Origin of the sequence: Chroococcidiopsis sp. CCALA 051 (assembly GCF_003015105.1) — a bacterium.
Lineage (GTDB): Bacteria > Cyanobacteriota > Cyanobacteriia > Cyanobacteriales > Chroococcidiopsidaceae > Chroococcidiopsis > Chroococcidiopsis thermalis.
On the sequence record NZ_PYCI01000031.1, the window covers coordinates 1 to 54,848 of the forward strand.

The window sequence follows — 54,848 nt, forward strand, 5'->3', positions numbered from 1 at the left end:
TTGTTCTAAAAGGCACTCTATCGGTTCGATGGCTTTTCTGTCTACTGCCAAGCGCCAAAAACTGTCCGAAGTATTGAATTTAGAGTTAACTGCAAGTACCAGAGAACAAATCGTCAAACAAGCAACTAAGCAACTACTTGAATATAAGATAGATTTACTGAACAAACTTTATAATATAGAGTTCGTTCCACCTCCAAAAGTAAAGCTTGGAGGGTTGGAACTGATGCAAGAAGCATTCCAAAAATTCAAGGTTTTGCTATCGCCAGTAGCTAAACAGTATAACTTGAGAGTGCCGAAAGGTGTGATGTTTGTCGGACCGCCAGGGACTGGTAAATCTCACGCCGCAAAAGTCTGCGCTCAAATTATGGGAGTACCGCTAGTCCTGGTTGATTGGGGAAATTTCAGAAGTGAGGGCGATCGCGCCGAAGTTAAGTTGCAAAAGTTGCTCAAGCTTGCCGATCGCCTCAACCAAATCGTCCTCTATTTTGACGATCTAGATAAGGGATTTGCTGGAGACGACGACCTATCGAGACGGCTGGCAGGTCAACTATTGACTTGGATGCAAGAGCGTACAAGTGATGTGGTCGTCATTGCCAGCGTTAATCGCATGGAATGGTTGCCCCCAGAACTGACTCGCGCTGGCAGATTCGACTATATCTACAAAGTAGACTTGCCCAACAACGGCGAACGCCATGCTATTTTCAAGCTGCACGCTGCCCGATTCGATTGCCGTTTCCGCAGTGGTGGCGATCCCTTTACTGAAGCCGAGTGGCGGCGACTGCTCAAAGCCACAAATAGATGCGTGGGTGCAGAGATCCAGACGATTGTAGAAAGAGCAGCAGCCACTACTTTCTACGAAATGCTAGCCACTGGCGAAATCGATGAGAATTGTCAACCTCAACTGGAGCTTACAGTTGAAGCACTGTTGAACGAGCGCAAGCAGATGAATCCTTTGGCTATTAGGGAAGCAGACAGAGTGGAGTCCATGCGTCACAAAGCAGATATCCAAGGACTTCCTTCTTCTCCCATTGATGACAGTATTTATGCCAACGGTAATGTTGAGATCTTCAGGTAGAACCAATTCCTCAGCACTCACTCCCCATGCATTGCTAGTACCCACAGCAATGCTACAGAGCGCGATCCTTATTTGCTTTCTAATATTTAAATCCTATGAAAGAAAACTCTGCTGCTAGCCAAAGTTCCAGTCAAGCAGGCAAATGCAGCACCGATGAAATTTACCTGAAAATTCTCAACTGTATAGGACCCATCGCAGGTATTCTCGTCGCTGTCGTTCCTGTTACCTTTGCCTTGATTCCTACGCCAGCACAACAATTACCCATCGAAGCTTACCTAGTGATGCAAGCGCGAAAGATTGAACTCGAAGTGGCACGAACGCCAGAACAAGTGGCTGCTGGTCTGAGGTTTCGCTCCTCCTTACCCCTAAATCGCGGTATGCTTTTTGTGGTGAGCCAACCCAAACCAGTCAAGCTGTGGATGAAAGATGTATTAGTACCACTGGATATCATCTTCATTCGCAATGGTACGATCGCATCCTTTGTAAAAAATGCTCCTCCCTGTCCGCGATGGAAAAGTTGCCCGATTTACGATTCAGTTAAACCAGTTAATTACGTCCTAGAGCTACCAGCAGGCAGTGCTAATAGACTTGGAATACAACCAGGTAGAAAACTGGATGTTAAGTTTACCAAAGCGATCGAGCGATCTTGTTATGAAGCTAGTAAGTGCGCGATCGCAGCATCATACACCCCACTGGGGTAAATACCAAATGTTTTCGCCAAGGTACGAGCTATGTCAGCTCCAACAATATAAGTGCTATTGTCTAGCAGTATAGCGTTTGGATCGCGCTCATCTGGCGGTATTAGCGAGTGCCAACGGATCGATCGTACTCTGGGTCGTAGGCTGCACGTTGCTCAAACGGAATCGCTTGGGCAACTTCCTGTGGCATCGTCCAAATCTGCACCTGGATGCCAATCGCCTTCAGGGTACTCATCGCCACTCGATCGAGATTGGCATCAGTAACGGCGCGAGAAGCAAGTACAATGCTTTTGGTGGTACCGTCGCTAGTCTCGGTTCGAGATTGGCTTTCTGCTATTGTTTGCGCCAATAGATTGCGGTCATGAAGTGATGCCATTGCCCGTCATCACCCAACACATGCGAGGTCATGACTCGGCGATCGTCGCTCTCGAACTCGATCGCGTCTTTGTACTTTGCCATCTTCCCCTCGCCAGTCATAGCAGGTCCCTCAGAATTGAGCGTTAACACCTTTTCAGCCGCGTCCAGTTCGCCACCGTCGTACACCCAGAGGTATGTCATCATCGACCCGATCCACGTCCCCACGTACCGCTGCTGCTGCGGGTCGTAGCCGAGCGTCATCAGAGTGGTAGCGCGACCGCATCCAGGCATCTCGCCCTGTCCTTCAGCCAAAATCCATAGTCCACCAAGCGATCGCACGCTCTCAGTTCCCGTCGATTTTTCGGCAGGTCGATCCGCTCCCATCTTGACTTCAATCTCATACGTCCACTCACCAATGAGTTTTTGCAGCCACTGATGTTCCTGTTGTGGTGCGGTATTCATGGTTGAGTTCTGTTGTGTTTTGGTTGTCTCCATTGTTTTAGCTCCTGTTGATGAATTCTTCAAAAATGCGATCGCGCCAAATGATGGAAATTCAAAACTTGTACTAGTACATAAATACTATTATCTTCGCTCTGCTGCTCGACAAGCTCTTTGCTTAAGAAAGAGATACGAAGCAGGTTGAAACTGGCTTAAAGGTGTCGCGTCTCGACTGGCGGGGACTGAAAGTTATCGTTACGCCCATCGATATAAGTAATCGGCGCACTCACGAGTTCGTCAATATCCACATTATCGAGACAGGTGACATGGACGGCATAGAACTTGCCACCTTCTGGTGTATCCCCCCAGCCAAACGATCGTACTCCGCAGTGTTTGCAGAATAAATGATGAATTGTCTGCATGTTGAACTGATATTCAGTTAATTCAGCTTTGCCTGCAAGTAGCCGAAAAGCATCTGGGTTGACTGTGGCGAGCCAGATTCTCGTCTTAATGCAGATCGAGCAATTGCATTTGAAGGTACCTTGGCTCAGATCGATGTCTGCTTCATAGCGGACTGCACCGCAGTGACAGCTGCCGATGTATGTCTTCTTCATTTGTGCATCCTTAACACAGGTTCAACTTCATTCGATGGCACTGGGTTCCATGTACACAATTTCCCAAATGTGACCATCTAGATCCTGAAATCCATGTGCGTACATGAAGCCGTGGTCTTGGGGTTCGTTATAGGTTGTGCCACCAGCCGCGATTGCCTGACGAACCATTTCATCGACTGTTTCTCGACTTTGGGCAGACAAGCACACCAGCACTTCGGTGCTTTTTGTGGCATCACAAATCTCTTTGGGCGTGAACGTCTTGAACTTTTCATGGGTCAAGAGCATCACGAAGATGTCCTGAGAGACGATCGTGCAAGTGGCAGTTTCATCGGTGAATTGAGAATTGAATTGGAAGCCGAGTTGAGTGAAGAATTTGATCGATTGGTTGAGATTTTTAACGGGTAGGTTAACAAAAATTTGAGTACTCATGGTTTCTGCTTGTCAGATTTGTTACAGCTAAAAAAGTGGCGAAAAGGCTTGAGGTTTGAGTTTAGGGGAGATAGCGAAAGTTCAAGTCGTCTGCTCGCAGTTGACCATCCACGGCGTGCCGAACCGATCGACCAACATCCCAAAGCGGGCAGACCAAAAGGTTCGTTCGAGCGGCATCTTCACCTTGCCATTTTCAGCTAGAGCGTGAAAAATTCGTTCTGCCTCGGCTGGTTCGGCAACGCTCATCTGCACGTAGAAGCCTTGGGGTGTTTCAAAATACCCAGGCGGACTGTCAGACCCCATCAGGAGGCGATCGCCCACTTCGAGGCAAGCGTGCATAATTTTGTCGTGCCATTCAGGGGAGACATGCTCTGCCGAGGGTGCTTCCCCGTGAGTTAGCATCATGGTAATCTCGCCGCCGAGACACTGCTGATAGAATTGGAAAGCTGCTTCGCAATTGCCGTTGAACATGAGATAGGAATTGATTTTCATAGCGTGTTCCTTTTGTTAGTCCAGATCGATGTCGTTCTTGTCGAGGCGAGTTGAGATCGATCGCTTGGCAGCGTTCAATTGGTAGTACAAACTCGCCCCGACAAAATTTCTATGGGTTGAGGGTGAAGACTGCTTGAGAAGTCTCTGGATCGAATGGCACCGAGATGTGTTCGTGTAAAATCTGCCAGTTGTCCCGCTTTTTCTGGCAAACAGCGGTGGCGCGCATCCACGTTTGCATGGCGGGATGGTCTTGTTCCCCTTTAAAGCGAAATAGCCAGTGAGCAACCGCTAGATTGTCGTTGACAGTCATGGTGAGATCTAGCGTTTCCATCTCGAAAGCGTCTGGAAAGTAAGGCAAACAGTCTTGCCACAATTGACGCACCGCGTCTTTACCTTTTGTTTGGAATGGCGGTTTGACATCAAAGAGAATGACATCTGTGGCATAGCGAGACATAATCCAATCCACGTCTTTTGTGCAAATAGCGCGTTGTTGCTCGGCAATCAGTTGGCGAATTTGAGCTTTATTGGTTGTCTGGGTATTTTCTGCTGTTGTGGGATGAGAATGTGGCATTTCTGGGAACTGGTCTACGACTTGCTGAATATCCGACGGGAAATCATCAAATTCCTGCACTTGACGGATTTCGATCGTCTCGTTGTCTGAAGCAGGACAGCGAGAAGCCCATTCAATCGCTTCCTCTTTCGAGTTTGCTTGAATCATCCAGTAGCCACCCAGCACTTCTTTCACATCTGAGGAAATCCCTTGGGTCACTTTTGGATTTCCCCGATTGAATGTAATTCGCGCCCCCATTGAGGGTGGATGAAGCCCTTCAAGTGCAATCAGTACGCCAGCAGATGCAAGCGATTCGTTATACTTCATCATGGCTTCCACCGCTTTGGGATCGGGCATAGCTCCTGGAGCCGCATTCTCATAGCCTTTGGGAATCATGAGCAACATAAATCGCATTACAGTATCTCCTTGGGTTTTCAGTTTTTGGGGTCAAGGTTCTGGACAGTTGGAGCGGGATTATTAGCATTAGGCGAGCTGAATCTAGCAGAGACTAACTCTGTGGTAAACCTGCAACTTCGATTACGGGACGGATTTCGACAGTGCCGACTCGCGCACCTGGGATTTGACTGGCAATCGCGATCGCTTCGTCGAGATCTCGGGCATCGATCAGGAAAAACCCACCCAGTTGTTCGCGGGTTTCGGCAAAGGGTCCATCGGTTATCAGCGGTTTGCCGTCGCGGACTCGGATGCTGGTGGCTGTCGCGACAGAGTGGAGCGGGGCGGTGGCGAGATACTGCCCGTTGGAGTTGAGTTGCTGCGCGAGTTGTGCGGATTCTATATAACATTGCTCCCGCTCGGTTTCGCTCAGGGCATCTTCTTTGAGGTAGATCAGCAGCACGTATTTCATTCCATTGCCTCCGGTTTTCCCTTTATCAATAAGTCGAACGGCGATCGCTCAAATCGACACCTTGTCAAAAATTTTTTATCATCAGATCCGAATCGCGATCTACCTGGGTTGTTTACCTTGATAAATGAGTCGAACGGTAACTGCTCAAATCGACACCTTAGCAAAAATTTTTTCATCGGGTATGGCTCCAAACGCAAAGTCAGCAGATGTCACTCAAGCGATCGCCTCCGTTTATCGGGCGGAATGGGGGCGGATCGTCGCCACGCTAATCCGACTAGTTGGTGATTTCGACCTAGCCGAAGAAGCAGCACAGGAAGCATTTACAGCCGCTGTCAGTCAGTGGTACTCTAGCGGCATTCCCGCTCTCCCACGAGCGTGGATTATCCGAACCGCTCGATATAAAGCAATCGATTGCCTCCGCCGCCGGACGCGACTGACGGAAAAACTGGAATGGTACGCCGCTTCTGGATTAATTCCAACCAGCGAGGAGCCGACCTACGACAGTAATGAAATTCCCGACGATCGCTTGCGTCTAATCTTCACCTGCTGCCATCCAGCACTAGCGATCGAAGCTCAAGTCGCTCTAACGCTACGAATGTTAGGCGGACTTGAGACAGATGAGATTGCCCGCGCGTTTCTCGTGCCCACGACGACAATGGCACAACGACTCGTGCGTGCCAAGCGCAAGATTCGGGATGCAGGGATTCCCTACAAGATGCCAGACATTAGCGATCTATCCCCACGGGTAGATGCGGTACTGACAACGATTTATCTAATTTTTAACGAAGGTTATGCGGCGACCAAAGGCGAGGCAATGGTGAGAGCTGACCTCTGCGCGGAAGCGATCCGGCTGGGGCAACTGGTACGGACGTTGATGCTACCGCAACCACCCTCAGAAGTCACGGCACTAGTGGCGCTGATGTTACTGCACGACTCGCGGCGCGATGCTCGGTTGGACGAAGCAGGCGATCTGGTGCTGCTCGAAGATCAGAACCGTCAACGCTGGAACCAGCAACAGATTGCCCAGGCATTGCCACTGGTAGAAGAGGCATTGCGCGGCGGCACGGGTGTGTTTGCATTGCAAGCGGCGATCGCAGCACTCCACTGTCAAGCGGCGCGAGCCGAAGAAACAGACTGGGCGCAGATCGTGCGACTCTACGAACTGTTGGAACGCTTGCAGCCTTCACCGATCGTATCCCTGAATCGGGCGGTGGCGATCGCGATGGTAGAAGGAGCTTCAGCGGCGCTCGAACTGGTCGATGCGCTTGCCACCCAACTCGACAGCTATCACCTGTTCCACGCCACCCGTGCCGATCTGCTGCGACGTATCGGAGCTTTAGAGTCAGCTGCTTTGAGCTACACGCGGGCACTAACACTGGTAGCTAATGATAGCGAACGCCGATTTCTGGAGCGTCGGCGGCGCGAAGTTCAGCCCTCATAGTCAGCAAATGCTCGCCGCGCATACGTGTTGGCAACAACGATCGAAAACTTGTCATGAAATACTGACGAGCGATGGCGTAGATTCATGACTGCTTTTTGTCCCAATGTCATGACTGGGATGATGGAGACGTAAACTGTGCAAATAACTCCGCCCCTGTCATGTTCTTAGTTTCATTGGCAAAGGAGTAATATGCTGGTTTTTCGTCGATAAAAACTTGATGCTCGAACACAAAACCTTCATCATTATCAAGAATTCCTGCTGGTATGTAGTATTGTTGATTTTGTTTCAATCTGTAAAACAGATGACTACCACACTGTTTACAGAATCCGCGCTCCGCCCATTCTGAAGATTGATAAATCCCAATATTTTCTTCACCCAGAAAGCTGACATCGCTGCCACAATCAACTACCAACAAAGCTCCTCCACCCCACTTTCTACACATATTACAATGACACGCCCCTACGCGATCGTTCATGCTGGTTGTAGAAAGGCTTACCGCTCTGCATAAACAGCTACCTGTTGCAACACCTGAATTAGACATATTCTGCTCTCCTGCAATTATTTGCTACCCATACATAACTATTTATTCTGCTGCGCTCTTTATACCGCGCCCTGAGTCAAATAACTGACATTCAACATTAATTAATCAAACCTGGTAATCGATCGCCGCTCGACCTTCATCTGCTAACAATATCAGTAACTCATGCCACAACTGCCGAGTAATGGAACATCTCCAAGACTCGGCACTGCTAACCCTTTAGCCTTGGATCTAGCCGTCTGATGTTTTTATCAGATGTCATTGATGAAAACCGCGATCGCAGTTGCGGACGGACTGTGAGTGGGAACCGCAACCAGGGAAGCAGTACTCTCGAAGCACATACTTCTTGAGGTTCTAATTTTTTCCTCCGTATGGAGGAGTAAGTTAAATGTTTTAATTAATACAATGTAATGTCAAGACAATTTATAAAAACAGTTGGAACGATGAATATGATTGCTTGAGTAATTTTGAGCTTAGCTGCTGGTGTAATTACTAGAGCTGTGCGTCATAGTACTAGGGTGTAATCTTTTAAAATAACCTTCTATGCATCCTCAAAGCTTTCATTGAAGTAATCTGGGAACCTTGCCAATCGCAAAGACTTGACAATTTACGGCTAAAACTCCAAGCACGCTTGAGATTAATCTAGCTGTTTTGAGTACGCTTGTTGCCATCTTCATTTATTGTGCATTTGGAAAAGAATTTGTCTTCCTAAGCATGTAACCGTATTAAATTATCAACTTGATTCAAAATGACCCAAACGGCACTCGATCGATTTTGGGAGCTGGTATCAGGGGCAATTACCCTCAACCCTAGAGCATTTGAACTAATTCAAACGCTCCCTTGGAGTACGAGGACAGCTCTATATATTGTCATAATAGCTGGCTTTTCCCAAGCGCTCGGTCAGGGTATTGTCTTATTCATCAACCGAGTTAAGCCATTTCGCTTCGTTCTCAGCTTGCTAATTGCATCAATTTTATTCGCTTTTAGCTACATTTTCTGGACGCTTAGTACCTGGATTGCCAGCCATCTTTTGTTATGGGATGCTTCTTTTTTAGCAGTAGCGCGAACTCTAGGACTTGCTTATGCGCCTCTAATGCTGAGCTTTTTTGTTGCCTTGCCATATCTTGGCGTACCAATCTCCATCTTGCTTTCAATCTGGAGCTTCAGCGCATTTCTCATTGGTTTGCCAGTAGCGTTAGGGATCGGCTTTTGGCAAGCATTTTGGTGTAGTGCATTAGGCTGGGTCGTGTTTCAGGTGTTACAGCGTACCATTGGTCGTCCAGTGGCGGCAGTCGGTCGTTGGCTAGCAAATATAGGGGCAGGAGTCAAGTTAGTAACAGATCTCAAAAAGTTAGAGCAAATTGTGGAAACTCGGTGGCAGCAAGTCTATGAGAACAATTTTACTAATCGGCAGTCGCGGCGCTAAAGGAGAGTCAGCGTGAGTCAACGAAGGCAGAAAATTATGATCTTAGTGGGAATTGGGTTAATTGTCCTACTGGGTGTTGCTTTCTCCTCTGCTTCAAGCACGTTGTTATTGAGAGCATACGAGACTTTAGGTACGATGTGGCAACTAGCGATCGACCTAGTAGGGATTGGGTCGATCGCTTTTATCTTTGCTGCCTTGCTGTCTCCTTTGGAAGCATTAGGCTGGTGGGCAGGGTGGTATGGCGATCGCGTGGATACTACTGTTGCGCCAGGGACATTAGTAGAACCCATTCCGACTAAAACAAAGATTATCCGCTATGCAGTCTACCTGGATGGCATTGCTCAGACAAATTTTCAGTACCTCCCAGAGGTGGATGTATTTCTCAACGAGTTGGCGGCTGTCTTACCAGATGACATCCTGATTATTAAAGGCTTAATGCCGTATTCTGTCTTCAACCGCCCCTTAACGCAAGGGCGAGTGCTTTCATTTCTTTGGCGCTTAGCCGATCGCCTGCAATCATCCAAGTCTGGAGGGATTGTTGGTGCTTTGCTGACTCTGACAATTTTACTTCGCAACCTTACCGTTGTTGCTGTTTCTGCTGACGGGCGTTACGGTCCGATCTACAATCAAGGGACAGCCCAAGTCATCTATAATAGTCTGCGCGGTCACGGCTACCAGCTTGGTAGCAAGATACCAATTACGCTGATTGGTTATAGCGGTGGCGGACAAATAGCAATGGGAGCAGCGACTTATCTCAAACAGGCATTGGCTGCACCGATTGATGTAATTTCTATAGCAGGGGTCATCAGCGGTAATAACAATGCTTTGCAACTGGAACACCTGCACCATTTAGTCGGTGACAAAGATCTGGTCGAACGTGCAGGTCCGATCTTCTTTCCCAAGCGTTGGCGGCTGTTCTTTTTGTCCTATTGGAATCGGGCGAAGCGTCGGGGAAAAATCAGTATTACGTCTCTGGGTTCAGTCGGTCATAACGGTGCTGGAGGACCGCTCGACCCAAATAAATTTCTGCCCGATGGTCGTAGCTACTTACAGCAGACAATAGATCTAGTGGCGGGAATTCTCCAAGGAAAGTCACCACTAGCTCAAACAACCACCCGAAGCAAAACCAGCAACTACGAGCTTTATCAGCAAGCAGCGTTTAATCAACCCAATTACTACCCCTTAAGCCAATCGGTCGATCCGCAACTATATCGCCCAATTGCCAGCTGGATCGGACGTTTAATTCTGCCTGCCTTTGAGCAACGCCGCTTTGTTAAAGGAGTTTTATTTGAAGTGCATCACACCGATCCGGCTCATCGACATTTAGTCGGTCAGATCGTAAATCTGCGCTGGAGTGACGATCCAAAAGTACAAGCGTATGTCCGAACTGTTACCAAAGACCTTCACTTCAGTGATGAGGCTCGCTACAGTCTTCGTCAGGGAATTATTCATCCGCATCGTCTCGATCGCTGGCAACAAGTCGATCCGTTGGAGTCATTAGCTGGAGCGCGACCGCATGACGATGTTATCGTGATGCTGCGCGATCGCGTAGAGGTGCGTACAAACACGGGAGACAATCGCCCAACCATAACCATCTGGCGCGAACCAGTGCAAATTACCGGACGCTTTTATGGATTGGTGAAATTTTTGTCGCCTTTAGAAAATAGCGATCGCTTTCGCGTAGTTCACTTTAATCGTACCTCTGGCTGTTTTGATGGAGTTGAGGAAATCGTGTGTCTTCCCCAAGTGAGGGCAGATCGAGAAGGTATTTTTCCCTCTACCAGTCGAGACATGGAAAAATCTCCACTGAATTCCAGTGGCTGGTATATTTATGGAGCAAAGGATAGCACTGGAATATTTGTGGTGCAGTCTCTTGCTCCCCTCGCCCTCATGCGCGTACAGCCCGATCGGGTAGTTTTTGGTAACAACGCAGCATTGAACTATCTCCAGAAAGAAACTTGGCGAAATGCAGCTGCACATAAGGGCAAAACTAGCTCGGTACTGTTGTCTCCTCAAGATGGAATTGAGGAGGCGATCGCCCAGTGGCAAGAAGGCGATCGCGCCTTACTCGTGCATGTCTACGGTGGGATTGGCGGTTCCCAGCGAGAAAAAGCTGCCCAAACGCCAATATTCTTCGGTCATTTTGCCTATGGGGTGGCGCAAGTGGTGCGGGAGCCACTGACTGATGAGTTACAGTTTGACATCAAATATTGTCAAGTTTACACCCACAACACTGATGGGCTGATTGCAGGGACGCTAGCCTGGAATCGTTATCTAGGCGATCGCTCTTTTGGTTGGCTGGGTACTCGTCCGGTTGCAGACATCCTGATTAAACTAGATGCCTTCACTAAAGAATATGAATTTCAGCAAATAAAGCGGTCTGCTTTAGATATCTCGATCGAGCAGTTAGAGGTGATGATGGCACGTTACCGAATCGGAGACGGTACTGGGGGAACTTACGTTGGACCCGCCCATAGCTGCTGCCAAGATTCTAATCAAGCACTCTACGCCGCACTCAAAAAGCTCTCGATCGCCGTTACGTTTAATTCTGAAATTCAAGACTGGCTGGTACAAAATTCAGAGCCAGCGCAACGTTTCGATCGATTGATGAAGTTAGGGAAATACATTAGGCGTAAACTACTGCCATTTGGAACTGCCCGTGCCGATTGGCATAACAACGAGAATACTCTGGGGATTAGTCCAGAAGAGGATGCTTTGGGCGGGCTGCTGATTGGGCTAGGTAGTTGGCGCACGATGCTACCTCGGCTTGCTAGTGAAACCATTACCAAACTGTTTATCGAGCAGGGAGCGTCGGTATGGGTGCTGCGTACTAATCAAGTAGGCGGGTACGACTCTAATATTGAACCGATTGCTCCCACTCCTATTGGTTGGTAAAGCAATAGCTAAGGAACTAGCGGTATCTACCATCCCTGTTACGTCTGTCGTATCTATCATCCCAGTCGTATCTGTCACCGCGATCGCGTCTGTCGTATCTGCGATCTCTACGATTATCTACTAAGAACCTAGCTCGGCAACCATTCCTCACCCAAATCCGATTTCTGTTGTAGCCCCAATTTCCATCACAACTAGCATTAGATAATCGCCTGATGAGTCTCACATCTCCTCTAGTATTGATTCGGCAAGTATTGCGTTCGCGATTATGACTTTCACAAGTTACAACCTGCTGTGCTGAGGCTGGAGTAGCGATACCGAGAACCGTACCCACCATAGTAAAGCTGGTCATAACAAGAGCGATCGTGATTCCTGAAAAGCGGCTAACCATATAAAAGTTTCCCCTGTTAAATAACAACAGCTTTAAGTATTAAGAGCTAGGGGCTGTATCTTTTGTTCCTAGTTCTTAGTAAGAATGTAACAATATGAGTTCTATCTTTATCTTTGTTGACAATCGGTTGCTGATGGCAAATATTGCTATTTAAAAATGTTTTGAAATAGCTAGAATTTATGAAAAGAATATCGGTTAAAAACTTGCTCGTACCAATGTTAGCTCTTATTCAGTTTCTGTTTCTGCACGGAGACATTTTAAGTTAAATGCGATGTCTTCTCTCGCGGGCTGCTGAATTAATCCGACTCGTTGTAATAGTTCTCCAGCCGAATCAGGTAAGTCGATTGTCAAGTAATAGCTAGCTAACATCCCAGGACTAATATCTGTGTCTCTTGCTTTAGCTAATTGGAGCGGTTGTACAAATTGAACGGTATCGTCTGTTAGCCTAACTGCTCGATCGTCTGGCAATTCAAATACTGCCAAGCTAGCAAGCTACCATCAAGCCAGACTGGTAGTGCCATTCGGTAATTGAGCTAACACGATCTTTCTCCACGCGATCGATCTTTCGCTGGCGATCGCCTACTATTTGATGTGTGCTGTTGCGATCGCCCCTTCTATGTCCGACACATCTAGTCTACCCGTGAATCTTCAATCCAGTCAGACCGAGCATACTCTATCGTTGCCTTCGCAACAGATAAGCTACACAGCCTTGGCAGAATGGCAAAACTTATTCGAGCGAGAAAAGCCGATCGCGCAAATGTTTCATGTGGCGTATCTCGCTAAGACTGATACAGCTTCACCGCGACCGCTGACTTTTGTTTTTAATGGTGGACCTGGAGCTGCTTCTGCTTATTTGCACATGGGGGCGCTAGGTCCCAAACGCCTCTCTTTTGACGATCGCGGTAGTTTGCCAAAGCCACCCGTGCAAGTAGTAGAAAATACCGAAAGTTGGTTAAGCTTTACGGATTTAGTCTTTATCGATCCCATCGGTACGGGTTTCAGCCGCGTTTTGCCCCAAGAGAAAGAAACTCCAGAGCAGAAAAGCGAGAAATCTAATTCAACCGAGCCAGACTCATCCAAGGAAACTCAATTTTGGGGAGTCGAGCGAGACTTAAAGGCAATTGGAGAGTTTATCGTGCGGTTTCTGTCACGCCACCACCGCTGGCTGTCTCCCATTTTCATTGCGGGCGAGAGTTATGGTGGTTTTCGCGTGGCTAAGTTAGCTCACCATCTGAAGTGGATCCCAATGGTTGGACAGTTTGAAGGGATAGTTAAGCTCTAACCCAATGGTAAGCACTCGCTCCATCAAACAAGTTCAAGAGATTTCAAAGTTTTCCAATAAACAGTACTAGGAGTTTGATAATCTAATGCTTGATGAAATCTTTGTTCATTGTACCACTGAAACCATTTAATGATGTATTCTAACCACCATCCAAAGGAGCAAGATTACTGGTGCGAACAAGTCGAAGTTGAAACTTCTGACGGACAGACAACTTCGCAGGAAACTTACCTTCTGCGCGTCTATCCAGAAGCTTTCAATGGCTGCGACGCATATATGGACATACCTAAAACCCAAGAAAAGCCTGAATTCAAGAAAGTCCACGCTTCAAGGCTAGGTATTACATGGGAAGTTATTGATGATCCATCAGAGTCTCCCATCAATGGAATCTTTCGAGGCGACTACACAATGAACAATCCCCCTGCATGGATATTTGGTCTTAGAAAACTTCAGTAGTAGCGTGCTTTAGATAAACGGACACGCTGACTTTGATTTACTCAATGTGAGGAGGGACGCTAGTTTTAAGAGCCGCCGAGATATTACGCTGCCAGCCTATTAGGCGCTCGTCTCTCTTTAGAGACGGATCGATGGCTAAATCCGATACATATATCCAGAAGGTGTGTGCGGTCACTTCAAGGTAGGACTTGGAATAATAAGCTTGATCGCCATTCTCTTCCTTGGTAGACGCATGGTCGAACACCTTAGCACCGTTGCCATAGCCACAGATGAAGGCTTCGATGTGCTTACCAAGGGGCATGTACATCTGCTGCATGCACTCAGCAATTTGCTTGCCAAGGCTAGCGCGGAAGTTATTCCACTCGGCGTGGTCTTCCGGCTTGTCAGAGTGAGTAGCAGCAGCAGTAAACTTGAAGCTCCATGCAGGCATAGATACATGGAGATTTTTAGTTTTCGCAGAGTAAGGCGGGCGAACTAAGGCAGTCTCGGAGAGACCAGTCTCACCAGCTTTAAGTAGAGTGATAGTGCCGTAGTCGGGAGCGAGAGTTGGTGCCTCGCCGCTCTTGCGGAATGGGATATGACGCATCTGCAATTCTTTGTTATATACCTCGCTGGCGTAGTTATATACCTCGCTGGCGTAACGAGATGCAGGGCACTCAATAAAGTTACCGGCTGCATCTACGGCGATAATAGTACCGATGGCGAAGTAGACGCTTGCCCGAACTACAGCCGCGCCACTATTGCAGTGGTAAGCAACGGGAAGCCACCCCTTACAAATTAGCTCGTGAGAGAGTAGGTGATCTGCTAAACCTTCGGTGCCGAAGGTTAATACAGAGTTAGAATTAAACAAGTCGTCACCTAGTAGTTTGGCTGACATTGATACTCCTTACTTGTAATTGACTTTTGGCGAGAGAGTTGTCTAAGATTTGCCCAACAATAGTTAGGGGCGTAGCCTCTAGAGTTATATTTCCCGATTTGGAGGCGCGAATTGTCGGGAACTGACGTGGATCTTGAATGATGCGGATACTTTCAGGATTGTCCACATTAATTTGCCCGCTAACAAATACCATTGCTTCCCTGCTGTTGAATTTCTCTAGTTTCTCTCCTAACTCTTCGTCTAACAACAAAGATTCAATACCAGCGATCGCAGGCGAACCCATATCAGCTGTAATTTCCTCCGTCAAAATTGCGCGTCTGGCTCCGTACCTGCCTTATAAATCTCTCCATTAGAAGACTGGACGATAAATCCCTGCCCGTGTGTTTGAATGATGGAAAAATTCCCTACAACTTTCGAGCGTTCGCTATTTATTACTCCTTTAATGTGGGTAATTATTACTCCCTTCCCACCAGCGGATTAGCTCAGACACCAGAATATTCGCATCAACAACTAAGCGCATACTAATCGGACATAGATAAATCTAAAGCCTGACTGAGTTTTTCTTCATCCCAGCCGCTTTGGGCTAATGCGGTTTCTACTGTTCGGGAAAGTCGCATTAATGCTGCTTGAACTTCTCCTTCTTCTGAGTCCCTGACTGGAAGATAAAATCCGACGATCTTGCCGTGACGTTTCACCGCGATCGCTTCATCACTTGCTAGATAGTGTGAAGCTTTGTCCCTAAACTCGCGTATGCCTACGCTTTTCATTTTGACTCCCCAAAAGTGGTCACTGTGTGGTCACATTTTAGCAAGCTATCGAGAGCGATCGCGCAAGTTGACGATCTTTTCTTCACCAAGTTTGTTAATGAAGAATACGATCGCTGACTAATTTTGCATCGTATACTTCTGGGTGAATTACTGTCTTTTAGAGCGAAAGAGTCAACTAAAAGGCTCTAGTCAAAACTGTTACTCAAGGTGTCAGACCGATGTTGCAATCTATCAACCGTTATTCGGGATCGCTCGCCGGAGCAATAATTATATTTCTTGGTGTTGCCAGTTTAGTACCCGCGATCGCCACTGCGCCTGCCCCTCCACAACTTGTCCCAGCCAAGTTAAACGGTCAAGCAGTTTACGTTTTGTATTTGACCCGTAGTAGCGACAAAGTTTTAGTCCGCTGCTATCCAGGACAGCAACCCAAGGTGGAGGTGCAAGCGAAAGCCGACGGTACTAAAGAAGGGACTTTGACTTGTGGAAATTAAAGAAATTTAGCTTTCTAGAAATTTATGCGTTGCCAGAAATTTGCTGTTGTCTTGGCGATTTCCCTAGTCATAGCTTTTAACTTACCTGGTTTGGCACAAGTAGCAGAACAGCCTGTGGCGATTTTTCATGCCTTTAATCAAAACTATAACGATGTCAGAAAATTTGTCTGCCAACTTGCCGATCGAGGATACTCTCACATCCAAATTGCTCCAGCACAAAAATCTAATTCTAGCCAAGAGTGGTGGGCGCGATATCAACCCGTAGACTACGGCATTATCGAAGGTAAAGGATCTCAAGAAGATTTACGACAGCTAATCGCTCAAGCTCATAAATGCAAAATTAAAGTCATTGCTGATGTTGTTTTCAACCACATGGCTAACTTAGGTGGTGGCGACGATCTTGAAGACTTGTCTAAATTTCCAGGGCTGACTCAAGATGATTTTCATTCTGCTCCTGGTCATCCTGGCAAGAAACCCTGTGACATTAACTATAGCGATGGCAACAGAAACTCAGAACTGAATTGTTGGTTGGGGGGACTTCCAGATCTAAGATACACTGCCAACGTGAAAAAAATTCAAAAAGCGCATTTAAAGAAACTGCTCAAATTGGGAATTGATGGATTTCGATTTGACGCTGCCAAGCACATGCCAACAAATATTGTCAAAGAGTACGTCGATTATATTAATCGCGAAAGTCAAGGCAAGACCTGGAATTATCTAGAGGTGATTACAGATAGCGACACCCGTGCGGACGATTACAAATGGATTGCTGCTGTGACAGATTTCATTCTCTACAACTCGATGAAAGTAGCATTTACTAGCAGTGGAGATTTGCGATCGCTGCGAGTGCCAATAGCCGTAGATGACTCGCGTAGCGTTACCTTTGGCAGAAACCACGATACGATTCGCGAAATAAATTCTAGTGCGATTAACCCCTACGACGATCCTTCTGACTCCTACCTGGCAACAGCTTACGTACTAGCCAGAGAAAGCGGTACTCCTTTAATACTCAACTGGGATAACGCTGATGCGCCATACATCAAAACTGGTGTCAAGTTCCGTCAAATTATGCGCCAGTGCCTTAAAGCAGGTGGCAACGTCAAAGAAAATGTTTTGGCTGCCGTCGATCGCTCAACTGTCTTGTTGATGGAACGAGGCAACGAAGGATTTTTTGTTGTTAACAAAGCAGCAGGTAAATTCGATATTCCGATGCTGGATTTAACCCTGACGAACATAGAAGGATGTTATCGAGAATTACGAAATAACTTTACAGTTGCTGTCGAACGTCGCCACAACGGTCAGAAGTTTGTTACTCGCTGGGGAACGCAGAATCGAGGTGGTATGGAAGTCCAAGGACGCGATGCCCTTTACTTCATCCGAGAGCCTTGGCAGCAGTGTCAGACAAACAGTTAGCTTTTGCTTCTTCGCTCTGGCAAATGCAGCCGTAGAACCGACGGCGCGCGATCGTTCTTCGATCTCAATCGCTCTTATTTGATTGGGCATTTAGACGTATAGAAGATATACAACAGCATCAACTCGTTTCGTAGTTTTTCTCAACGCAGAACTCCGAAGAAAAATCAGAAGTTTATTAGCTGTAGTTGACGGTGGGAAAAGCCAAAATGATTGTTATCAAGAGCCTCTAAACAGAAAGCTCGATAAGTCTAGCTCTGATAATTCACTTCACTACAACTAGTTATCTGACAATTTCCAGCATGAAAACGCATTATGAGTTTGAGTCCGAAAGAAACGAATCTAGCTATACGCCAGCCAGCAATTATTTACTAAGATCGCAGCGCAGTAAAAGAACATGGCGGGAAAAGAGTTCAATTGCAGCACTCATGGCTGTGGCTAGTGGATTGATGATTGTAGATATTTCCCTTCACAATCTGGTGCTATCCAGTTTGATGTTTCTCACTTCAATCGTGTTGATGCTACCGAAAGAAGCTAATGCGCTACTGCTCAACTTTGAAAAGTTACAGCGAAAATACGGCATCAACATTTATACAATTTTATTTTTTGTTGTCTCTACGATCTTTATCATAGATTTTGCTTCAGCACCCGCCAGCGCCCAGTTCATGAACAACGCAGAGACGTTTTTCAGAAACACCACTTACTTTCCTGGTATTAACGCACAAGTCGTTGGATTTATTTTTGCAATTCTGCGCGGGTTATTTTTAATTTACTTGGGTATTGCTTTAGTACGTATCGTTCAAGCCGCTAGAAATGACGAGGACTGGCAGATCCTTGCCAGAACGCCAATCATTGTTGCCGTGACTGTTGTGATTGGAGATATTCTCGCTGGACTCATAGTAGGTGGTGCTGGCGGTGGTGCTGCCTAAGCAGCATCGAGCAACCCAAGAGCAAGCCTAATAGTATTGACAAGGAGTGGTGGTGAAAATCCACTCCCAGATACCAACCATACCGCCACGTCAACTGTTAGCACGACAGTCAGGTTATCCCAATTTTTACATTCCTGGTTCCACTTCTCCTCGTTCGAGTCAATAGCAGCATTCCTAAACAGAGTTTTCCGCCCAAGATTTAAAACATACAAAGTCATAAATGAGCAAGCAAGAACGCGAATTTCGCAGCGTCAACCGCGTGTTGGGACAGCAACCCCGCCTCGGTCCGTTCCCCGCCGACCAAATTCTTCCCTGGAGCGCGATCGCCTTAATTATGTATATAGCAGTCAAGGGATTTGGGCAACTATCCTGGCTGGCAACTGGAATCGCGATCGCTTGGGGTTGGGCGACATGGTGGACGGTCAGCGCCAATAAAGATTTTTTCGGTAAATTTATCGGCACGCCGCGAGTCACAAAAGGCTATCAACCATTCGCTTCGCTGACTGGTACGCCAACTACTAGAAAAACCAAGAAAAAAAGGCATCTACGTCGCCGTCGCTAATCTCTCAACCAACCCAAGTTTAAGTACTTTGAAAACGAGAATATTTTTATCATGACTGCAACGAAAACAGCAAAATCGAAAAACAAAGTTGGCAGGCAAGCATTAGATTCAGAACAAATAGGAGTTGTCAAGAATCTCACTCCTTTTGAAGATATCGTTCATTTAGCAGGGATTGTGAATATTTCCCTAGCCGAGCGCCAAAATATCGGCGCGATCGTCCTCAAGAAAAATGAAGACATTCAAATCAAATTTTGCTTTGAAGCTAAAGGAATTCATTCATCCTTACCCCAAGAACAAATCCTGCCGATTTTTGAAAGAATCGAAGGCGGACTCAAAGAATTACCTGAAGGCGAAACGCTGACGATTCATGTCGGTTCGTTCGCTGACGACGAGCGCCGCCAGCAGGAATTACTGAAAATCGAGCAAGGCTGCAATTTAGAACAGCTGCAACTATTGATGCGTTCCGAGCGCCTGCGGACGCGGGAACTAACTAAACTAGGCATTCGGAAAAATAAGTTTTTGCGTCTTTGGTGTACTTATACTGTGGCTGCATCAGAAGAAAGCCGCAACTACGACGCGATCGAAAAAGCGATCGAGCGGTTGCAACTCGGCTGGAAGCAATTTACCGGACAAATTCATGACTTTCGCGCCGGACGAGTTGAAAATATCCTCCGCGATAGCTTCGCTAACGGTTTCCAACTGTGGGAACAAATCCTCAGCAACACGATGGGATTGAACCTCCGCGCATTTACGGGCGAAAATATTTGGCAAGTGTTATGGCAGCAATTCAATCGCACTCAAATACCACCGATTCCTAACTCGCTTTACCTGGATGAAGAAAAACTGAGCGAAATTCAGACGAGTGACTTTCACATTCGCCATCATCTACTCGAAAACGAAAAATCTATACCTTACCTAGACCGCGCTTGGGTTAAGCTTCAAGACGAATACATTGGAGTTCTCAACTTTAGCGAAAAACCAGGTGGCTGGGTTGATGAATACTCGCAACTTCGCTATCTATGGTCAGTTCTGGCTAAAGATAGAATCACTAATACTGAAGTCATCTGCCAACTGACTAAGGCTAATCAAAGCCTAGCTAAAGTTGCTTTGCAACGCATTACCAAACAGTCACTGACAGCCTCGGCAATGTCTGCCGATAGTAATTCAGTTGACGTTAAATCTAACATGAATATCGAGGAGGGGATTAAAGCACAAGAAACCATATATAAGGGAAACGTTCCCATCCACACGGCAGTTGTTTTTTTAGTACATAGAAAGACTAGAAAACAGCTTGACAATGCCTGTCGCTACTTATCATCTTGTTTTCTGCGTCCGGCAGTCGTCAATCGAGAAGTTGAATACGCTTGGAAGACGTGGTTGCAATGCACTCCCATAGTTTGGGAAAAATTACTGACAAGACCTTTCAACCGTCGCTTGCCATACTTCTCCTGCGAAGCACCAGGTTTGATGCCTTTGATGCAAACTGCCACTGGCGATAAAGAAGGTTTTGAATTGATTGCCGAAGAAGGCGGTACGCCAGTCCACATCGATCTATATAAACAACATAAAAATCTTGCCGTATTTGGTACGACTCGCTCCGGTAAATCCGTAGCTGTTTCGGGAATTCTCACTCCAGCTCTAGCACGGGGAACTCCCGTCGTCGCCCTCGACTATCCTAAGCCCGACGGGACTTCCACTCTCACCGATTACACTCACTATTTGGGCGACGATGGTGCGTATTTCGATATTACTAAAGAATCGAATAACTTATTTGAGTTACCGGATTTAAGAGGATACGACTGGGAAACGATTAAAGAAAGAATGACAGATTTCAAAGAATTTTTGAAATCCGTACTCATGACAATGGTACTTGGCACTAAACCAACTGGGACTAATTCAACTCGAATTTCTCAGATTGAAAGCATATTAACTTTAGCTTTGGAAACATTTTTCAACGATGACGATCTCAAGTTACGCTATAAATTAGCTATAGAAAAGGGAGTCGGGACTGCCGAATGGCAAGATACGCCAACGCTAGAAGATTTTTATAATTATTGCTCCCCTGGTTATCTCAAGCTCGATACGATCGCTACTCATAGTCAAGAAGTTTTAGAGGCTTTAGATCAAATCAGGTTGCGGTTAAAATTCTGGCTGAATTCACGCGTCGGTCAGTCGGTCGCTCGCCCCTCCAGCTTCAGGACGGATGCTAGATTGCTCGTATTTGCATTGCGATCGCTCTCCAGCGAAGAGGATGCGGCAATCCTCGCCCTCAGTGCTTACGCCGCTGCGTTGCGCCGCGCTCTCTCGTCCAAGGTTTCCATTTTCTTTCTAGATGAAGCACCAATTCTATTTGAGTTTGAAGCGATCGCCGAACTGATCGGTCGGTTGTGCGCCAACGGAGCCAAAGCGGGAATTCGCGTCATTTTGTCAGCACAAGAGCCAGAAAGTATCTACAAGAGCAAGTCCGCAGCTAAAATATTTGCTAACTTGACGACGCGCCTGATCGGTCGGATTCAATCGAGTGCTGTAGATCCGTTTGTTGAACGCTTCAAGTATCCCTACGAAATTATTTCTCGCAACTGTACGGAAGCATTCTTTCCGAAAAAAGAAAGCATTTATTCGCAATGGCTGCTCGACGATAATGGCAAACTCACGTTCTGTCGTTACTACCCGCCACACTGCTTGCTTGCTACTGTTGCTAATAATCCAGACGAACAAGAGTTGCGCGGTCTGTACTTGGATAAATATCGTCACGATCCCATGCTCGGTATCGTGCGCTTTTCGGAAACTTATGTCAAGATGATTCGCGGCGAACAACTCACAGATGAAGCTAGAGAACTGTTAGCAATTGCTAATAGTATAGTCTCTTTTAGAAAAGCGAAGATACCGGAAGAATCTCCAGATTTTCAACGTCAAAAAATGAATGTTTAGCAATTAAGTATAGCCAAACGATAGATCGAAACTACCTTTTCACCTACACATTCAAGCTACATGAAATCTCAACTCAAGCCAAGAAAAATACAGTTACTAGGAGCCATGCTGGTATTTGGCATCCTGTTACAGTCAACGCCAAGTTATGCTCTGTCGCTGAATATTAATGATTTCTTCAACGACATATTGGATGAATTCAAAGGTTACTTTGACGAGTTAAAGAACGAACTGATCCAAGAAATTGAAGCAGACTGGGGTGGATTGAAACAAGATGCCAAATCAGCAATTAACGAGTCAATTGGCGAGATGAACGTTCCCGACCCAGTGAGCGGTGCAGAAAAACTGCGTGAAAAGCTGAAAACCAAAGGAACGCCAATGGAAAGTAACACGGTTGTCGGCGCGATTGAAGCTGGTCGTCAACTCGAACGTCAAACCGTCCGCGCATCTGTTGCCAGCGTTTTGGGCGAAGCAGGTCAAGCTCGTACCAATAAAGAAATTGAATCTACCCAAAAAACTGTGGCTGAAGCTAACAACTTAGGCGATAATGCCCAAGAAATGGATGCTTCGCAAAACATCCTCAAAGCGATCGCTGCTCAAAACGCTCAGATTGTCTCGATGCTCGGACAGTCGCGTACCGATGAATTGCAAGCCCGTCAGGATGCAGCTAATACCAACTTGATGCTGGAACAAATTGCTGAAGATGGTGCTAGCGATCGCCGCCGTCAAAGTCTGGTGATGGATGGCGAACTGGCAACACAAATATCAATTGGAAGCTGGACTCGCCTCCGCGCTACGACTCCTGACTCTGCATCGCAGAGCAACTAGCGGCTCGGAACCCGATGCCATGCTTGCAGCTATCTCTGCGTGCAGAGATGCAGAGATAGCGGTCGAGCGAGAATTTTTTCAACTATTCAAACTATACAACTATATGTTTTTTCGCTATTTGTTACTTCAAGTTGACCCTAACTTCGGTCAAGACGTACTCGAAGCCGCACAGGGAGGGGCATTACTGGTAGCCGAGAGTTTCGACGAGTTGTGGAACGAGACAATTAACGGCGGCTTATACCGCTCTTTATGTATCGTCGGTTTCGCGTTTGCGCTTGCCATGCTTGCCCTATTTATGGTTCAGTTCGCTCGAAACTGGATGAATGACGACTACCAACCAGCTCTTGCCAGCTATCTTTGGCCCATTATCGTCATCGGTTTGCTTTTCGGTAACGGCTACATACTTGCCAACGGGACGCTGGCACTGCGTAATTACATGAACCATATCGATCAAATTATGTTAGGAAATGCGGCGAGGGGTGCAGACCTGGACGTTGCTTTCAGCCGAGCGATGGGCGACATCCAACTCCGCCGAATGGTTGGTAATGCGATTCAACGCTGTAATGAAAGGGGAGGTACGCCTCAACAAGTTAACGATTGCTTGGTGCAAGCAAGAGAAGAACTGGAAGCATACGCGCCACAACTGTTTCCACAAGAGCAAAATGCTAATGAGAATGACTGGTTCTTTAGATCGCTCTCCGCGATTGGTGCGGCGATCGCCCTGACAAATCCACTTGCAGGTGCAGTAGATGGTGCCACTGGCGGCAATCTAGCAAACACGGTCGGTAATTTTGCAATGGAGACGGTTGGCTCCGCTGTTACTGGTTTGTCTGCCACTTGGTTGCTTGCGATCAATAACGCTTACCAGTGGGGCGTTGAAATCTGCTGGATAATAGTTGCCTTGCTCGCACCGATGGCGGTAGGAGCCTCGCTGACACCTTACGGTCAAAAACCGATTGTTGCTTGGCTGGCAGGATTCTTCGCCGTAGGCATGGCAAAGTTTTGCTTCCACATCATGCTCGGACTTTGCGCTCAGTTGATTAGCACCGCGCAAGCAAACCAACCAATGATTTTTCTTCTGTTTATCAGCATCATATCGCCGCTGCTGGCGAGTGCAATGGCTGCTGGCGGCGGCATGGCTGTCCTGAACGCGCTAACGAAAGGAGTTGAATGGGTTGCTAGTGGTGCGATGACGGCAGGAACGGCTGGAGTGGCATCGGGAGCAAAGATAGCAACGGCTGCGGCTGCTTCCCGCTTCGGTAGACGCTCTTATGGAAATTAAAAATTCAAATTTAAATAAGAAAGTAGGTATCAATTATGACAGCCACGAAAGAAAAAAAACCAGCTCCTCAACTGCTCAGCTATGGTAAATCGATCCCTAACTCAGTTGGAGTTGTCGTCGTCAGCTTGACTGCCATCAGCAGCATCTCGTTGGTAGTACAGCTCGCCAACCTCGGCGCTGCTATGAATCTCAACCGCTACACCAAAGGCATGACAATCGTACAGCTTCAAGACGGTACGACAATTCCCGCCCAGCCCCTCGGTCCAAACCAATATACCAACAACACGATCGAAAAGTTTGTCTCCGACAGCATGGTGAAGCTGTTTAATTGGGACGGACTGCTCCAGTCCACCGAAAACGGCGAGATCGTGACGAAAAAAGACGAAGGGGTGAATGTCGAAGTCAAAAACAAAGGCTTGGTGAAAATTCCTACTAAAGCCAGAGATGCAGCCTTTGCCCTATCTGAAAAACACGATTTTCGCGCTAGTTTTCTGAGGGAGCTGACCGAATACGTACCCCCTGGCTTGTTTAACGGTAACGCTCAAGTGGCGTTAGTTCCCCGTTACTTTTCCGAACCGCGCAAGATTGGCGAGTCCAAGTGGGAAGTTGACGCGATCGCCACGCTGGTCACGTTCTCTCGCCGCGACAATGCTGGTAAGGGTATGGCTTTTAACAAAACCATCGTCGTGCAAAAGATCGACTCTCCCCAATCGCCGCCAGACACGACCGACCTAGCAAAGACTATTTACAGCGCCCGCAAATCGGGGTTGGAAATTGTCGAAATCTATGACTTTGGACTTGGCAAGCCATCAGAAAAAACAGCTAACACAAAATAATTCTGACTAAGAAGGAGTCAGGAATCAGAAGCCAGAAGTCAGAATAGCTAGCTGTGCGACTGGATAAACGCGCTTAGAGTCACAACCCCCCGATACAGAGCGTGGAAAACAATAAAAATCAATTTTTTCTTTATTAAAACTCTGTTTCCAAGCATGGGTTTTCTCCTGACTCCTGACTCCTGACTTCTGGCTCCTTTCAGCAAAATTCCACCAGTATTAAAAATCAGTTATGACACAAGCAATAGACGAACTTTTACCGCTAGAAGATGACAGCAATTCCTCAAATTCTGCATCTTCTGTAGATAACTTCGATGAAGACCTAGAAGATGAAGACTTGGAAATAGAAGATCCCGCCCAAGTACGGACTCAGCATTCCTTTGTCACGTCACCCTTCTCGCGTCTGGGTACGATTGGCGGTGTTTTTGGTGTCGGTTTTCTCGTAGTTTACTTCAGCCTCAACAACGTAATGAACGGTAGTAGCGAACCAGTTATCGCCAAGTCCGCAGCTGCACCTCAAGATAACACTGTAGAGTCGAAAAACAGCGACGGCGATATCTATGCCAAACTCGCACTGGCTAAACAAAAAGAAGAGTTGGCTGCTTTGAGCAAATCACCAGCCGTAGAGACCTCGCCCAAACCAGCAGCTACACCAGCACCACCCCGTACTGTTGTCGTCAGACAAGCAGTACCGCCCGCCCCGCGACCTGTTGCTTCGCTGGCAACAATGCCCGCGCCTCGAATCGCAACAGCACCAGCAGCGCCTAAAGACCCGTTTGCCGAATTAGAACGCTTACGCAGTATTGGCTCTATTGGTAAGATCGAGTACGGTGACAAATATGCTAGTGCTAGTCTTACCGATGGTAGTAGTTTTAGTGCTGGTAGTAACGATCGTTCGCTACCCTATTTAGATCCAGCCCGCACTACAGCAGCCGAAACAGAAAATAACGTCCCAGACAGACCGAGGGAAAGTGATGGCAACCCCTCCGAGCCGGACAGCAGCAGTCCCGATGCTATAGAACAACTCAAACCGAGATGGCAGCCGTCACTCTCACCTACCGCAGTCAAAGGTATTGCCTCAAACACTAGCGATCGCCCCCTTACCGTCGCCGCCACACCTAACGCAACGCCAGCTAGTTATGACTACCTCCCAGAAGAAGCACAAATTCTCTCAGGCAAGCAACCGCAATACTTGACGATCGGTTCTCATGCTAGTGCCACCCTTGTAACTCCACTTTTCCTTTCCCAACAACGCGACGATCGCTCCAGTGCTAGTAAACGTAGATTTGTTGCCCGCCTCGACGAACCGCTGATGGCTAACACGGGTGAAATTGCCCTTCCCGCTGGCACGCTCGTCACGATCGCCATGACTTCTGTAGATAGTGCCTCCCAAGTTCATGCCGAAGTGACTGCCATTCTCAAAGACGAAACTGAGTATCCCGTTCCTAGCGGTGCTATTAGCATATCGGGTAAGAACAGCAGTCCGCTAATTGCCAAAAAAATGCATAACAAAGGCAAAGAGATTGCTGGGTTCGATCTGACTCTAGGTGCAGTGGCAGGTCTAGCCAGTATCGGCGAGATCGTGAACCAACCCGACGAAGAAGTAGTAGACGACCTGCCCTTTGGCGGTACCCGCACTCGCCGTACGCACAAGCGTCGCTCGATGACGGGTGCGTTTCTACAGGGTGCTTTCGGTCAACTTGCCGATTCGATTAGCAGCCGCACTCAAAAAGCTACCGACGAAATTGCCCAGCGTCCCGATATTTGGTACATCCCCCAAAATACCAAAATTGTCGTTGAAGTCGATCGCTCGCTGAAGCTGTAAGCCTTCATCCAAGATTATCCGTATCACCCTGCCATTTCTAGAGGTTTTTTGTGAAACCAAATATCTTTTCTTCTTTTCTCCTCACCACCATAGGCGCGATCGCCATAGCGAATTTAGCGCCTTCCCCAGCCGCTGCATCCCCCATCAGTACGGTGCGATCGCTCAAAGCCAGTCAAGTAACGGGCAGGCAAGCACGACTACAAACAGTTAAAGCATGGCCTGGTCATGGGGTATCTATATCCTTCTTCGAGACAGGGGAAGTTATCAGAAGGGCTTGGTTGGATCGCAGCAAAAAGTCCAGATTTATCATCGATGTTGATGGTTGTTTATCAGGACTGGGCAGGGATTGCGAAAATCCTGGGGCGGGACTGATTCACATTAGCGCGATCGATGGAGTCACGATTCCAGGATTGCCAAACGCACCATACGGCGAACACTTGACTGTGATTACCGAATCCAACGGTCAGAAAAAAAGCTATCACTTTCGACTCGTACCTGGTACTGGCGCTCCCGAATACAGCGAAATCCTCATCGAAAATGACCTAGAACCAACGCTAGAGGATGACAGCAAGCCCAGACCGAATCCTTACGCTGCTGCCGATGCTCAATGGGTAACTAGGGGAATGCAGGTGGCACTGTCCAATCAGTGGATCGATGCACAAGGATCGTTGTGGCAAAGATTGACTCACCTTGTAGGCGAACTTCAATCCGGTGCGGACGCGAACGTGGCTGCGGCAAATGCTGGAGTATCGATGCAGTTAGTCAAAAGGCTGATGCAACTGGGAGGCAAGCGCTTCCCTACCATGTTGCCCCCCAACAACGCTACTTTCTCTACCCCATCTACTGTACGTAGAGTGCCAACTGTAACTCCTACCCCAGCCGTGCCTGCTAAAGCGACCTCAGCAACCAACAAACCAACTGTCATTAATTCTTACAGAAAATAAATTATGGAAAAAGCGTATAACGACCCTAACTGTTCGAGCCTTGTCGCTACTGCCAACTCGGTCGCAGATCCAGAGATAAATACAACCGCCAAACAACCTACAACTAGCTACACCAGATCGCAGGGTAAAAGATATCGATATTTACTGACTCTGGGATTTGTCGCCGCGATCGCCCTGCACGCCCTCAAAGCTGGAGCTGCTACGCCAGAGGAGGCGATCGTAGTTGCTAACGCCAATCCGAGCAATTCTTCTTTTCCAACTCGCTACTATAGCGGAGTCCCAGTCCCCGATTGGAACAATATTACGTTCAAAAACATGATGTTTTCTGAAGCGGGCGGGACTGAATTGCCCAACATCAAAAGTCGGGGCATGAAGGCTAGACGGGTTTGGCAAGCCGGACAAAGCGTTGCCGACGTAATGGAGATGGGCGACTTTGAAGCATCTGAATTTGGCATTGAAAAGCTGTCAGTCCGCAATATTGCCAGTATGACAGGCGCGAACCTGAAAACGCTCAAGCTCGATAGCCTGGAGCTAACCAAGTGGCAGACAATTGCAGACCTAACTAAAGCTATTCCTAGCTTAGGCAAGTTGCAAGTGGCAGATGTGCCGCCGATTCGCGATCTAGTTGCCAAACTCGCCCGCTCCTATGCCCTGGACGACCAAACGATCGCCAACCTGCTCAAAACCTACCCAGTACTGAAGAACGTAGAGTTGGGTAAATATATCAATCTGGGCAACTATAAACTAACAGATATTCCAGGGCTGACAGATGCGGCGCTGCAAAAGTTTGCTAACTGGCAAAATAACATCATCGGCAAGGTGCCTGGTTTAGCACTCCTGCCATTTGGCAAGTTTCCTGGCATTCCTGCCGCAGATCTTACTGCTGTTGGTAAAGTTGACTTGCCACTGGGAACGCTAGAAAGCGATCGCCATAGATCGATTTCGGGTAGCGATCGCTCTGGGTTCAACGTATCCTGCGAGTCTAAATGCGCTCATATTGAATTAGCAGGCAGTGGTGAACTGACCGGAGCGCAGTGGATCTCTGGAAAGAGCCAAAAAGTTAGGGGTGGTTTCGGAGTTTTGGGTAATCTCTTCGATCGTAGAGAACCGACTGGTCGTCACCCCTTCGGTAAAAGCTTCAAGCAAGTTATTTGGAATGTCAATGAAGCGAACGGTAGCATTACAACTGCTATGTTCTTCCGCATCTGCAAGCGCGGCATCCCCGACCTCGGTTGCAGTCCCTATAGCATTGGTCCCGTTCAGTTCCTTAATTACAAAGAAATGGATGCAATTTTGTTGGGTCGCCCCCTCAGCGTTCCTCGGTGATAGCCGCTGCAAGTAACTAACTGTAAGGCATTGTTTTATTTAAGATATCTTTTCAAGAATATGACCCAAGAAGTTAACAGAAGCTTTGTTAGGGAAGTTAAAGTAAGCGATAATTCCGCTCGCGCAGTTAACGAATATACCAATAAGCTAATCTCGCCTTTCCTCTCTACTCAAGGATTGATATTAGCTGGAGGAATCTTAACACTAGTAGCATTGCAAATGCTAGATAAAGGAAATAAGAAAAAGCTAGCTAGTAGCTATTGGGGTAGTAATGCTGAAATAGCCAATGCCAAAAAAATAGCTGTAAAACAGATAAAGTCACCACGATGCGATAGTGCAGCTTTATGGATTGGCGCGAACAAATTAGACCGCAACAATTTGTATATACCAGATATCCAACGGGGAACGGCAGCAATCGGTGGACCTGGTAGCGGTAAGACGGCAAGTGCTATTTTGCCGATGATTTATGCCGCGATCGAGCAAGAGTTCGGTATTGTTATCTACGATTTTAAATATCCTTCCCTTGCTAAAATAGCTAGTTATGCTAAGAAAAAAGGGTATGACGTACACATCTTTGCTCCAGGTTTTCCTGAATCAGAAGTCTGCAACCCGATTGATTTTCTCCGAGATAGTAGCGATGCCGAAACTGCAAGACAGCTAGCTACGGTGATTAACAAAAACTTTAGGCTAGCTGGGAATACTAACGAAGATGCTTTTTTTGGTCCGGCTGGCGATCAGTTAACGCAAGCAATTCTGATGCTAGCTAAAGAATTTGAAAGTAAAGATAATCCTAGTCAAAGCTACGCAGATATCATGACTGCTGCTGCCATTTTATCTAGCGAAAAGATGGTAGAACGACTGAAATCAGCTAATTTGAATCCGTGGATTAAGATTGCCTTCGGTCAGTTATTCTCATCTGCTGATTCGGAGAAAACTGTAGCTGGAATTGCGGGTACAGCATCATTGATGTTCACTCGCTTCATGGCTAAAAACACTCTCGGATGTTTTGTCGGTAAGACTACCCTACCCCTAGAAGTGAAGCGCCAGCAGATGATTATCTTCGGACTCGACCGAGAACGTCGAGATGCTGTCAGTCCTCTTATGACCAGCATTCTGCACATGGTGATCTCGCGTAGTATTGCCAAAAGGCGCGAAGACCCATTGGTTGTCGCCCTAGACGAGTTACCCTCAATTTATCTACCCGATTTATATAGATGGCTCAACGAGTCGCGTTCTGAAGGTTTTTGCGGTATTTTAGGCTGGCAGAATATGGGTCAGCTGGAAAAAATCTATAGCAAAGAAATTGCCAAAACTATTCTTGGTGCTTGCGGTACTAAGTTTGTCTTCAACCCTGGTGAAGAAGAATCAGCCCGCCAATTCTCTGCCTATTTAGGCGAGGAAGAGATTAAATACAAACAAAAATCGCGTACCAGTGGTGGGGGTAAAACAAGTACTTCTATCAGCAATCAAGAAAAGACGCGCAAATTATTTGAATCCGCACAATTTCTCAAGCTACCGCAAGGTAAATGCGTGTTGATTAACCCAGCCTACAGCAATAAAAAAGAAGGTTCCGTGCCGATCCTGAAAAAAATCAAAATTCCCAAAACTATTGAGAATTGGGAAGAACTAAACCAAAAATCTTGGCAAAAGTTGAGGACGAGATTTGCAAAAAGAAGCACTCAAAAATGCCCCAGTCAAGAAGATTTGGAGAGCAGAATGGCTGAAGTGAACAAACGCTTTCCTATTCCCCAGCAATCCCAACCAACCAAAAATCAACCCCTAGTAAATCTTCAAGGTTTATTTTGACACAACTCTACCAATTCCCTGCCCAGTGTATTTCAAATGATTGATCTTCCATTAGAGCGAGAAATCGAAAAGTATCAGAAGCTATCCCGTTGGTCTCACCAATTTCCTCCTAGTATCGAAACCCATTACTTCGATTCCATTCTCGTCTACTACTACAACCGCGATCGCCCAGATAACATCTATTGCGCCACCCTCATGGCAGGTGGTGCTAAACCATCGCTGATTGTCATCCGCTTCGATCGCCAGCTTGTCTTCGTTCAATACAAAAATACAGTTCTTTTAGATAGATTACCTACACTGCCATGTACGACGAACGCGCCACAGAATTAGGAAATTATTACACGAGAATGACAGATAAATCTGTAGAGACGCTCTACTCTATCAGCAGAGAGATAACAAATTCAATTACAGAGATTATCAAACTCATCTTTGAAAAACTTAGGGAAAATAAAGAGGAACAACCAGAACAACTCGCTCGCGTTCGCGCGGATATTGGCAGCGATACTTACGTTCTTTCCCGCGATCGGGATCTGCCCGATGCTTGGAAGTGGGAGAAATTAGATTCTGTGGCAGATCGATATCGGGCAGAAGCACCAACCGAATTTCAGCTACAGACTATTTCCCAGCGCTTGGCAGCAGATGTGACCGATCGCGTCAGTCAAACCGACGATCGCCAGCCGTGTTTGCAAATTGTTGGTACGACTGAATCTGGCAAAGAAGTTGTCCTCTATACCCAAGACGAAACGGGAAATTGCAAGACGAATCTAGCTACCCAACTTCTGACACCAGAAGAATTGGCTGCATTGTCTAACTGCACTTCCAACGTCCAGCAGCCGCTTGTTGCTGCTGGTTCAGCTCTTTCATTAGAAGATCGACTGGACAGCGCGTCATCCCAAAGCAATCCTCCGTCTGCCGAATCACTCGATAGTAAGGATTTGTTGTCGCTCAAACAAGAACTAGAAAGTAATTTAGTGTTAGCGGTTAAATTAATGGCAACACGCAACCAGAAGGCGGAAGAGCTAGCAAAATTGAGTCAGACTGTAGCTGCCAGTGAAAGCTCAGCTCGGTTAGGAGAAACAGTGAAAGATTTAGCATCTATTGACCAGCGGATTGCTAACGTATTTCTCCAAAGTGCTGCCACGATTAAAAATTATCAACAGCAACTAGACGAGCTTTCTTCAAATTTAGTAGTAGACCGCAACTCGGAGCGAGTTAAATCTACAGAAGTAAGCCAAGATAGCGTTACAGCAAAAAATACCGTTTCCAGTCAGCCACGGCAAGCAAGCCAAGCGCAAAATCAAAATTCAGTTACACCTAAAACTGCTGTTGAATATACTTACAAGCAAGTACTCGACAGTCCAAAAATCCAAACTGGGACTAAACAATGGGTGCGTCAGCTCCACATTCCCATCTATAAAATTCTCAGTCAAAAATTAGAGCGCCAGCGCCTTGCATCTGAGAATAAAAGGATTGCTAAAACAGCTGCGGCACTACTAAAACGCTACGGACAAATTCAAACTGATGGTTCGCTGTTGTATCGTAGCGATGCCTTTGCAATTATCAAACAAGGTGAAAAGTTTACGATTCATCGCCGCCAAGACGAATTACAAGGTTTCAAACAGCCTTTGATGGAATTTAAACTAGAGCGAAATGGCACGCCTAAAATTACTGGGCGATCGAAGAAGATGCTACCAGCAGAACGGCAGGAATTCGTGATGGTAGCAGAGCGCTTGGCAGATCGTAAAATGCTGCAATCGCTCTCTACATCCGACCTCAGAGATGTGGCTAATACTCTAGGTTCCCTCGCACCTGCGGGAACGCTCGCCACTTTAGAAAGTTTCAAACAAGTCGAACTGCTTGGGACGCTGAATGGAATTCTACAAAAGGCAAAAACAGATAAACTGACTGTGGGTGAATTAACGATTGTCCGCCGTCGCGACCCAGAGCATAATAAAGCTAGTTTATCTCTATATAAAACTACAGTTAATGGCGATCGGCAAGAGCTGGTTGAATTCCAGCTTGAAAAAAAACCTGAAGGAATTTCTCAAGAAATTACCAAAATGAATATTTCAGAACAAGACATTAATTATATTAAGCTGATGGCTCAAAAAGCACAGTTGTTCGATCTGGAGCAGCTATTTAATAGTGCTAATAGTAATAGTAGCAGTATACCTAACGAACGGTCTCAACAGCAAATAAACGAAAACCAGGAAATAAAAGGTATTGGCGAGCTTGCCCTGACTCTTCATCCTTTCCTAGCCCAAGAATGGAATCATCTTCAATCAAATAAACAACTTAACTCTGGTATCATGATGCAAGGAAACGACGAAATAAATCAGAAAATTCGAGCAAATAATGGCAAGCTGTCTGTTGCGGAACAGCGAGAGATGTATTTTAAGATTGTAGCTGCAAAGGTAGCTGGAGCGGAGTCAAAAGCTGAGAAGGGTATTGACTTGATCCCCTTAAAACAGATTATGAAAGACCTACAACAGCAGCGCCAACAAGTTATTCAGCAAACCTACACCCCTAAAAGTGAAATTTATCTGGATTCTAAGGTAGCAGACCGCGCTAATGGTGTTGCTTCTAAAAGTAGAGATTTATCACTGTAGCACTTATGTTTTTGACTAGAGCGTTAACTTGCTACTACAATAGCAATAACGCTTTTATAGTATCTGTAACACTTGTTAGCTGCTTCAATGTAGTTCTTCAAAGTCCAATTGTTGTAGTCTTCAATGTCTATAATTACCTAATAACAAATAACTTCATCCTAAAAAGAGTATAGCTAAGACTCATATATTGTTAATTTTATGTTATTAAATTATCTCGATAAAACGGTATTATTAGCTTTAATTGCTATTGTACTGACTGTAGGTTGCCATCAAACAACTGAAGAAATTGTTAGCACAAAGTATGAAAACGCTCTAAGAATAAGTAGAGTAGCTTTAATGTTTTCTGACCGCGATCGCCACAGAAAGCTGACGTATTGAGCTTGCAGTTATTAAATAGCGAGGCATCTATTTCAGTCAACGAAAATGGCTTTGCCATATTTGCAGTGTAGAAGATTGCATTTCAAATATGAATGCAAAAGCTATCGATGCCATTATTTCTACCCTTGAAATCCTGCCAACACACTGGCATCTCGTCCCCACGTACTGGAAAAGACCTTTAGGCTATCGCTGGGAACAACGACCGTTTACCCCCAAACAGCTGCAATTGGAACTTGCTTCTACAGGTAAGGTTCGAGTCCTCGACCGGAGAGAAGGCTTCACCCAAGTATCACCTACAGGTGTTGCATTAATCTGCGGTGCTAACGCTCGCGAATTCATAATTGCTGTCGATTGCGATGGCATTAGTGCGTATAAACAAGTCCTAACTTCCAACTTCTCAAATGAAAACAATAAGAACTCCAAATTCGCTAACTTTTCACCCGATGAAATTAAAAATGCTGCCCTTGCTTACTTACCAAATACGGTTGCTTTCACGTCAGGTCGTCCCCACAGAGCGCAATATCTCTACCGCCTACCCCTGTGTCTCTCCTTCCCTCCAGAAAATCTTAAATCCAGGCGCATTCATACCCCCGAACGAGAATGTTTGGAGTTGAGAGGCAAAAATCTATCTTCCGTACTCCCACCTTCTGGACATCCGCAAGGATATTGCTATCAGTGGCTTCCAGGTTGCAGTCCGAGCGAAGTTGAAATTGCCAATGCTCCAGACTGGATTATTGGCAAAATGCTCGTTAGTGCCGAGAAAACTAGACGACATACTCACGACAGTACGAGCATTCACCAGCATTGCGTTACTGATAGGTACGCTCACCTCTACCCAGGTATCGACGGCAACATCGAGCAAGCACTGATTCTGCTGGAAGTCATCCATCCCAAATTTGCCGATAGTTATGACACCTGGCTTTATGTTGGGATGGCACTGCATAGCGTTAGTCCTGCCCTACTACCTAGTTGGGAGCAATGGAGTCAACTCTCCCCCAAATACAAACCTGGTGAATGCCAATACAAGTGGAAAACCTTCAACAAATTTGGCATCACCATTAAAACCCTATATAGATTAGCTCATCTATCATGACTGCACCTACTGACAACAAGCAATCTGCTGGCAGTTCTGCTAGTAGTTCTGCCCATTCTACGGCTGACGATCCTGAAGAATTAGCTCAATTGGATATGGACGAAGACGACGAAGAACCTAGCGATGGTATTGCACCTTCTAGCAGCCTCAGTGAGGTTGCTTCCAATTCCCAATCGAGCAAAACCGACACGAAAACAACTCAACTTGAATCCTCCGTACAAGCTAAGTTTGATTTTGACAAGACTACCATCGTCGTCAACTTGCAGATACTACCGCTGCATGAAAATGAGCGAAAGCTACTGATAGCAGTTGGCATTGCTGACGAACCACCTCTGTTGTTCGGCTCGACTCTCAGCGCCCTGGAAGCAAGCAGTTTACCGCTCGTGCAAGCGATCGCAAAGCTGAAAGAAAGTTTGCCGCAGATGCAAGTTCGTGCTTCATCGCGCCAGCAACCTCAGTCAAAACAAGTTCCGACTCGTCAAGTTGTCGTACCGGACTTACCTCAAGCACCTGTAGCGCGACCGTCTGACTTAAATCAACTCAAATTATTTTAGGACACCGATATGAAATACGTTTTAGCGATCGAAGGTCAAGAAACTCCTCTGGACGAAAGCATTGCAGCCAACGATGATGTTCTCCGCACCACCATTGCTGCTTATATGCCCCAACTGGCAAATGCAGAAATTCAACGCCAAACTCAGGGCGATACCGTACGCATTCAAATGCTCAAACGTGCGGGAACTAAAGGTTCTGTCGCAGCTGTTTGCCAAGAACTTGGCGCTGCACTACCGCAGCTCAATCCGGCTTTGTCGCTAGTTTGGCAACTCGAACAATTAAAACTACAAAAAAATTTAGATATAGCTGCTTTGATTGCCTTACAGCCGCAGATTGAAGCAGCATACACTCACGGTCAAAACTGGGAAGTGGCGATCGCTAGCGCGAATCTAAACCTGTGTCGTGCCCCTGCTACTCCTGCTCGAATTACGCCGAAACTTATCTAAGTTAAACGTGCAGCCAAACAATGGCTGCATAACATTCATCACGTATGTACGTAGTATCAGCATCGCTATCATCTTTTAGCCAACAAATTCTGCAATACCGCACTCCTGTGACCGTTACCGATGCTCTTGAATACCTGCAAGGTTTAGCTTGTAAAACTCAACTTCTCCATCTCTACCAAAAGGTTTTTCCTCAAGAGTGGAAAGCATCTAAAATTCCGCTAGATCGACGCACGTTTGATAGCATTTATTGCGACAAAGAAATCGAATTTTTACATTTAGTCAACGAACAACTTTTTGCCATAGAATTATGGGAGGAATTTGAAACTACTACCTCAAGAGAGTACGAAATACCAATACTGCCTAAAACTAATGATTGGTGGTATGAAGATCTAGAAGACCTAGAAGACTGCGACCAATTCTTGCTCTCGCTGCTCGGATTTGGTTACGACTTGGAAGTTTGGGAAGAAAAGTTTGGTTTTACTCCCGAATGCTTAGCTCCTGCCGACACAATCGATCTAGAGCGGTTCCAACAACTTTGTGCCGAACAACCACATCCTCTTTGCTATTTATATGAGGCGATCTCCCTGATTGACAAAAGCACTGGCTGTATCTGGTGCGATGTCAGCACGGAAGTTTGCGAGAGCCTGCCTTGGACTTATGAAAACATCATGTTTCTAGCCGAGCAATGGAAGATTGCTAACAGCTATTGGGACAAAGCCGCAGCACTGGGTGAATGGATTGAGCGCGATGCTGCTCATAGAAAAGCCGCCTTTGAACTCTGGAACCGCGCTACTGAATAAAATTATGATTCAAGCATCAGAAATCTCAATAGCTACTTCAGAAGTAGGAACCCACAATTCAACTCATATAACGGGATCTACAACTCCAACTGTGCTGCAACTGCCGCAGCTATCAGCTATGGCGATCGCTCGTACCATCGCCCATACCGTTCCAGATGACGAAATTCTAGGACATTTGCTCATTTTACGCGGGCAGTACATCTTCGTGAGCAAAGCTCAAGATGGTGTTGAATACAAACCAGTCTCGCCTGAAGCTGTCGCTGCTGCATTCAGCACGCCAGCTATCGATTCAGGATGGTTGTCAAATAATATTGTCAGATGGGGTAAAGGTAAAAACGGTGAATGGATTCTGCTTTATTTCCCGCCGCACAAATACAACATTCTGCTCCAAAATAATGTATATAACCAAACCTTGAAGATCGCTGTTCCTTTGCCTGCCTTGCTATTTGTAGGAATTAGCAGAACTTACTACATTTGGGCAATGAAAGGTAGCTCGTTCGACCCAGCAGGTAATTTGTATGCAGCTCCTCTACCTAATGTTATGGGAGAAGGAAGTATCTGCTTCGGCAACAATTTAGTACCTCAGTGCAATTCACAAAATATTGTGAAAATCTGGGATTTATTCTGGAGCAGCCCGTTCAACAGCGATGCTGTGAGCCACAAATCAAAACAATTTCCAGAAGACATCCGCCACCAACTCATGCTGCTGCACGATAAAAAAGCCAAACGGTATCCTGCAAGCGACCTCATTCCCCATTCTAGTTGGAATAAAAAAACGCCAAACGATATTATCCAAAGCCTTCTCTAAGCTGTTTGTATTCAATACAGCGATCGTTGCACTGAGTATTTTTTTCCCTCCTACAGCTTGTAGGAGGGAATTATTTTAATTGGAGAGCATTTAGTTATGAAACGTCATCAGCAACAAAAGGCACAACTGGTAATGCTACCAATTCCAAAAGAAAAACTTGCTAATTTTATTGGTAAGCAGATACATTTAGCTTGGGCTAAACAAGGCTGTACTTGGAAGTTGCTGCGGATTGAGGGCGATCGCATCTATTTAGAAACACCCAAGACAAAGAAATCGTTAGTAGCAAAAGCCAGCGATGCTATGTATACTCGTCGGTATGAGAGATAAATGTGACTTATCCCGACATACCTGCTATCAATCCAACCGCTAGTGTCAAGCTAGAGAAGATCCCTCTACCTCCTGCCCAAAGCTTAACAGCCAAGCAAGCGAGTGCGAATCTAGGCGGCACCAAGTATCTGGGCGAGACACAACAGAGCGATAGGGGCGATCGCTCCACATTTTGAGCCACAGCTTGCGGGCAGGGAGATTGTCAGCCTCAACATCAATTGAGCGATCGCGGCATCTACTTTGCTGTGGAAAAGAGCGGTGAATTGGCAGATACAGCTAGATCGGAAATCGCGCTCAAGTTCAACGAACTGCCCCAAGCCAAACCAGCAGTTAATAAAAAAGTTGAGATTTCGCTTACCGACCAAAACGCAGCCAGCTTCGCTATTTTGGTTAATGCGCTTGTGTTGGCATAAGGCAGAAGCTGTCGTCAAACGGCTTGCCCTTCTTTGACTGTCACAGACAGTTTTAACCCTAACCCGTTTAATAGTTGTGCGATCGCCAGAAGTCCTGGCACCTCTCCTCGTGCAAGTAATTGATAGCAATTCTCCCAATCGGGATCGGTCTTGTGAGAAGCGTCAGCCAGACTTGTGCGAGCTTCTGCTACATTTTTCAATGCCAGTAAAATATGCTCAAAATCGCCATCTTCCAAGACAGCATCTAGATAAGCAGCTGCCTCTGCCGGATCTTTTAAGGATTCAATCAGATAGGAGTGGTAGCTCTTATGTGTTGGCATTTTGTCTTTGCTGAAAGTTTGTCCAGTATTGCTTTGCTCTAAGAATATCTTGCTCTTGAGTACTTTTATCCCCACCACAGAGCAAAAGGACGATCGTCGCTCCCGTTCGGGCAAAGTAGACTCGATAACCTGGTCCATAGTCAATTCTGAGTTCCATGACTCCAATGCCTACAGGCTTAAAGTCTCCCAGATTGCCCAGCCCAATTCGATCGAGTCGCTTCTTGATTCTAGCTCTTGCCCGAGCGTCTCGCAGGGCATCTAACCAACGTTCAAAGGGGCAGTCATCGTCTTCTGTTACGTACATGACTACTTGCCGTGGCTGTGCCTCCATAAGCCTTCAATTCTTTTCCAACTAGTATTTCTGATTTTGTAACAAGTTTCAAAAATAAAATGATAACAAAATCATTTGATGAATTATAATGCAAGTTAGAAAAATTCGGTAAAAATGAAGTTTTGACGTTTGGTGTCAATATGCCGCGTGGTGGTAAGCGTAAAGGAACAGGTCGCCCAAAAGTCAGTGGTGAAAATCGGGAACCCACAAAAACAGTGCGCGTGCCATTAAGTTTTGCTGAAAAAATTCCCGAATTGCTTAAAAAACACCAAGAAGAAAACTCCCTTGAAGATCTCCAGTTACCAGCTAAAGCTAGCGAAAAGTATTTGCCGCTTGAAGGGCTTGCATGGGATGCTTTTGAAGCTTTCTGTCTCGATCTCATTGCTCGATTTCTCAAACCAAAAGAAATTTATCACTACGGCACTCAGGGAAACGCTCAGAAAGGCATTGATATCGTTGCTGACTTGAATAATGGTGAAAAATGGGCATTTCAATGTAAGCAGTGGCAACAATTCAACCGGAGTGATGTCACAGAAGTTATCGATCGGGCAAAAGAGTTTGAGGCAGAGCGATATATTTTATTTTTAAGCCGTGTAGCAAATGTTGAGGTTCGGAATGTTATTGCTAACAGTCCAAGATGGGAAGTTTGGGATGTGCAAGATATTTCACAAAAAGTACGAGAACTTCCGCTGGAAATTGCTCGTCGTTTAGTAAGAGATCACTTTCACCCAGAATGGCTAAATGCATTTTTAGGAATTTCAAAGCTAACTCCGTTTGTCTCTTACAATGATTTTTTCTATAGTTGGCTCAATGCCGATCGGCTATTTAACCATACCTGGAAACTAGAAGGGCGTGATGATGCACTCAAGAGCTTGCATGATTTTGTAACATCAAGTGAGAAGCAAGTTGCAATCTTATCTGGGCGTGGTGGTATTGGTAAGACCAAATTACTTTATGAATTTGCGAAGACATTCGAGTACCCTAACTTCCGACTATGGTTCGTTGAAGACGATATACCTGTTACTCCTGAAAACGCCGACAATTTACCACTACATTCCTGCGTTATTGTTTTAGATGATGCTCATAGACGCGAACAGGACGTAACAAGCTTACGTACACTTATTCAGAACCGTGCCCGAAGGCATCATCCTAAAATTAAATTAGTTTTTTCTTGTCGATCCTACGCTGTCCAATCTCTTCAGGCACAACTAGATCGAGAGGGAATAGATTATTTGAAACTAGATGAACTGAAAGAGTTGAGCCGTCTAGAAACGAAAGCTCTAGCGCGTCAAGCAATTGGACAAGAGTATGTTCACTTTGCCGAGCAATTGGCAGCGATCGCCTACGATTCTCCTCTAGTAACTGTAGTAGGCGGTCATTTATTAGCGGAGCGAGCAATTCCTTTGAAACTGTTGGAACGCAATGAAGATTTCCGACGCATGGTACTGAATCGATTTCAGGACATCTTGATTGGGCAAATCGATCGGCAAATTAATCCTAAAATTTGTAAAAAAATATTAGAACTAATTGCTGCTGTTTCACCTATTCAACTGACTAATGAGGAATTTCAACGAGCGGCTACAGATTTTCTGGAAATAGATAGAGCAACTTTGATTCGTATTTTAGGAACTCTTGAGCAAACTGGAGTTCTGATACGTCGAGGGAATAACCTACGAATTACACCTGACGTGCTTGCCGATCGGATCTTACATGAAGCTTGTTTAACCGAACAGGGGGACTCTACAGGATACGCACAAGAAATATTTGAAACTTTCAGAAAGATTTATCCAGCGCAGGTACTTCTCAATTTAGCTGAACTAGATTGGCGAGTTCGCTTTAGCAGCGAGCAAGAAACTAATTTACTTGATGTGATTTTCCAGAATTTTAAAGAAGAATTTAAACGAGCTTCTAATCTAAACAGATGTAAACTGCTAGATTCACTCAGAAAAATTGCATACTATCAGCCAGAATTTTCACTAGAGATCGTGCAATTTGCAATGCGTCATCCTACTACCTTAGAGGATGAAAACATAGCAAAACGATATTATCATTATACCCACTTTGATGTGCTAACCAGACTACCAGGGATTCTCAAGCAGATCTGTTATACACTTGACTACGTGCCTATTTGTTGCGATCTCCTGTGGCAGCTTGGAAGAGATGATACAAGTAGGCCATACAATAACCTCCCTGAATCAATTAGGAGTCTGATAGATTTAGCTAAATATAGAATTGATAAATCGTTAAAATTTAATTGGCAAGTTATTGAAGCGATAGAACGATGGCTTCAAGAACCTAATGCCCATGACCATATCTATTCTCCTTTAGACATTCTCGATTCGTTTTTAAAAAAAGATATCGAATATAATAATTATGATGGAAAAACTCTTCAAATTAGCGTATTTTTAGTAGATCGTGAAATTACTCAAGCAATTTGTAAAACAGCTCTCAAACTTATTGAAAACTTATTCAACTCAAATAATGTCAAAGTCGTCTTGAGAGCGTTAGACAGCGCGATCAAAGCACTTGAAGAGTTACACGATCGCTCTAGCCAACCGATTGAAGAAGCAAATCAATGGTGGGAATCCGAACAGTTAGAAATCTTAGAAAAGATTCATTCACTAGCTACTCGTGCTATAGAGCCATTGATTCAGCTAAAAGTTATTGAAAAGCTTGATTGGTATGCTCGAAGGAGCTACTCAAGCAGAGTTAGACAAAAAGCAAGAAAAATTATCTTCTCTGTTCCTAAAACAGAGAATCTCAAACTGACTGGAGTGTTGAGTGGTAACTATCAGTGGGATTGGCAGGAGGAAAAATTTCAACTGAGTTGGGAGAGACGTGAGAAGTATATACGTCAAATTCTTGAGTCTCTTGCGAACAGTTTTTTAGAGAAACACTCACTTCCTCAAGAGGGTGTGCAAGTTCTAAATGAGCGATTGCAGATTATTTCTGGAAATAATGGTAAAGTATCAACCCATTTTCTAGAATTGCTTTCCGAGTTAAATCCAAATTACTCCATAGCAATATGCGAACAAATCCTGGCTTTAGGAGATTGTCCCCTTGCGTCATATATAGCATCAATGCTTTACCGAGCCAGAGAGTTTGATATTGAACGAGCTATTAAAGTATTTCAAGCTGCTGTTGATAGCGGTAAATCATCGTTTTGCGGCTCATTTGCAAAAAGCTACTGGGCTTGGGAAAACAACTTAGCATCAGATGAGTTACGTCAGATCGTTCAAAAGCTTCTCGTTCATCCTGAACTTGAAGTGAAGAAAGCTGCGATCGGGTCATTAGCAATACTGATACGGTCTCAACCACAGTTAGCTATCCATTTAGCATTAGATGTAGAAGTCGATCGGAATGTAGAATTGGCAGAAGAGTTATTTCAAATTTTTAGCACGGCTTTGTTAGATTCTTTAACAAAAGAAGAATTAGAAGTATTTCTACATAAACTGGAGTTGGTCAATCATTTGAATGGCTATCACATCAGTGAATTTCTTGTTTATACATCTCAAAAAATACCATCTTCCATACTTCGATTAATATTGAGGCGAATTGAAGCAAGTGTGGAAAAAGATGCATTCAACTATCAACCATTTCCCTCAAGCTCTTATGAAAATTGCTTGCATTATTTATCAAGTGCTGAAGAGTATGGAGATATGCTGAGAGAAATTCGCGATCTCTGGTTTGACTGTGAATCACAGAGAGAATTAATTTTATTAAGTAAAAGTAAGAACTCAGCTTCAGTTCAAACAAAGACGCTAATCAAGGAACGATTGTACAAAGAACTTTATAAAGAAGTTTCGCTAACTTATATAGAAAAGTATAGCAATAAATCTAAGCTTGAGATCGCTCCTACAAGTATTGAACTGCTAAAAGAGTGGATTCAAACTGGAGATGAAGAAAAAATTAAAGCAGTTAGTAACTTAATCAATCTTTTTCATTCTGGCTTTATATTCCGCCATTTTGAGTTTGTAAGAAACCTAATTGAACGAGCTTATCAGGTTAGCGATCGATGCTATGAAGCCGTCAGGAGTAACTTATTTATTATTGCTGTTTCTGGAACACGTATGGGTATACAAGGTGAACCATTTCCAGAAGATATGGCCTTGCGAGATACGGCTTCTGAGAAAGCAAAAAAATTCTTTAAGGGATCGCCTATTCGTAAATTTTTGGATTCTTTAGTGAAACGTGCTGAATATGATATTGAATTTCAGCGAGAGATGTATGGAGAATAACGCAGGTAAGCTGAAGAAGTATTTAACAAAGTAATTGGAATGGAGGAGCGGAAAATAGTTATAGTGCCGCTCGATCGCTTTATATTTTTATATTTGAGGAGATGATTCGAGTAGCTTCAGACTAATTGGCGTTATCATTGTAATTCTAGGTAATATTGCTTGTCACTCATCTCACTCGAAAAGCGATGAGCGACAAAAGGATACAAGAGTTAGGTTGAGAAATATTTCGCTTTTAAGTGATGTAGTAATTGTAACTTGTATCAAAGCGATCGCACTGCTAATGAATGCGAAGGCTAACTATTGGGAGCAACTTTATCTTTAAACAACTTGCCAGCAGCGCTCGTCAGGAACGCGAGTGGCAGCAATTTGCATTTTCTCACCAGTTTTGGGATTGCGTCCTTCCTTAGCTTGCCGTTGACGTGCCTCAAAAGAGCCAAAACCAACGAGGGAGACTTTATCACCGCGCTTACACGACTTCCACAATCGTGTCTGTAATGGCATTGAGGATAGAATCGGCTTCTTTTTTGGTCACGTTAGCTTTTGAGGCGATGACATCAACTAATTCACCCTTATTCATAGTAATTTGAACTCAACACACCGCCGCCATTATAGTGTAGAAAAAAAGCAATGGCAATTGCGTCGTAGTGCAAACTTCATATAGACAGTGAGAATTCTCTGAGATTCGACTTTTTTACTAATATTTATATGTAGGAATTTAGGGGAGAAATATGACGGAAGAGATCGCGAAACATGACGACAATTACTGAACGATTGCCTGCTAGAGCTAAGTGCGGATTTCCTCACAAGGAATGCGATTGCTATCCCTATTTAACCCAAACCGATCTCCTGGGTATGCATCAAACACGGCTTTGGCTTCGGCTTCAGTGGCAAGTTGCAATCCGTCCGAACGCAGGCTGATAGCCTTGTTGAAGGCGAAGGTGCGGTTGCTGTTGGTGGCGCAGCAGCAGATTTATCTCAGTGATAGTCCTACGGCATTGTAAGGTTCCCTTGATTCCAGAAACCCAGACGCTTTTGCTACGCCTGTTTTTCAGTTTCTAAACGTGGCTGTTTTGTTGCAGTATTTTTCCTTGGCTTTGAACGCACAAGATATCGCGATCGCTCACACTAATTACACTCAACTGACTGCTTTGTGCTACTCCTAGTACTGCTACTTGAACAAGTACGGCAGTGATAATAAACTGGCTCTCGAAGTTTATTCATAGAACCCAGCCCATCTTCTCTAGCATGAATGATACTGCTTGCATCAAATCTTGTTCCAGCTTGCTAGGTTTGTCATATTGACAGTAGCGATGCTGTTGGAAATCGAAAGGCACTAAATCATTGCCTAAATCTTTCCGCCTCTGCTTTACTAGAATTATTTGCTGCGGGCTTTTGCTATGGAGAGCATAGCCTAACTCATAAGATACGTTGGCATTCGGCTGGTACTTCATTCCTGCTTCGAGCGTGGGATCGCCTATGATTTGGGCTGTATTAGTAATGTCAAAAACAGCTATCAAGCTCCGATCTATGTTGCGTTTTATTGCTTCAACAATATCTTTTGCTCCATCTTCCGGTCGAGTTGATTCAACCAGTTCTAACTCTCTTCTGGGTTTGCGGCTGTTGTTGATGTTGTCAATCGCTTTATCTAAGGCTGCTTTGATGTGGCTTCTTGATGGGTTGTGGTCGCTTTGCCAGCTATAAAAGATCCACGGTTTGTAGCCCGTCGCTTGGCGACTTTTCTCAAAATACATCTCCTTTTGGGTCAAATCTATGTTGACAAGTTGATATACCCCACTACCGTCAATATAGAATTTGCTCGTTTCTCCCCTAATCAGAGCGCGATACCAGTTGAATTTTTCGATTTCCTCTCTTGGATTCAGAAAAAATGCTCTATACGACTGTTTGAGTAGGCTTTTTGTTACTAGGTCAATGTCGTGCTGCCGTTGCGTAATTGTCTCCAGATCGCAAGTCATCGGATCGATCTGCCAACATTTGACTTGATTGAGTTGCATTGCTCCCTGTCTCCTTGTCTGTTCCAGTTTCAGTCACTCGCCCTATTATTCCCACGACTACTAGGTTTCTCTCATGCACGCGCAAACGCATCATAGGCAGATGGCAGCGATTGCTTGAATTATTTTGTAGGCTGTATTTTTATCGTTAAGCTAGGGCTGCTCGATTTTCCAAACACCATCGCGTGACGCAACAAAGCAATTGCTCAATAACCTCATGCACTTGTTCGAGTCGATTGTGAGAGGAGCGACAGTAACGAATATTGATTTACAACTAAGGCAGTTTTAGACAGCAGGAGGCGGGTATAATTCCTAAAATTTTGAAGTTTAGCCGCAAACACTATTAAATCATATCGTTCACGAGCGATTGAAATAGCAAATCGGCGGTTGACTTAGTATTATCCCAATTAATCCTCACTGAGAACAAATAAAAAGGAGCCTTTCGGACGTTGGCATTCAAGCAGGCAGAAAATCTAGAAAAATATGCAGTAATCAGAATCAAAAATTGCCTTGCTAATTGATGCAGATAACGTTCCTGCTGCCAAGATTGACGCGATCGTCTCTGAAATTGCCAAGTATGGCATTGTCTTAGAAAAGCTTACGGCGACTAGAAAAATCCTTCACTGAAGGCTTGGGAAGATAATTTACACGAATTTGCCATTCGTCCAGTCAGGAGTTCGAGCGACTTTTTTTCGAGAACGAGAGTGCCAAAAGCGTGAAATCGGTGGTTATTGTAGATGTAAGATAAACTTTCTGGTGTTCAGTAGATTTTAATGGATGAATCGCAACAGTTAAAACAGTTAATTAGTGCCGACCTACTTGGCTTAGGTAAATATTATCGTGGTATGGCTGATTCTCAAGGAGCAGGGGTGTTGGTAGTCAACTACTACCCGATTCGAGAAGTCGCACAGATGGAGGCAAGATTTCTCAAATCGAGTCAAATTCCGCGACTGTCCAGACAAATGGGACTACCCGAGCTTCAAACCCTTTTCGAGCAGCACGATCGCGAAAAAGAGATGGTACTTGCAATCGTCACAGCCGAGACTAAAGGCGCGATCGCCGTTGAGTTACAACTTCCCACATCTGAAGTATCTGAACCGGAGATACCATCATCAATCGCTGGCGCTGAAGCATCGAAAGCAAAGAGCAAGTCTTCTGCCACGACAACAACACAGCGCCAAGCTAAGAAAAAGCCAAACACAGCTGCAACACCAAAACCTGAAACACCAGAAGAATCTCAAAGCCAAGTATCTTCTGAACCGATCGCCCAAACTGAAGATACTCCACAGCTAATAGTAGAATCAGAAACTACTGCCAAATCCACCTTAAAAGCTACTAACCAGAGCATAGATCAGTTAACATACTAGGTGTAGCTATGTGCGGAGTCAACGATGAAACTTAAAGACGCTCGCCATCTATCAGCCACTGCCCAAGAAGCACTGCGGTATCGAGTTGTGAATGCGATCGAAAATGGCATGAGTAAATCAGAGGCATCTCGTGTATTTCAGGTTTCGCGCACGGCAATACACCATTGGACGAAAACTGTAGCAAATGGTAGTGTATCATCGTTGAAAGCGAAAAAGAGGGGACCTCGCGCTAGCTCACGTCTACTCCCCCATCAAGCGGCTACAGCCGTGCGGTTGATGGAGCAAAAATGCCCCGATCAACTGGACTTACCTTTCTACTTATGGACGCGTGAAGCAGTGCAGCAGTTTCTCGCAGAGTGCTTTGGCTTATCAGTATCGGTATGGACAGTGGGGCGTTATCTCAAGAAATGGGGTTTTACGCCACAAAAACCGTTACATCGTGCCTATGAACAAGACCACAAAGCTGTGAAGCGATGGCTAGAGACTGAATATCCCCAGATTTGTCGAGAAGCTCACCACGAGGGAGCTGAAATTCACTGGGGCGACGAAATGGGTGTCCGTTCTGACTACCAAGCTGGTTATTCCTATGGGCGGCAGGGAAAGACACCAGTCATACCAGCTACTGGGCAGCGTTTTAGCTGTAATATGATTTCCACAATTACCAATCGTGGCAAGTTGTGCTTCAAGTTATTCACACAACGTTTTGATTCTGCCGTGATGCTCGATTTCTTGCGTCGTCTGATTCGTCACAATGCTCACAAAGTATTTTTGATTGTAGATGGTCATCCAGTACATCGCTCTCGTGCAGTCCACCAATGGCTAGCAAAACACTCCGATCGGATCCGAATGTTTTTCTTGCCCGCTTATAGTCCCGAACTCAATCCCGACGAGTTACTCAATCACGATGTCAAAGCCAATGCTGTCGGACGGCAACGCGCCAAAAACAAATCTCAGATGATTGACAACATCCGTAGCTATTTACGTAGCACACAACGTCAGCCAAGAGTTGTGCAAAACTTCTTTCATGAGAAACACGTTGCTTATGCAGCCGCATGAAATTGTTCACTAATCCATGCTCTGGTTAGTAAGACAACCACCAAAAATTCAAAGCCAGCCCCTCGTGGCGAAACTGCGACTAGACGAAAGACAAAACAGAAGCCACAGCCTGAAGCATCACCTGAAACATCCTCACCTATACCCGAAGATCGCTCCGACGAACCAGAGGCAAAACCTACTGCCCAACCGACAGCAAAACGCAGATCTTCTACCACTGCTTCTGCTAGACGCAAATCCTCTTCTGGCGGGGCAACTAGACGCAATCCGACAACACGGGGAGCCAGAGGGAAAAAGCAAAGCTAAACATTGGTTGGATTTGGAGTGGAGAAGATTATATGTAGTATGTGGTGAGTATTGACCCCGTGGATTACAGCAAGAACAACTCCTCGATCTCTACATCGCTCATCAGATCTCTAACAACCCAAATGCGATCGCAAAACTGCTTCATCTGCCGCTCGCCCGCACCACCGATTAAGACTCCATAAATATTAAATTCTAGCTGTTGCTTCCTGATTTTTAACTGCTCTATAAATTCCCGTTTCACGTCGCACTTACCGTCTGTAACCATGACAATATCTGCCTGTTTGAACTGTTGTTTTCCCTCAATACATTCGGTAGCAGATAATAAAGCTGGCTCCCAAGCAGTGCCGCCACCATTGTAAAAAGCTAGCATCGACTCCAGCAGTCGCGAGAAGTCATGGTGGTGGGGTGGAAAATCATCAACTCGACAAACTCTAGTTGCAAAGTGGATGATTCGCAAGTGCCGTCCCTCTCGGCGAGCAATTTGTCCTAACACTGCCGTCACCGCTTTTGCCCAAGTGTCAGGCAATCCATCCATCGAACCAGAGGAATCCAAGCACACCACCAACGGTCCTTTGCACTGCTTCTCCTTCCCCCTCGTCTTGTATTGCAGTAGGGAGCGATCGTAATAGGAGAGCGCAAACAGAGGAAACAGATCGCTCGTAGAGAGTTTCTGGAGTTCGCTGGGCAACAACCGCGACAAGTTATCTCCTAACTCAATCGTCGTTATCTCCCCAAAGGCATTTAGAGCTTGACTACGACGCTTGCGCTCGGCAAAGGATTGCAAACGTCCGGCAACAACAGCAATTTGCTTGAGCTTGGTATTACTTGCGATCTTCTGAGCTAGTGCCATTTTTTCGGCGCTAGAGACGCTCCGTTCTCCACCCATTTCATTTCCCCAGCTCAAGCCTAGCATCTCCAACCACCCAGATGCCTCGCTCAATTTTTCATCAGCAGCATTCAGGGCTGCCCTGAGCATTTGCCTGACTTGCGTTTCATCAAGACTGTTTGCATATTGTTGAGCTTGCCATACAGCCTGTTTTCCCTCCTGTTGTAGGAGTTGGATTAATTCAGGAGAGCGATCGCCGCTATCTTCAATCATCTGCCTCAACCACTGCTCTCGTTCTTTCTGCTGTCGCCTTTTGGGTAGCGGCCAACCAGTCGGGGAAGTTGTTTGAGGAGAAGTCAATATCCGATCGAATACTTGTGATGGCGTAACTTCAGGCTGATGCTTCAGTTGCTTAATCAAATCCCGATACTGTTGTGGGTTGGGAAATCGAGGCATGGGTGGCGGCAGTCGCTCGTACACTTGACGGCAATACTCTACTGTTGCCAATCCTGCTGCTAGTTGGTTGCCTTGACACTGCTCCACCAGAGTGTCAAAGCCAACCAGTTGTGAAAACTCCTGATGCAATCTTGTTGCCCAAGCACCTTCGGGTGGTAGTGAGTCTAGCTCCTCTGGTTCGCTTTCGTAGTAAAGTCGATGAAAAACTTCTAAAGTAAAACTGGGAAAGGCAAACAGCTTGCTAGTTCCTACTCTCAGCATCATCCGAGCATCTTCAAAATAGTTGAGGTATTCCTGCCAAAAGAGTTTGGAGATGCTTGCAACTCGATACACCAGTGGTTCAAAGTCATACATCATACGATTTAAAATCTATGAGCATCAACACTGCCTCAACTGGCAAGAAGCGCGATCGCGCCTTGGCTATCTTTAGCTGAGGATAGCATAATATCCGTGTTATTATGTTAGCACTAAGCAATCGCGCTCATGATTGTTGCATTTAAAGATCGAGGAACGGAAGACATTTTTGACGGCGAGGATTCAAAAGACGCTCGAAAAGTTTGCCCGATTAATCTTTGGTCTGTTGCTAGGAGAAAGTTAGACCAGCTTTCTGCTGCCGTATCTTTGAACGATTTGAGAGTGCCACCAGGAAATAGGTTAGAAGCCCTGCAAGGTGAGCGAGCAGATCAACACAGCATTCGCATCAACGACCAGTATCGAATTTGTTTTGTCTGGTTGGAACAGGGAGCAGATTTGGTTGAAATTGTTGATTATCATTAACGATCGTTAATATTTGTAGTTGAGGTAACAATAGATGAAAATCCCTAAATATCGCCCTCCCACACACCCAGGAGAAATCTTGCTGCTAGATTTTTTAGAACCACTTGGACTGACTCAGCAGGATTTAGCCAACAATATCCACGTTCCTTACCAGCGAGTCAACGAGTTGGTGAATGGCAAGCGCGGCGTAACGCCAAGTACGGCATTGCGGCTGTCGAAATTCTTTGGTAATAGTCCAGAGTTTTGGCTGAATCTGCAACAAAATTGGCAACTATACCAAACACTGAAAGAAGAAGAAGAGGAAATAAATGCGATCGCCACTTTTGCCCTGCGGGAAGAAGAAAGAAGCGCCTAAATAATATAAAGTCTGCTAAATAGCTATTGATAAACTTTGTTTTTGTAACCGCCAACTTCTACTAGCAAATCTTCGCGAAGATCGGTCAGTATTCTCTGCGCTCGTCGGGCATTGCGGCTCTTGTTATCGGCGATTAACTTCTCAATCTTGCGGGCAATATCCTCCAAGCGACTCGCAGCATTGTCGGCTGCTTCAATTAATTTTTGTTCGGTTGTATTGCTTGGACGCAAATCGTATTCTCTGGCTGCCCTCACTACAGTGCCGACCTCTTCTTTTGCTGCATCGTACCAAGACACGGCTTGTTGGTTGAGATCGGGAATGCAGGCATTCAAAATTTGTCCGATCTTCTGTCGCTCCTTGGGATCTCTTTGCCACAGGCAGTCTGGCAGCAATTCGTGAAAAGATTCTGGGTACACTTGCTCATCGCCCTGCACCAGTGCGTGAGCTTGCAGCAGTTTCACTAGCTGTTGCAACTTGCGATCGCTAATCAAAAAACCCTCCTGATCCAGCGCCAATTGGCATTTGATCAAATCTTCTGCAAGTTCGTCGGAAAAAGGTACGTTGGCTGCTTGTTGCTGCAAAGCCTTAATTTCTTCTAACGTCAGGCGCACCACTACCTCTGGTTTGATGTTATGCCTGGCGCGGTGAATCAATTCCCGCTTGGAACCCAATTTGCGGACGTATTGCAACCAAGGACGATAGACGAAGCGATCGACAAAGGCATCCAAGTCTCCATCAGATGGAACGTTGTTGGCAGCACCGCACAAAAACAGTAGCGGTACTGGCTGCGGTTCTGGATTCTCGAATACCCGTTCGTTCATCAACCGCAACAGGGCATTGAGGCTAGTAGAATTGCCGCGAAACACTTCATCTAAAAAAGCAATGTGTGCCTCCGGCAGTCGTCGCTTAGTATTGCGGATCAACTCGTCTTGCTGCTGTAATGCTCGCAGCGACAATTGCCCTAGTAACTCGTCAGGAGTAATCGTCGGTTGCAGGAGGCGATCGAAGAATACAGCTTCAGAGATTGCCCCGCACAACTGTTGTAACATCCAGCTTTTAGCACAACCAGGCGGACCAAATAAAACCACATTTCCACCACTGAGCAATACGGCTAGCACTCCATCGATCGCACTAGATCGCTCCAAGAAAATCTGATTCAACTCTCGCCGTAACTGTTGCAACCGCTCTGGAGCAGAGCCATCTGGGGCATTGTTGGGGACTTGAGCAGCTAACTTTTTGGTGTTTTTAGCGATTGCCATGATTTAATCATGATGATTTAATTTCGTTTTCTAACTAGAAAATGAGTTCTGTATTCCAACTAGAAGGTGAGTTTTCCTAAAATCCTGCCTCTGGGTCGTAAGGTCGGTCGATCGAGTCATGTCGCTCGCGCTCGTCGCTCTCAACGGTATCTGGAGCAGTAACGAGATCCTTTGTTTTGGCTGTTGCTTCTAATCCCAAGGACTGGCGCACGGCTGCCTCAGCAATCTCCCAGCGCTTGAGTAAGTCTTTGGTACGGAATTTAAATAAATTCTCCATCGATGCTAACTTACCCTTGAGTTGCCGTAACTGCTCCGGATCTGGCTGCTGGGCGATCGCCTCTAACTGCCGAAGTAACTCGGAGTAACCCGCATCCAGTGCCAACGCCTTCGTCAAGTTGGCAAGTCCCTCTCCAGTCGAATTTTGTTGCTGCACGCGCTGCTTCAGCATGGCTCTGAAATCTTCCAAATGCTGCTGTACTCGCTCTAAGTCGGGATTGTCACTCAGATAGAGTTGCCCCAGCTGCCTCGCCCTCTCCACCACAGGCTCTAAATCGCGATCGTATTGCATTAAGACTTGCAAGCGAGCAATCAACGTCTCCCACTTCTGCCCCGTTCTTGATGTCGCATCCGCTCCCGACAAATTGAAGCTTTCTAGCAATTGTGCTAGTTTTGCGTCCGCTTCGTCCCGACTTCTGATTTGCGCGTCATATAAAGTTGAAATTAACGTCTGCTGTAACGTTTGTTGCGATCGCTCTATCAGCTTGAGTTTTTGGCGTTCGACAGAGGTTGCCTCTGCTTCTGCCTGCTGCCTTTGCACTTCTGCTTCGCGCTCCGATCGCTCTAGCAGGGAAGGAATTTTTATCGGTCCTTCCACTAGAACCTGCAATGATTTTATTTGCAATTCCTCTTTGGTAGGATAAGCACCAGCATACTGCCGCAACGCCTGGTGGATTGCTTTTGGTTCTAATGCTGCGGCTTTTAGTACTTGCTCCACCCATGACAAAAAACCAGCGTACTCTGACTCGTATGTTGCTAAAATTCCTTGCCGCAAAGAGTCAGCTTCCGCCGTCATCCCATCAATCGCTTCTAGGGCATCGGGTAGTGCCGATTCGTGGACGAAGCGGAACGGTTCGCTCAAAAGGGTGTAGCGATTGTAGATGATTTTCTGCCGTGCTTGGAGTTTGGACGCAGCATCTTTGAGACGGTGGTTGATCTTGGCGGCATAACCGCCCTTTGCCGCACTCTCCAACAATTTTAGTACATCATCCCCAATCCCTAAATGGGAGCCATCCAACTTCAGCGATTGCACTCCTACTTTAACTGTCAGCTTGAGCAAATAAATTGGCTCTTTTTCCAGATGCCGCCACTGTTGCCCAGAAAGTTGTCCCACACGAGGATTTGCTGCACTAGGCGGTTGCGTTCCACTCATCTGAGTTTGAGATCGCTCTTGCACGAGTTGGGCTATGAGCTGCTGGTCAACTGATGGCATAGGGTGTCTATGGTTCGCGTTTGGGATTTGGCAAATTTCTAGTTACTAGTTATAAATATTCTAATTCTGAATAGAACATCAATTTCATTTTCCAGTTAGAATATAAAATTAAAGTTATCCAACTCTCAACATTTATGGGTGAATTAGGGCAATCTCCTTTCCCTTTGAGTGTGAGTGTTGCTTTAGGAATAGATTGTATGGTGCAAACACTACAAGAGCCATCCCATCAGCAAACACAATATGTCGTTCTCGACGGCATTACATGGCAGACCTATCAAGCCATTCAAAAAGACTTGGGCGAACACCGTTCGGCGCGTCTGGCATACAGCCAAGGGGTTTTGGAAATTATTATGCCATCCCAACTGCACGAGTTCATCAGTCGCATCCTGGAAGCGATCGTCCGTACCCTAGCTGAGGAATTCAACCAAAGGCTGCGTGGCTATGGCTCTACTACACTAAATCGAGAGGAAATGGTACAGGGAGTCGAACCGGATTCCTGTTTTTACATTCAAAACGTCGAACGCATTCTTGGTCGTCGTCAGATCGATCTCAATACCGATCCCCCACCAGATTTAGCAATTGAGGTAGATATCACGAGTTTCTCGCGCCGTCGTTTCGGGATCTACCTGCAACTGTCCATTCCTGAAGTTTGGCGCTACACTGAGCGTCAGGGTGTTACCATTTATCAGCTACAAGGCAATCGTTATGTCGAGTGCGAGTTTAGCCCTACCTTTCCCACAATCTCTGGAACCCTGTTGCAGCAATTTCTCCAACTCGCTGCCACCGAAGATGACATTGGTGTGGTTCGTGCTGTGCGCCAGTGGATTCGATCGCAATCTCAACAAAACTAGCTTTTTGTATCTTTAAACGATCGCCTCTACGTCTCCAATACTTTAGGTTCAATACTTTAGAGGTTCAATACTTTAGGGCATGGCATAATAAAAGCGCGGACTTTGCCGAAAAATTTATTCTGTTCCATTCCATGCCCAGGATATCTCCACCGCTCAAAACTGCATTTGTCAAGTACCGCGAGCGCGAATTTCTTTACCTACATGAAGTCGATGCAGTCATCGCCGCGATGGAAAAGACTCGCTACCCCACCAGAAACAAGGCGATCGCCTTATTGCTATTCTGCCAATGTTTACAGCCATCCGAGCTGTGTTGGCTGCGCTGGTCTGACCTAGACTTGACCAGAAAAACGCTCTACATCATCCGCAACCGCGAACTCAAAAGTGACGCTCGCCTGCACAAACAAGTCAATCTTCAACCTCTGTGTGCTCCTGAAATGGAATTGCTACAATACCTAGCACAAGAGCGTCGATGCGATTGGTTATTCGCCACAGAACGGCGATCGCGCCTGAATCAGCGTTCGCTACACTATATAATTGCACTAGCAGGCGAGACTGCCAATCTTCCCTTGCCAATTCATCCCTATATGCTGAGGCGCTCTGGGCTATATTATCGTGCCGCATTGCTACTGCAACCGCTTCATCTATCGCTACAGCAGTGCTGCTTGCTGTGGAATTGGCACGGTACGAAAGTCGAGTTTTCCAGGCAACAAGAACGAGAGATGATGGCAATAGGAGTGGCAAAGTCTGAAGCATTTTTAGCAGCACTCAAACAACTGCAATCTTTCACCCGCATCCAGAGCTATGACAATCTCATCGATTACTTCCTGGGCGCATTCTTGCTATTTCCCCATCTAGAGATTCTGACCAGCGACTACTGGCTTGCCCCAGTCGATTGGCAGCGCCAACTTTACCGAAAAGATTTATCCATAATACCCGCTTCGTCTACTCTTTCCCTAAGTATTACAGTTGTACTTACATGGATGAGAGACAAGCTCGTTTTTGATAATGCCAATAACGTGCGGTCGCTTGATGA

61 protein-coding genes and 2 pseudogenes are annotated in these 54,848 nt (G+C 45.8%); 38 read left to right on the forward strand and 25 right to left on the reverse strand.

What is annotated here, in order from left to right; all coding sequences use genetic code 11:
* Positions 1-1,075 (forward strand): ATP-binding protein (locus tag C7Y66_RS09765; protein WP_233222606.1); only part of this gene is annotated, 1,075 nt, incomplete at its 5' end.
* A gap of 95 nt (positions 1,076-1,170) precedes the next feature.
* The gene (locus tag C7Y66_RS09770; protein WP_106545425.1) at positions 1,171-1,776 is read left to right on the forward strand and encodes a DUF192 domain-containing protein; all 606 of its coding nucleotides are present in this window, start codon (positions 1,171-1,173) and stop codon (positions 1,774-1,776) included.
* Positions 1,777-1,876: 100 nt separating this feature from the next.
* On the opposite strand, the gene C7Y66_RS09775 is transcribed toward C7Y66_RS09770, so the two are convergent.
* The 7 genes from C7Y66_RS09775 to C7Y66_RS09805 all read right to left on the reverse strand — a co-directional run bounded on the left by C7Y66_RS09775 (position 1,877) and on the right by C7Y66_RS09805 (position 5,518).
* Positions 1,877-2,122 carry a DUF5996 family protein gene (locus C7Y66_RS09775; protein WP_106545426.1) on the reverse strand — a complete coding sequence of 82 codons (246 nt, stop codon included), beginning with the start codon at positions 2,120-2,122 and terminating at the stop codon, positions 1,877-1,879.
* On the reverse strand, positions 2,107-2,625 hold the full coding sequence (locus C7Y66_RS09780) for a DUF1579 domain-containing protein (protein WP_106545427.1): 519 nt from the start codon (positions 2,623-2,625) through the stop codon (positions 2,107-2,109). Before C7Y66_RS09780 ends, C7Y66_RS09775 begins: the two co-directional genes overlap by 16 nt.
* 155 nt (positions 2,626-2,780) lie before the next feature.
* The gene (locus C7Y66_RS09785; RefSeq protein ID WP_106545428.1) at positions 2,781-3,182 is read right to left on the reverse strand and encodes a GFA family protein; all 402 of its coding nucleotides are present in this window, start codon (positions 3,180-3,182) and stop codon (positions 2,781-2,783) included.
* A 27-nt stretch (positions 3,183-3,209) separates the two neighbouring features.
* Positions 3,210-3,611 (reverse strand): VOC family protein, encoded by a 402-nt coding sequence (locus C7Y66_RS09790; protein WP_106545429.1) that lies wholly within the window; start codon positions 3,609-3,611, stop codon positions 3,210-3,212.
* 81 nt (positions 3,612-3,692) lie between these two features.
* The gene (locus C7Y66_RS09795) at positions 3,693-4,103 is read right to left on the reverse strand and encodes a VOC family protein (RefSeq protein ID WP_106545430.1); all 411 of its coding nucleotides are present in this window, start codon (positions 4,101-4,103) and stop codon (positions 3,693-3,695) included.
* 109 nt (positions 4,104-4,212) lie between these two features.
* On the reverse strand, positions 4,213-5,067 hold the full coding sequence (locus C7Y66_RS09800) for a YciI family protein (RefSeq protein WP_106545431.1): 855 nt from the start codon (positions 5,065-5,067) through the stop codon (positions 4,213-4,215).
* A 94-nt stretch (positions 5,068-5,161) separates the two neighbouring features.
* Positions 5,162-5,518 (reverse strand): YciI family protein, encoded by a 357-nt coding sequence (locus C7Y66_RS09805; protein ID WP_106545432.1) that lies wholly within the window; start codon positions 5,516-5,518, stop codon positions 5,162-5,164.
* A 181-nt stretch (positions 5,519-5,699) separates the two neighbouring features.
* Here C7Y66_RS09805 and C7Y66_RS09810 point away from each other — a divergent pair, with 181 nt between their 5' ends.
* The gene (locus C7Y66_RS09810; protein WP_106545476.1) at positions 5,700-6,959 is read left to right on the forward strand and encodes an RNA polymerase sigma factor; all 1,260 of its coding nucleotides are present in this window, start codon (positions 5,700-5,702) and stop codon (positions 6,957-6,959) included.
* Here C7Y66_RS09810 and C7Y66_RS32865 read toward each other — a convergent pair.
* Positions 6,947-7,069, reverse strand: a complete 123-nt coding sequence (locus tag C7Y66_RS32865; protein ID WP_255409952.1) for a hypothetical protein — start codon at positions 7,067-7,069, stop codon at positions 6,947-6,949. The genes C7Y66_RS09810 and C7Y66_RS32865 overlap by 13 nt on opposite strands.
* Positions 7,066-7,500, reverse strand: coding sequence for a GFA family protein (locus C7Y66_RS09815; protein WP_106545433.1), 435 nt, complete (start codon positions 7,498-7,500; stop codon positions 7,066-7,068). The genes C7Y66_RS32865 and C7Y66_RS09815 overlap by 4 nt, the downstream gene beginning before the upstream one ends.
* Positions 7,501-8,245: 745 nt before the next feature.
* On the opposite strand from C7Y66_RS09815, the gene C7Y66_RS31735 reads away from it, so the two are divergent.
* Together C7Y66_RS31735 and C7Y66_RS09820 are read left to right on the forward strand one after the other, a co-directional pair.
* A complete protein-coding gene (locus C7Y66_RS31735) occupies positions 8,246-8,923 on the forward strand; it encodes a hypothetical protein (protein ID WP_199197346.1) in 678 nt (225 codons plus the stop codon).
* A 12-nt stretch (positions 8,924-8,935) separates the two neighbouring features.
* Positions 8,936-11,818: a hypothetical protein gene (locus C7Y66_RS09820; protein ID WP_199197347.1), complete on the forward strand. Its 2,883-nt coding sequence runs from the start codon at positions 8,936-8,938 to the stop codon at positions 11,816-11,818.
* Between the two features lie 16 nt (positions 11,819-11,834).
* Here the strand turns inward: C7Y66_RS09820 and C7Y66_RS09825 are convergent, their stop codons facing one another.
* Together C7Y66_RS09825 and C7Y66_RS09830 are read right to left on the reverse strand one after the other, a co-directional pair.
* Complete coding sequence (locus C7Y66_RS09825) at positions 11,835-12,206, reverse strand: DUF3011 domain-containing protein (protein ID WP_106545434.1); 372 nt, start codon at positions 12,204-12,206, stop codon at positions 11,835-11,837.
* Positions 12,207-12,431: 225 nt separating this feature from the next.
* The gene (locus tag C7Y66_RS09830; RefSeq protein WP_106545435.1) at positions 12,432-12,689 is read right to left on the reverse strand and encodes a DUF2808 domain-containing protein; all 258 of its coding nucleotides are present in this window, start codon (positions 12,687-12,689) and stop codon (positions 12,432-12,434) included.
* A gap of 133 nt (positions 12,690-12,822) precedes the next feature.
* On the opposite strand from C7Y66_RS09830, the gene C7Y66_RS09835 reads away from it, so the two are divergent.
* Complete coding sequence (locus C7Y66_RS09835) at positions 12,823-13,488, forward strand: hypothetical protein (protein WP_233222608.1); 666 nt, start codon at positions 12,823-12,825, stop codon at positions 13,486-13,488.
* Between the two features lie 23 nt (positions 13,489-13,511).
* On the opposite strand, the gene C7Y66_RS33345 is transcribed toward C7Y66_RS09835, so the two are convergent.
* On the reverse strand, positions 13,512-13,622 hold the full coding sequence (locus tag C7Y66_RS33345; RefSeq protein WP_106545477.1) for an integrase core domain-containing protein: 111 nt from the start codon (positions 13,620-13,622) through the stop codon (positions 13,512-13,514).
* Between C7Y66_RS33345 and C7Y66_RS09845 the strand changes: the two genes are divergently transcribed.
* Positions 13,618-13,941, forward strand: a complete 324-nt coding sequence (locus C7Y66_RS09845) for a hypothetical protein (protein WP_106545436.1) — start codon at positions 13,618-13,620, stop codon at positions 13,939-13,941. The genes C7Y66_RS33345 and C7Y66_RS09845 overlap by 5 nt on opposite strands.
* A gap of 37 nt (positions 13,942-13,978) precedes the next feature.
* Here the strand turns inward: C7Y66_RS09845 and C7Y66_RS09850 are convergent, their stop codons facing one another.
* The 3 genes from C7Y66_RS09850 to C7Y66_RS09860 all read right to left on the reverse strand — a co-directional run bounded on the left by C7Y66_RS09850 (position 13,979) and on the right by C7Y66_RS09860 (position 15,585).
* Positions 13,979-14,818, reverse strand: coding sequence for a hypothetical protein (locus tag C7Y66_RS09850; protein ID WP_106545437.1), 840 nt, complete (start codon positions 14,816-14,818; stop codon positions 13,979-13,981).
* Complete coding sequence (locus C7Y66_RS09855; protein ID WP_146149766.1) at positions 14,796-15,125, reverse strand: hypothetical protein; 330 nt, start codon at positions 15,123-15,125, stop codon at positions 14,796-14,798. Before C7Y66_RS09855 ends, C7Y66_RS09850 begins: the two co-directional genes overlap by 23 nt.
* A gap of 214 nt (positions 15,126-15,339) precedes the next feature.
* On the reverse strand, positions 15,340-15,585 hold the full coding sequence (locus C7Y66_RS09860; RefSeq protein ID WP_106545439.1) for a hypothetical protein: 246 nt from the start codon (positions 15,583-15,585) through the stop codon (positions 15,340-15,342).
* Between the two features lie 218 nt (positions 15,586-15,803).
* Here C7Y66_RS09860 and C7Y66_RS09865 point away from each other — a divergent pair, with 218 nt between their 5' ends.
* The 3 genes from C7Y66_RS09865 (at position 15,804) to C7Y66_RS09875 (ending at position 18,415) form a co-directional block, all read left to right on the forward strand.
* Positions 15,804-16,076: a hypothetical protein gene (locus C7Y66_RS09865; RefSeq protein ID WP_106545440.1), complete on the forward strand. Its 273-nt coding sequence runs from the start codon at positions 15,804-15,806 to the stop codon at positions 16,074-16,076.
* Between the two features lie 24 nt (positions 16,077-16,100).
* Positions 16,101-17,489: an alpha-amylase family glycosyl hydrolase gene (locus C7Y66_RS09870; protein ID WP_106545441.1), complete on the forward strand. Its 1,389-nt coding sequence runs from the start codon at positions 16,101-16,103 to the stop codon at positions 17,487-17,489.
* Positions 17,490-17,788: 299 nt separating this feature from the next.
* Positions 17,789-18,415 (forward strand): hypothetical protein, encoded by a 627-nt coding sequence (locus tag C7Y66_RS09875; RefSeq protein WP_106545442.1) that lies wholly within the window; start codon positions 17,789-17,791, stop codon positions 18,413-18,415.
* On the opposite strand, the gene C7Y66_RS09880 is transcribed toward C7Y66_RS09875, so the two are convergent.
* Positions 18,412-18,633, reverse strand: coding sequence for a hypothetical protein (locus C7Y66_RS09880; RefSeq protein WP_106545443.1), 222 nt, complete (start codon positions 18,631-18,633; stop codon positions 18,412-18,414). The two genes, C7Y66_RS09875 and C7Y66_RS09880, sit on opposite strands and share 4 nt — an antisense overlap.
* Before the next feature lie 2 nt (positions 18,634-18,635).
* On the opposite strand from C7Y66_RS09880, the gene C7Y66_RS09885 reads away from it, so the two are divergent.
* From C7Y66_RS09885 to C7Y66_RS09935, 11 genes are all read left to right on the forward strand, one after another.
* Complete coding sequence (locus C7Y66_RS09885; RefSeq protein ID WP_106545444.1) at positions 18,636-18,977, forward strand: hypothetical protein; 342 nt, start codon at positions 18,636-18,638, stop codon at positions 18,975-18,977.
* A gap of 51 nt (positions 18,978-19,028) precedes the next feature.
* Positions 19,029-21,908 (forward strand): hypothetical protein, encoded by a 2,880-nt coding sequence (locus C7Y66_RS09890; protein ID WP_106545445.1) that lies wholly within the window; start codon positions 19,029-19,031, stop codon positions 21,906-21,908.
* A gap of 60 nt (positions 21,909-21,968) precedes the next feature.
* Positions 21,969-22,733, forward strand: coding sequence for a hypothetical protein (locus C7Y66_RS09895; protein WP_106545446.1), 765 nt, complete (start codon positions 21,969-21,971; stop codon positions 22,731-22,733).
* Complete coding sequence (locus C7Y66_RS09900; RefSeq protein ID WP_233222609.1) at positions 22,648-24,015, forward strand: hypothetical protein; 1,368 nt, start codon at positions 22,648-22,650, stop codon at positions 24,013-24,015. The genes C7Y66_RS09895 and C7Y66_RS09900 overlap by 86 nt, the downstream gene beginning before the upstream one ends.
* Before the next feature lie 35 nt (positions 24,016-24,050).
* Positions 24,051-24,851 carry a hypothetical protein gene (locus tag C7Y66_RS09905; protein ID WP_106545447.1) on the forward strand — a complete coding sequence of 267 codons (801 nt, stop codon included), beginning with the start codon at positions 24,051-24,053 and terminating at the stop codon, positions 24,849-24,851.
* A gap of 229 nt (positions 24,852-25,080) precedes the next feature.
* Complete coding sequence (locus C7Y66_RS09910; protein WP_106545448.1) at positions 25,081-26,673, forward strand: TrbI/VirB10 family protein; 1,593 nt, start codon at positions 25,081-25,083, stop codon at positions 26,671-26,673.
* Positions 26,674-26,723: 50 nt separating this feature from the next.
* Positions 26,724-27,617, forward strand: a complete 894-nt coding sequence (locus C7Y66_RS09915; RefSeq protein ID WP_106545449.1) for a hypothetical protein — start codon at positions 26,724-26,726, stop codon at positions 27,615-27,617.
* 3 nt (positions 27,618-27,620) lie between these two features.
* On the forward strand, positions 27,621-28,943 hold the full coding sequence (locus C7Y66_RS09920; protein ID WP_106545450.1) for a hypothetical protein: 1,323 nt from the start codon (positions 27,621-27,623) through the stop codon (positions 28,941-28,943).
* 60 nt (positions 28,944-29,003) lie between these two features.
* Positions 29,004-30,749, forward strand: coding sequence for a type IV secretory system conjugative DNA transfer family protein (locus C7Y66_RS09925; protein ID WP_106545451.1), 1,746 nt, complete (start codon positions 29,004-29,006; stop codon positions 30,747-30,749).
* A 36-nt stretch (positions 30,750-30,785) separates the two neighbouring features.
* Positions 30,786-31,079, forward strand: a complete 294-nt coding sequence (locus tag C7Y66_RS09930; RefSeq protein ID WP_106545452.1) for a hypothetical protein — start codon at positions 30,786-30,788, stop codon at positions 31,077-31,079.
* Positions 31,052-33,358: a hypothetical protein gene (locus C7Y66_RS09935; RefSeq protein WP_106545453.1), complete on the forward strand. Its 2,307-nt coding sequence runs from the start codon at positions 31,052-31,054 to the stop codon at positions 33,356-33,358. Before C7Y66_RS09930 ends, C7Y66_RS09935 begins: the two co-directional genes overlap by 28 nt.
* Positions 33,359-33,647: 289 nt before the next feature.
* Here C7Y66_RS09935 and C7Y66_RS31000 read toward each other — a convergent pair whose 3' ends face one another.
* Positions 33,648-33,794 carry a hypothetical protein gene (locus tag C7Y66_RS31000; RefSeq protein ID WP_158265897.1) on the reverse strand — a complete coding sequence of 49 codons (147 nt, stop codon included), beginning with the start codon at positions 33,792-33,794 and terminating at the stop codon, positions 33,648-33,650.
* 30 nt (positions 33,795-33,824) lie between these two features.
* Between C7Y66_RS31000 and C7Y66_RS09945 the strand changes: the two genes are divergently transcribed.
* From C7Y66_RS09945 to C7Y66_RS09975, 8 genes are all read left to right on the forward strand, one after another.
* Positions 33,825-34,829 carry a bifunctional DNA primase/polymerase gene (locus C7Y66_RS09945; protein ID WP_106545455.1) on the forward strand — a complete coding sequence of 335 codons (1,005 nt, stop codon included), beginning with the start codon at positions 33,825-33,827 and terminating at the stop codon, positions 34,827-34,829.
* Positions 34,826-35,383, forward strand: coding sequence for a hypothetical protein (locus C7Y66_RS09950; protein ID WP_106545456.1), 558 nt, complete (start codon positions 34,826-34,828; stop codon positions 35,381-35,383). The genes C7Y66_RS09945 and C7Y66_RS09950 overlap by 4 nt, the downstream gene beginning before the upstream one ends.
* A 9-nt stretch (positions 35,384-35,392) precedes the next feature.
* Complete coding sequence (locus C7Y66_RS09955) at positions 35,393-35,830, forward strand: hypothetical protein (RefSeq protein WP_106545457.1); 438 nt, start codon at positions 35,393-35,395, stop codon at positions 35,828-35,830.
* A 44-nt stretch (positions 35,831-35,874) separates the two neighbouring features.
* Positions 35,875-36,630 (forward strand): hypothetical protein, encoded by a 756-nt coding sequence (locus C7Y66_RS09960; RefSeq protein WP_106545458.1) that lies wholly within the window; start codon positions 35,875-35,877, stop codon positions 36,628-36,630.
* A gap of 4 nt (positions 36,631-36,634) precedes the next feature.
* Complete coding sequence (locus tag C7Y66_RS09965; protein ID WP_106545459.1) at positions 36,635-37,438, forward strand: hypothetical protein; 804 nt, start codon at positions 36,635-36,637, stop codon at positions 37,436-37,438.
* A 96-nt stretch (positions 37,439-37,534) separates the two neighbouring features.
* Positions 37,535-37,765: a hypothetical protein gene (locus C7Y66_RS09970; protein ID WP_106545460.1), complete on the forward strand. Its 231-nt coding sequence runs from the start codon at positions 37,535-37,537 to the stop codon at positions 37,763-37,765.
* A gap of 2 nt (positions 37,766-37,767) precedes the next feature.
* Entirely contained in the window at positions 37,768-37,941 is a 174-nt protein-coding gene (locus C7Y66_RS31005) for a hypothetical protein (protein ID WP_158265898.1), read from the forward strand.
* A gap of 42 nt (positions 37,942-37,983) precedes the next feature.
* A complete protein-coding gene (locus tag C7Y66_RS09975; RefSeq protein ID WP_106545461.1) occupies positions 37,984-38,178 on the forward strand; it encodes a hypothetical protein in 195 nt (64 codons plus the stop codon).
* A gap of 14 nt (positions 38,179-38,192) precedes the next feature.
* Here C7Y66_RS09975 and C7Y66_RS09980 read toward each other — a convergent pair whose 3' ends face one another.
* Together C7Y66_RS09980 and C7Y66_RS09985 are read right to left on the reverse strand one after the other, a co-directional pair.
* A complete protein-coding gene (locus tag C7Y66_RS09980) occupies positions 38,193-38,498 on the reverse strand; it encodes a DNA-binding protein (RefSeq protein WP_106545462.1) in 306 nt (101 codons plus the stop codon).
* Positions 38,485-38,829, reverse strand: a complete 345-nt coding sequence (locus C7Y66_RS09985) for a type II toxin-antitoxin system RelE/ParE family toxin (RefSeq protein ID WP_106545463.1) — start codon at positions 38,827-38,829, stop codon at positions 38,485-38,487. Before C7Y66_RS09985 ends, C7Y66_RS09980 begins: the two co-directional genes overlap by 14 nt.
* A gap of 140 nt (positions 38,830-38,969) precedes the next feature.
* Between C7Y66_RS09985 and C7Y66_RS09990 the strand changes: the two genes are divergently transcribed.
* The gene (locus C7Y66_RS09990) at positions 38,970-43,067 is read left to right on the forward strand and encodes a restriction endonuclease (protein ID WP_106545464.1); all 4,098 of its coding nucleotides are present in this window, start codon (positions 38,970-38,972) and stop codon (positions 43,065-43,067) included.
* 293 nt (positions 43,068-43,360) lie between these two features.
* Here the strand turns inward: C7Y66_RS09990 and C7Y66_RS33350 are convergent.
* Positions 43,361-43,644: pseudogene (locus C7Y66_RS33350) on the reverse strand (HU family DNA-binding protein).
* 211 nt (positions 43,645-43,855) lie between these two features.
* On the opposite strand from C7Y66_RS33350, the gene C7Y66_RS30485 reads away from it, so the two are divergent.
* The gene (locus C7Y66_RS30485; RefSeq protein WP_146149767.1) at positions 43,856-44,068 is read left to right on the forward strand and encodes a hypothetical protein; all 213 of its coding nucleotides are present in this window, start codon (positions 43,856-43,858) and stop codon (positions 44,066-44,068) included.
* Between the two features lie 216 nt (positions 44,069-44,284).
* Here the strand turns inward: C7Y66_RS30485 and C7Y66_RS10000 are convergent, their stop codons facing one another.
* Positions 44,285-45,079: a hypothetical protein gene (locus tag C7Y66_RS10000; RefSeq protein WP_106545465.1), complete on the reverse strand. Its 795-nt coding sequence runs from the start codon at positions 45,077-45,079 to the stop codon at positions 44,285-44,287.
* A gap of 501 nt (positions 45,080-45,580) precedes the next feature.
* Here C7Y66_RS10000 and C7Y66_RS33355 point away from each other — a divergent pair.
* The 3 genes and pseudogenes from C7Y66_RS33355 to C7Y66_RS10015 all read left to right on the forward strand — a co-directional run.
* A pseudogene (locus C7Y66_RS33355) lies at positions 45,581-45,750 on the forward strand (NYN domain-containing protein); the annotation flags it as partial.
* A 99-nt stretch (positions 45,751-45,849) separates the two neighbouring features.
* On the forward strand, positions 45,850-46,443 hold the full coding sequence (locus C7Y66_RS10010) for a hypothetical protein (protein WP_106545466.1): 594 nt from the start codon (positions 45,850-45,852) through the stop codon (positions 46,441-46,443).
* 24 nt (positions 46,444-46,467) lie between these two features.
* Complete coding sequence (locus tag C7Y66_RS10015) at positions 46,468-47,499, forward strand: IS630 family transposase (protein ID WP_106545467.1); 1,032 nt, start codon at positions 46,468-46,470, stop codon at positions 47,497-47,499.
* On the opposite strand, the gene C7Y66_RS10020 is transcribed toward C7Y66_RS10015, so the two are convergent.
* The gene (locus C7Y66_RS10020) at positions 47,484-47,762 is read right to left on the reverse strand and encodes a hypothetical protein (protein ID WP_106545468.1); all 279 of its coding nucleotides are present in this window, start codon (positions 47,760-47,762) and stop codon (positions 47,484-47,486) included. The genes C7Y66_RS10015 and C7Y66_RS10020 overlap by 16 nt on opposite strands.
* 104 nt (positions 47,763-47,866) lie before the next feature.
* Positions 47,867-49,441, reverse strand: a complete 1,575-nt coding sequence (locus tag C7Y66_RS10025) for a VWA domain-containing protein (protein WP_106545469.1) — start codon at positions 49,439-49,441, stop codon at positions 47,867-47,869.
* A 126-nt stretch (positions 49,442-49,567) separates the two neighbouring features.
* Between C7Y66_RS10025 and C7Y66_RS10030 the strand changes: the two genes are divergently transcribed.
* Together C7Y66_RS10030 and C7Y66_RS10035 are read left to right on the forward strand one after the other, a co-directional pair.
* Positions 49,568-49,861, forward strand: coding sequence for a type II toxin-antitoxin system RelE/ParE family toxin (locus tag C7Y66_RS10030; protein ID WP_106545470.1), 294 nt, complete (start codon positions 49,568-49,570; stop codon positions 49,859-49,861).
* 34 nt (positions 49,862-49,895) lie between these two features.
* Positions 49,896-50,216 carry a HigA family addiction module antitoxin gene (locus tag C7Y66_RS10035; protein ID WP_106545471.1) on the forward strand — a complete coding sequence of 107 codons (321 nt, stop codon included), beginning with the start codon at positions 49,896-49,898 and terminating at the stop codon, positions 50,214-50,216.
* 23 nt (positions 50,217-50,239) lie between these two features.
* Here the strand turns inward: C7Y66_RS10035 and C7Y66_RS10040 are convergent, their stop codons facing one another.
* Positions 50,240-51,475 (reverse strand): AAA family ATPase, encoded by a 1,236-nt coding sequence (locus C7Y66_RS10040; RefSeq protein WP_106545472.1) that lies wholly within the window; start codon positions 51,473-51,475, stop codon positions 50,240-50,242.
* Between the two features lie 76 nt (positions 51,476-51,551).
* The gene (locus C7Y66_RS10045; protein ID WP_106545473.1) at positions 51,552-52,964 is read right to left on the reverse strand and encodes a hypothetical protein; all 1,413 of its coding nucleotides are present in this window, start codon (positions 52,962-52,964) and stop codon (positions 51,552-51,554) included.
* Positions 52,965-53,161: 197 nt separating this feature from the next.
* Here C7Y66_RS10045 and C7Y66_RS10050 point away from each other — a divergent pair, with 197 nt between their 5' ends.
* Together C7Y66_RS10050 and C7Y66_RS10055 are read left to right on the forward strand one after the other, a co-directional pair.
* A complete protein-coding gene (locus C7Y66_RS10050; protein ID WP_233222610.1) occupies positions 53,162-53,815 on the forward strand; it encodes a Uma2 family endonuclease in 654 nt (217 codons plus the stop codon).
* A 131-nt stretch (positions 53,816-53,946) separates the two neighbouring features.
* Positions 53,947-54,848: tyrosine-type recombinase/integrase (locus tag C7Y66_RS10055; protein ID WP_106545475.1), on the forward strand; the 902-nt coding region annotated here is incomplete at its 3' end.

Bases quoted from the DNA above. Each gene is read 5' to 3' on its own strand.
- C7Y66_RS09770 (WP_106545425.1), top strand. From the start codon at position 1,171: ATGAAAGAAAACTCTGCTGCTAGCCAAAGTTCCAGTCAAGCAGGCAAA.
- C7Y66_RS09780 (WP_106545427.1), bottom strand. From the start codon at position 2,625: ATGGAGACAACCAAAACACAACAGAACTCAACCATGAATACCGCACCA.
- C7Y66_RS09785 (WP_106545428.1), bottom strand. From the start codon at position 3,182: ATGAAGAAGACATACATCGGCAGCTGTCACTGCGGTGCAGTCCGCTAT.
- C7Y66_RS09790 (WP_106545429.1), bottom strand. From the start codon at position 3,611: ATGAGTACTCAAATTTTTGTTAACCTACCCGTTAAAAATCTCAACCAA.
- C7Y66_RS09795 (WP_106545430.1), bottom strand. From the start codon at position 4,103: ATGAAAATCAATTCCTATCTCATGTTCAACGGCAATTGCGAAGCAGCT.
- C7Y66_RS09800 (WP_106545431.1), bottom strand. From the start codon at position 5,067: ATGCGATTTATGTTGCTCATGATTCCCAAAGGCTATGAGAATGCGGCT.
- C7Y66_RS09805 (WP_106545432.1), bottom strand. From the start codon at position 5,518: ATGAAATACGTGCTGCTGATCTACCTCAAAGAAGATGCCCTGAGCGAA.
- C7Y66_RS09810 (WP_106545476.1), top strand. From the start codon at position 5,700: ATGGCTCCAAACGCAAAGTCAGCAGATGTCACTCAAGCGATCGCCTCC.
- C7Y66_RS32865 (WP_255409952.1), bottom strand. From the start codon at position 7,069: ATGACATTGGGACAAAAAGCAGTCATGAATCTACGCCATCGCTCGTCA.
- C7Y66_RS09815 (WP_106545433.1), bottom strand. From the start codon at position 7,500: ATGTCTAATTCAGGTGTTGCAACAGGTAGCTGTTTATGCAGAGCGGTA.
- C7Y66_RS31735 (WP_199197346.1), top strand. From the start codon at position 8,246: ATGACCCAAACGGCACTCGATCGATTTTGGGAGCTGGTATCAGGGGCA.
- C7Y66_RS09825 (WP_106545434.1), bottom strand. From the start codon at position 12,206: ATGGTTAGCCGCTTTTCAGGAATCACGATCGCTCTTGTTATGACCAGC.
- C7Y66_RS09835 (WP_233222608.1), top strand. From the start codon at position 12,823: ATGTCCGACACATCTAGTCTACCCGTGAATCTTCAATCCAGTCAGACC.
- C7Y66_RS09845 (WP_106545436.1), top strand. From the start codon at position 13,618: ATGATGTATTCTAACCACCATCCAAAGGAGCAAGATTACTGGTGCGAA.
- C7Y66_RS09850 (WP_106545437.1), bottom strand. From the start codon at position 14,818: ATGTCAGCCAAACTACTAGGTGACGACTTGTTTAATTCTAACTCTGTA.
- C7Y66_RS09860 (WP_106545439.1), bottom strand. From the start codon at position 15,585: ATGAAAAGCGTAGGCATACGCGAGTTTAGGGACAAAGCTTCACACTAT.
- C7Y66_RS09865 (WP_106545440.1), top strand. From the start codon at position 15,804: ATGTTGCAATCTATCAACCGTTATTCGGGATCGCTCGCCGGAGCAATA.
- C7Y66_RS09870 (WP_106545441.1), top strand. From the start codon at position 16,101: ATGCGTTGCCAGAAATTTGCTGTTGTCTTGGCGATTTCCCTAGTCATA.
- C7Y66_RS09875 (WP_106545442.1), top strand. From the start codon at position 17,789: ATGAAAACGCATTATGAGTTTGAGTCCGAAAGAAACGAATCTAGCTAT.
- C7Y66_RS09880 (WP_106545443.1), bottom strand. From the start codon at position 18,633: ATGACTTTGTATGTTTTAAATCTTGGGCGGAAAACTCTGTTTAGGAAT.
- C7Y66_RS09885 (WP_106545444.1), top strand. From the start codon at position 18,636: ATGAGCAAGCAAGAACGCGAATTTCGCAGCGTCAACCGCGTGTTGGGA.
- C7Y66_RS09890 (WP_106545445.1), top strand. From the start codon at position 19,029: ATGACTGCAACGAAAACAGCAAAATCGAAAAACAAAGTTGGCAGGCAA.
- C7Y66_RS09895 (WP_106545446.1), top strand. From the start codon at position 21,969: ATGAAATCTCAACTCAAGCCAAGAAAAATACAGTTACTAGGAGCCATG.
- C7Y66_RS09900 (WP_233222609.1), top strand. From the start codon at position 22,648: ATGGCGAACTGGCAACACAAATATCAATTGGAAGCTGGACTCGCCTCC.
- C7Y66_RS09905 (WP_106545447.1), top strand. From the start codon at position 24,051: ATGACAGCCACGAAAGAAAAAAAACCAGCTCCTCAACTGCTCAGCTAT.
- C7Y66_RS09910 (WP_106545448.1), top strand. From the start codon at position 25,081: ATGACACAAGCAATAGACGAACTTTTACCGCTAGAAGATGACAGCAAT.
- C7Y66_RS09920 (WP_106545450.1), top strand. From the start codon at position 27,621: ATGGAAAAAGCGTATAACGACCCTAACTGTTCGAGCCTTGTCGCTACT.
- C7Y66_RS09925 (WP_106545451.1), top strand. From the start codon at position 29,004: ATGACCCAAGAAGTTAACAGAAGCTTTGTTAGGGAAGTTAAAGTAAGC.
- C7Y66_RS09930 (WP_106545452.1), top strand. From the start codon at position 30,786: ATGATTGATCTTCCATTAGAGCGAGAAATCGAAAAGTATCAGAAGCTA.
- C7Y66_RS09935 (WP_106545453.1), top strand. From the start codon at position 31,052: ATGTACGACGAACGCGCCACAGAATTAGGAAATTATTACACGAGAATG.
- C7Y66_RS31000 (WP_158265897.1), bottom strand. From the start codon at position 33,794: ATGGCAAAGCCATTTTCGTTGACTGAAATAGATGCCTCGCTATTTAAT.
- C7Y66_RS09945 (WP_106545455.1), top strand. From the start codon at position 33,825: ATGAATGCAAAAGCTATCGATGCCATTATTTCTACCCTTGAAATCCTG.
- C7Y66_RS09950 (WP_106545456.1), top strand. From the start codon at position 34,826: ATGACTGCACCTACTGACAACAAGCAATCTGCTGGCAGTTCTGCTAGT.
- C7Y66_RS09955 (WP_106545457.1), top strand. From the start codon at position 35,393: ATGAAATACGTTTTAGCGATCGAAGGTCAAGAAACTCCTCTGGACGAA.
- C7Y66_RS09960 (WP_106545458.1), top strand. From the start codon at position 35,875: ATGTACGTAGTATCAGCATCGCTATCATCTTTTAGCCAACAAATTCTG.
- C7Y66_RS09965 (WP_106545459.1), top strand. From the start codon at position 36,635: ATGATTCAAGCATCAGAAATCTCAATAGCTACTTCAGAAGTAGGAACC.
- C7Y66_RS09970 (WP_106545460.1), top strand. From the start codon at position 37,535: ATGAAACGTCATCAGCAACAAAAGGCACAACTGGTAATGCTACCAATT.
- C7Y66_RS09980 (WP_106545462.1), bottom strand. From the start codon at position 38,498: ATGCCAACACATAAGAGCTACCACTCCTATCTGATTGAATCCTTAAAA.
- C7Y66_RS09985 (WP_106545463.1), bottom strand. From the start codon at position 38,829: ATGGAGGCACAGCCACGGCAAGTAGTCATGTACGTAACAGAAGACGAT.
- C7Y66_RS09990 (WP_106545464.1), top strand. From the start codon at position 38,970: ATGCCGCGTGGTGGTAAGCGTAAAGGAACAGGTCGCCCAAAAGTCAGT.
- C7Y66_RS10000 (WP_106545465.1), bottom strand. From the start codon at position 45,079: ATGCAACTCAATCAAGTCAAATGTTGGCAGATCGATCCGATGACTTGC.
- C7Y66_RS10010 (WP_106545466.1), top strand. From the start codon at position 45,850: ATGGATGAATCGCAACAGTTAAAACAGTTAATTAGTGCCGACCTACTT.
- C7Y66_RS10015 (WP_106545467.1), top strand. From the start codon at position 46,468: ATGAAACTTAAAGACGCTCGCCATCTATCAGCCACTGCCCAAGAAGCA.
- C7Y66_RS10025 (WP_106545469.1), bottom strand. From the start codon at position 49,441: ATGATGTATGACTTTGAACCACTGGTGTATCGAGTTGCAAGCATCTCC.
- C7Y66_RS10030 (WP_106545470.1), top strand. From the start codon at position 49,568: ATGATTGTTGCATTTAAAGATCGAGGAACGGAAGACATTTTTGACGGC.
- C7Y66_RS10035 (WP_106545471.1), top strand. From the start codon at position 49,896: ATGAAAATCCCTAAATATCGCCCTCCCACACACCCAGGAGAAATCTTG.
- C7Y66_RS10040 (WP_106545472.1), bottom strand. From the start codon at position 51,475: ATGGCAATCGCTAAAAACACCAAAAAGTTAGCTGCTCAAGTCCCCAAC.
- C7Y66_RS10045 (WP_106545473.1), bottom strand. From the start codon at position 52,964: ATGCCATCAGTTGACCAGCAGCTCATAGCCCAACTCGTGCAAGAGCGA.
- C7Y66_RS10050 (WP_233222610.1), top strand. From the start codon at position 53,162: ATGGTGCAAACACTACAAGAGCCATCCCATCAGCAAACACAATATGTC.